This is a genomic window from Marinomonas sp. 5E14-1 (genome assembly GCF_039939215.1).
Classification (GTDB): Bacteria; Pseudomonadota; Gammaproteobacteria; order Pseudomonadales; family Marinomonadaceae; genus Marinomonas.
On the sequence record NZ_JBDXMW010000007.1, the window covers coordinates 1 to 57,671 of the forward strand.

54 protein-coding genes (1 of these 54 running past the window's edge) are annotated in these 57,671 nt (G+C 40.9%); 34 read left to right on the forward strand and 20 right to left on the reverse strand.

The annotated features are described in order from the left end of the window. Positions 1 to 218: 218 nt before the first annotated feature. The 8 genes from ABFY09_RS07785 (at position 219) to ABFY09_RS07820 (ending at position 11,074) form a co-directional block, all read left to right on the forward strand. Positions 219 to 1,133 (forward strand): D-amino acid aminotransferase, encoded by a 915-nt coding sequence (locus ABFY09_RS07785; protein ID WP_347983743.1) that lies wholly within the window; start codon positions 219 to 221, stop codon positions 1,131 to 1,133. A 28-nt stretch (positions 1,134 to 1,161) separates the two neighbouring features. Then, on the forward strand, positions 1,162 to 1,983 hold the full coding sequence (gene proC, locus ABFY09_RS07790; RefSeq protein ID WP_347983744.1) for a pyrroline-5-carboxylate reductase: 822 nt from the start codon (positions 1,162 to 1,164) through the stop codon (positions 1,981 to 1,983). 146 nt (positions 1,984 to 2,129) lie between these two features. After that, positions 2,130 to 3,116: a TAXI family TRAP transporter solute-binding subunit gene (locus ABFY09_RS07795; RefSeq protein ID WP_347983745.1), complete on the forward strand. Its 987-nt coding sequence runs from the start codon at positions 2,130 to 2,132 to the stop codon at positions 3,114 to 3,116. Positions 3,117 to 3,195: 79 nt separating this feature from the next. After that, positions 3,196 to 5,757 (forward strand): TRAP transporter permease, encoded by a 2,562-nt coding sequence (locus ABFY09_RS07800; RefSeq protein ID WP_347983746.1) that lies wholly within the window; start codon positions 3,196 to 3,198, stop codon positions 5,755 to 5,757. A gap of 75 nt (positions 5,758 to 5,832) precedes the next feature. Beyond that, complete coding sequence (locus ABFY09_RS07805) at positions 5,833 to 7,572, forward strand: SulP family inorganic anion transporter (RefSeq protein WP_347983747.1); 1,740 nt, start codon at positions 5,833 to 5,835, stop codon at positions 7,570 to 7,572. 84 nt (positions 7,573 to 7,656) lie between these two features. After that, complete coding sequence (locus tag ABFY09_RS07810) at positions 7,657 to 8,223, forward strand: TetR/AcrR family transcriptional regulator (protein WP_347983748.1); 567 nt, start codon at positions 7,657 to 7,659, stop codon at positions 8,221 to 8,223. A gap of 310 nt (positions 8,224 to 8,533) precedes the next feature. Continuing rightward, positions 8,534 to 8,716 (forward strand): hypothetical protein, encoded by a 183-nt coding sequence (locus tag ABFY09_RS07815; RefSeq protein ID WP_347983749.1) that lies wholly within the window; start codon positions 8,534 to 8,536, stop codon positions 8,714 to 8,716. A gap of 666 nt (positions 8,717 to 9,382) precedes the next feature. Continuing rightward, positions 9,383 to 11,074: a methyl-accepting chemotaxis protein gene (locus ABFY09_RS07820; RefSeq protein ID WP_347983750.1), complete on the forward strand. Its 1,692-nt coding sequence runs from the start codon at positions 9,383 to 9,385 to the stop codon at positions 11,072 to 11,074. Positions 11,075 to 11,127: 53 nt separating this feature from the next. On the opposite strand, the gene guaD is transcribed toward ABFY09_RS07820, so the two are convergent. From guaD to dbpA, 3 genes are all read right to left on the reverse strand, one after another. Beyond that, the gene (gene guaD, locus ABFY09_RS07825; RefSeq protein ID WP_347983751.1) at positions 11,128 to 12,429 is read right to left on the reverse strand and encodes a guanine deaminase; all 1,302 of its coding nucleotides are present in this window, start codon (positions 12,427 to 12,429) and stop codon (positions 11,128 to 11,130) included. A gap of 140 nt (positions 12,430 to 12,569) precedes the next feature. Further along, positions 12,570 to 12,947, reverse strand: a complete 378-nt coding sequence (locus ABFY09_RS07830) for a hypothetical protein (protein ID WP_347983752.1) — start codon at positions 12,945 to 12,947, stop codon at positions 12,570 to 12,572. Positions 12,948 to 12,961: 14 nt separating this feature from the next. Next, a complete protein-coding gene (dbpA, locus tag ABFY09_RS07835; RefSeq protein WP_347983753.1) occupies positions 12,962 to 14,344 on the reverse strand; it encodes an ATP-dependent RNA helicase DbpA in 1,383 nt (460 codons plus the stop codon). A 172-nt stretch (positions 14,345 to 14,516) separates the two neighbouring features. Between dbpA and ABFY09_RS07840 the strand changes: the two genes are divergently transcribed. After that, entirely contained in the window at positions 14,517 to 16,853 is a 2,337-nt protein-coding gene (locus tag ABFY09_RS07840) for an EAL domain-containing protein (RefSeq protein ID WP_347983754.1), read from the forward strand. A gap of 43 nt (positions 16,854 to 16,896) precedes the next feature. On the opposite strand, the gene ABFY09_RS07845 is transcribed toward ABFY09_RS07840, so the two are convergent. From ABFY09_RS07845 to ABFY09_RS07870, 6 genes are all read right to left on the reverse strand, one after another. Continuing rightward, positions 16,897 to 17,832 (reverse strand): LysR family transcriptional regulator, encoded by a 936-nt coding sequence (locus ABFY09_RS07845; protein ID WP_347983755.1) that lies wholly within the window; start codon positions 17,830 to 17,832, stop codon positions 16,897 to 16,899. Positions 17,833 to 17,869: 37 nt separating this feature from the next. Further along, positions 17,870 to 18,880, reverse strand: a complete 1,011-nt coding sequence (locus ABFY09_RS07850) for an oligopeptide/dipeptide ABC transporter ATP-binding protein (protein WP_347983756.1) — start codon at positions 18,878 to 18,880, stop codon at positions 17,870 to 17,872. Then, complete coding sequence (locus tag ABFY09_RS07855; RefSeq protein WP_347983757.1) at positions 18,877 to 19,878, reverse strand: ABC transporter ATP-binding protein; 1,002 nt, start codon at positions 19,876 to 19,878, stop codon at positions 18,877 to 18,879. Before ABFY09_RS07855 ends, ABFY09_RS07850 begins: the two co-directional genes overlap by 4 nt. Position 19,879: 1 nt before the next feature. Next, the gene (locus tag ABFY09_RS07860) at positions 19,880 to 20,821 is read right to left on the reverse strand and encodes an ABC transporter permease (protein ID WP_347983758.1); all 942 of its coding nucleotides are present in this window, start codon (positions 20,819 to 20,821) and stop codon (positions 19,880 to 19,882) included. Then, the gene (locus ABFY09_RS07865; protein ID WP_347983759.1) at positions 20,818 to 21,798 is read right to left on the reverse strand and encodes an ABC transporter permease; all 981 of its coding nucleotides are present in this window, start codon (positions 21,796 to 21,798) and stop codon (positions 20,818 to 20,820) included. The genes ABFY09_RS07860 and ABFY09_RS07865 overlap by 4 nt, the downstream gene beginning before the upstream one ends. Positions 21,799 to 21,870: 72 nt before the next feature. Continuing rightward, on the reverse strand, positions 21,871 to 23,403 hold the full coding sequence (locus ABFY09_RS07870) for an ABC transporter substrate-binding protein (protein ID WP_347983760.1): 1,533 nt from the start codon (positions 23,401 to 23,403) through the stop codon (positions 21,871 to 21,873). A gap of 232 nt (positions 23,404 to 23,635) precedes the next feature. Between ABFY09_RS07870 and ABFY09_RS07875 the strand changes: the two genes are divergently transcribed. The 4 genes from ABFY09_RS07875 (at position 23,636) to ABFY09_RS07890 (ending at position 26,653) form a co-directional block, all read left to right on the forward strand. Then, positions 23,636 to 24,223: an ACP phosphodiesterase gene (locus ABFY09_RS07875; RefSeq protein ID WP_347983761.1), complete on the forward strand. Its 588-nt coding sequence runs from the start codon at positions 23,636 to 23,638 to the stop codon at positions 24,221 to 24,223. Positions 24,224 to 24,586: 363 nt separating this feature from the next. Further along, entirely contained in the window at positions 24,587 to 25,564 is a 978-nt protein-coding gene (gene ylqF, locus ABFY09_RS07880; protein WP_347983762.1) for a ribosome biogenesis GTPase YlqF, read from the forward strand. Positions 25,565 to 25,590: 26 nt separating this feature from the next. Next, positions 25,591 to 25,971, forward strand: coding sequence for a YacL family protein (locus tag ABFY09_RS07885; RefSeq protein WP_347983763.1), 381 nt, complete (start codon positions 25,591 to 25,593; stop codon positions 25,969 to 25,971). A gap of 67 nt (positions 25,972 to 26,038) precedes the next feature. Then, on the forward strand, positions 26,039 to 26,653 hold the full coding sequence (locus ABFY09_RS07890; RefSeq protein WP_347983764.1) for a hypothetical protein: 615 nt from the start codon (positions 26,039 to 26,041) through the stop codon (positions 26,651 to 26,653). Positions 26,654 to 26,736: 83 nt separating this feature from the next. Here ABFY09_RS07890 and ABFY09_RS07895 read toward each other — a convergent pair whose 3' ends face one another. Both ABFY09_RS07895 and ABFY09_RS07900 read right to left on the reverse strand, forming a co-directional pair. Next, entirely contained in the window at positions 26,737 to 27,657 is a 921-nt protein-coding gene (locus ABFY09_RS07895) for a lysophospholipid acyltransferase family protein (protein WP_347983765.1), read from the reverse strand. Next, a complete protein-coding gene (locus tag ABFY09_RS07900) occupies positions 27,650 to 28,360 on the reverse strand; it encodes a 3-deoxy-D-manno-octulosonic acid kinase (protein WP_347983766.1) in 711 nt (236 codons plus the stop codon). Before ABFY09_RS07900 ends, ABFY09_RS07895 begins: the two co-directional genes overlap by 8 nt. Before the next feature lie 107 nt (positions 28,361 to 28,467). Between ABFY09_RS07900 and ABFY09_RS07905 the strand changes: the two genes are divergently transcribed. Beyond that, a complete protein-coding gene (locus ABFY09_RS07905; RefSeq protein ID WP_347983767.1) occupies positions 28,468 to 29,478 on the forward strand; it encodes a glycosyltransferase family 9 protein in 1,011 nt (336 codons plus the stop codon). Here the strand turns inward: ABFY09_RS07905 and ABFY09_RS07910 are convergent. After that, positions 29,475 to 30,428, reverse strand: coding sequence for a hypothetical protein (locus tag ABFY09_RS07910; RefSeq protein ID WP_347983768.1), 954 nt, complete (start codon positions 30,426 to 30,428; stop codon positions 29,475 to 29,477). The two genes, ABFY09_RS07905 and ABFY09_RS07910, sit on opposite strands and share 4 nt — an antisense overlap. 192 nt (positions 30,429 to 30,620) lie before the next feature. Here ABFY09_RS07910 and ABFY09_RS07915 point away from each other — a divergent pair, with 192 nt between their 5' ends. From ABFY09_RS07915 to ABFY09_RS07930, 4 genes are all read left to right on the forward strand, one after another. Beyond that, positions 30,621 to 31,166, forward strand: coding sequence for a DUF1285 domain-containing protein (locus ABFY09_RS07915; protein WP_347983769.1), 546 nt, complete (start codon positions 30,621 to 30,623; stop codon positions 31,164 to 31,166). A 74-nt stretch (positions 31,167 to 31,240) separates the two neighbouring features. Continuing rightward, on the forward strand, positions 31,241 to 32,587 hold the full coding sequence (locus ABFY09_RS07920) for a DEAD/DEAH box helicase (RefSeq protein WP_347983770.1): 1,347 nt from the start codon (positions 31,241 to 31,243) through the stop codon (positions 32,585 to 32,587). Positions 32,588 to 32,692: 105 nt separating this feature from the next. Further along, entirely contained in the window at positions 32,693 to 33,589 is an 897-nt protein-coding gene (gene gcvA, locus ABFY09_RS07925) for a transcriptional regulator GcvA (protein WP_347983920.1), read from the forward strand. Between the two features lie 63 nt (positions 33,590 to 33,652). Beyond that, positions 33,653 to 33,943: a pyrimidine/purine nucleoside phosphorylase gene (locus tag ABFY09_RS07930; protein ID WP_347983771.1), complete on the forward strand. Its 291-nt coding sequence runs from the start codon at positions 33,653 to 33,655 to the stop codon at positions 33,941 to 33,943. A 90-nt stretch (positions 33,944 to 34,033) separates the two neighbouring features. Here ABFY09_RS07930 and ABFY09_RS07935 read toward each other — a convergent pair whose 3' ends face one another. Both ABFY09_RS07935 and gloB read right to left on the reverse strand, forming a co-directional pair. Continuing rightward, positions 34,034 to 35,689, reverse strand: coding sequence for a LysM peptidoglycan-binding domain-containing protein (locus ABFY09_RS07935; protein WP_347983772.1), 1,656 nt, complete (start codon positions 35,687 to 35,689; stop codon positions 34,034 to 34,036). A gap of 81 nt (positions 35,690 to 35,770) precedes the next feature. Further along, positions 35,771 to 36,544 carry a hydroxyacylglutathione hydrolase gene (gloB, locus tag ABFY09_RS07940; protein ID WP_347983773.1) on the reverse strand — a complete coding sequence of 258 codons (774 nt, stop codon included), beginning with the start codon at positions 36,542 to 36,544 and terminating at the stop codon, positions 35,771 to 35,773. Positions 36,545 to 36,642: 98 nt separating this feature from the next. Between gloB and ABFY09_RS07945 the strand changes: the two genes are divergently transcribed. The 4 genes from ABFY09_RS07945 to ABFY09_RS07960 all read left to right on the forward strand — a co-directional run bounded on the left by ABFY09_RS07945 (position 36,643) and on the right by ABFY09_RS07960 (position 39,001). Then, a complete protein-coding gene (locus tag ABFY09_RS07945; protein ID WP_347983774.1) occupies positions 36,643 to 37,383 on the forward strand; it encodes an SAM-dependent methyltransferase in 741 nt (246 codons plus the stop codon). Further along, a complete protein-coding gene (gene rnhA / locus ABFY09_RS07950; protein ID WP_347983775.1) occupies positions 37,380 to 37,823 on the forward strand; it encodes a ribonuclease HI in 444 nt (147 codons plus the stop codon). Before ABFY09_RS07945 ends, rnhA begins: the two co-directional genes overlap by 4 nt. Beyond that, a complete protein-coding gene (gene dnaQ / locus ABFY09_RS07955) occupies positions 37,820 to 38,545 on the forward strand; it encodes a DNA polymerase III subunit epsilon (protein ID WP_347983776.1) in 726 nt (241 codons plus the stop codon). Before rnhA ends, dnaQ begins: the two co-directional genes overlap by 4 nt. Positions 38,546 to 38,644: 99 nt before the next feature. Further along, the gene (locus tag ABFY09_RS07960) at positions 38,645 to 39,001 is read left to right on the forward strand and encodes a Fis family transcriptional regulator (RefSeq protein WP_347983777.1); all 357 of its coding nucleotides are present in this window, start codon (positions 38,645 to 38,647) and stop codon (positions 38,999 to 39,001) included. Here the strand turns inward: ABFY09_RS07960 and ABFY09_RS07965 are convergent. The 3 genes from ABFY09_RS07965 to ABFY09_RS07975 form a co-directional block, all read right to left on the reverse strand. Beyond that, the gene (locus tag ABFY09_RS07965) at positions 38,998 to 40,038 is read right to left on the reverse strand and encodes a hypothetical protein (RefSeq protein WP_347983778.1); all 1,041 of its coding nucleotides are present in this window, start codon (positions 40,036 to 40,038) and stop codon (positions 38,998 to 39,000) included. The genes ABFY09_RS07960 and ABFY09_RS07965 overlap by 4 nt on opposite strands. A 504-nt stretch (positions 40,039 to 40,542) precedes the next feature. After that, on the reverse strand, positions 40,543 to 41,070 hold the full coding sequence (hemG, locus tag ABFY09_RS07970; protein ID WP_347983779.1) for a menaquinone-dependent protoporphyrinogen IX dehydrogenase: 528 nt from the start codon (positions 41,068 to 41,070) through the stop codon (positions 40,543 to 40,545). 154 nt (positions 41,071 to 41,224) lie between these two features. Then, a complete protein-coding gene (locus ABFY09_RS07975; RefSeq protein WP_347983780.1) occupies positions 41,225 to 42,019 on the reverse strand; it encodes a sigma 54-interacting transcriptional regulator in 795 nt (264 codons plus the stop codon). A gap of 288 nt (positions 42,020 to 42,307) precedes the next feature. On the opposite strand from ABFY09_RS07975, the gene ABFY09_RS07980 reads away from it, so the two are divergent. Next, positions 42,308 to 42,778, forward strand: a complete 471-nt coding sequence (locus ABFY09_RS07980; RefSeq protein ID WP_347983781.1) for a hypothetical protein — start codon at positions 42,308 to 42,310, stop codon at positions 42,776 to 42,778. 27 nt (positions 42,779 to 42,805) lie between these two features. On the opposite strand, the gene ABFY09_RS07985 is transcribed toward ABFY09_RS07980, so the two are convergent. Continuing rightward, positions 42,806 to 43,573: a hypothetical protein gene (locus tag ABFY09_RS07985; RefSeq protein WP_347983782.1), complete on the reverse strand. Its 768-nt coding sequence runs from the start codon at positions 43,571 to 43,573 to the stop codon at positions 42,806 to 42,808. A 200-nt stretch (positions 43,574 to 43,773) separates the two neighbouring features. Next, a complete protein-coding gene (gene hisA / locus ABFY09_RS07990) occupies positions 43,774 to 44,538 on the reverse strand; it encodes a phosphoribosylformimino-5-aminoimidazole carboxamide ribotide isomerase (protein ID WP_347983783.1) in 765 nt (254 codons plus the stop codon). Between the two features lie 163 nt (positions 44,539 to 44,701). On the opposite strand from hisA, the gene arfB reads away from it, so the two are divergent. The 11 genes from arfB (at position 44,702) to ABFY09_RS08045 (ending at position 57,329) form a co-directional block, all read left to right on the forward strand. After that, a complete protein-coding gene (gene arfB, locus ABFY09_RS07995; protein WP_347983784.1) occupies positions 44,702 to 45,115 on the forward strand; it encodes an alternative ribosome rescue aminoacyl-tRNA hydrolase ArfB in 414 nt (137 codons plus the stop codon). A gap of 410 nt (positions 45,116 to 45,525) precedes the next feature. Beyond that, on the forward strand, positions 45,526 to 46,506 hold the full coding sequence (locus tag ABFY09_RS08000; protein ID WP_347983785.1) for a hypothetical protein: 981 nt from the start codon (positions 45,526 to 45,528) through the stop codon (positions 46,504 to 46,506). Positions 46,507 to 46,613: 107 nt separating this feature from the next. After that, a complete protein-coding gene (locus ABFY09_RS08005; RefSeq protein ID WP_347983786.1) occupies positions 46,614 to 48,797 on the forward strand; it encodes a P-loop NTPase fold protein in 2,184 nt (727 codons plus the stop codon). Between the two features lie 87 nt (positions 48,798 to 48,884). Next, entirely contained in the window at positions 48,885 to 49,730 is an 846-nt protein-coding gene (locus tag ABFY09_RS08010) for a hypothetical protein (protein WP_347983787.1), read from the forward strand. A gap of 227 nt (positions 49,731 to 49,957) precedes the next feature. Beyond that, positions 49,958 to 50,272 carry an XRE family transcriptional regulator gene (locus tag ABFY09_RS08015; protein ID WP_347983788.1) on the forward strand — a complete coding sequence of 105 codons (315 nt, stop codon included), beginning with the start codon at positions 49,958 to 49,960 and terminating at the stop codon, positions 50,270 to 50,272. A 436-nt stretch (positions 50,273 to 50,708) separates the two neighbouring features. After that, on the forward strand, positions 50,709 to 52,283 hold the full coding sequence (locus ABFY09_RS08020; RefSeq protein ID WP_347983789.1) for a cytochrome ubiquinol oxidase subunit I: 1,575 nt from the start codon (positions 50,709 to 50,711) through the stop codon (positions 52,281 to 52,283). A 1-nt stretch (position 52,284) separates the two neighbouring features. After that, entirely contained in the window at positions 52,285 to 53,421 is a 1,137-nt protein-coding gene (gene cydB, locus ABFY09_RS08025) for a cytochrome d ubiquinol oxidase subunit II (RefSeq protein ID WP_347983790.1), read from the forward strand. Positions 53,422 to 53,475: 54 nt separating this feature from the next. Beyond that, on the forward strand, positions 53,476 to 53,586 hold the full coding sequence (cydX, locus tag ABFY09_RS08030) for a cytochrome bd-I oxidase subunit CydX (RefSeq protein WP_191594814.1): 111 nt from the start codon (positions 53,476 to 53,478) through the stop codon (positions 53,584 to 53,586). Between the two features lie 5 nt (positions 53,587 to 53,591). Further along, positions 53,592 to 55,319: a thiol reductant ABC exporter subunit CydD gene (gene cydD / locus ABFY09_RS08035; protein WP_347983791.1), complete on the forward strand. Its 1,728-nt coding sequence runs from the start codon at positions 53,592 to 53,594 to the stop codon at positions 55,317 to 55,319. Further along, positions 55,316 to 56,995 carry an ATP-binding cassette domain-containing protein gene (locus tag ABFY09_RS08040; RefSeq protein ID WP_347983792.1) on the forward strand — a complete coding sequence of 560 codons (1,680 nt, stop codon included), beginning with the start codon at positions 55,316 to 55,318 and terminating at the stop codon, positions 56,993 to 56,995. The genes cydD and ABFY09_RS08040 overlap by 4 nt, the downstream gene beginning before the upstream one ends. A gap of 82 nt (positions 56,996 to 57,077) precedes the next feature. Beyond that, positions 57,078 to 57,329, forward strand: a complete 252-nt coding sequence (locus ABFY09_RS08045) for a TIGR03643 family protein (RefSeq protein ID WP_347983793.1) — start codon at positions 57,078 to 57,080, stop codon at positions 57,327 to 57,329. A gap of 153 nt (positions 57,330 to 57,482) precedes the next feature. Here ABFY09_RS08045 and ABFY09_RS08050 read toward each other — a convergent pair whose 3' ends face one another. Then, positions 57,483 to 57,671: the 3' portion of a TorF family putative porin gene (locus ABFY09_RS08050; protein ID WP_347983794.1), read on the reverse strand. Its footprint extends 477 nt past the window's final position; 189 of the gene's 666 nt are visible here — the last part of the coding sequence; the start codon falls outside the window, past its right edge — the gene reads right to left on this strand; it ends in the stop codon at positions 57,483 to 57,485.

Consider the following 57,671-nt stretch of genomic DNA (forward strand, 5'->3'; position numbering starts at 1 on the left):
TGTTGATAACGACATAAATCTCTAGTTTTACAAATTAATGCAGAATACTGCGGCGAGGGAACAATACCAAAAATAACCGACTGTAGAAATAAAATAATGTTTAAAAGTTGTATTGTTGACAATCTACAGTTGACAATATTTTTATGAGGTTTTACTCTGAATTGGTTAATTTTGATCTGAAAAGGTTAAAACAATCATTGAATTCTTGGAGTAAGGTTATGTCATCCCATTCTTTTAGCGCTCATTCAGCTGATGAAGATGTAAGAAATGAATCAATTAAAGTGTATGTAAATGGAGAACTACTTCCCAAAAAAGAGGCCGTGGTTTCCGTTTATGACAGTGGTTTCATGTTGGGGGATGGTATCTGGGAGGGGCTTCGAGTTTACAACGGAAAAATAGCCTTCTTGAATGATCATCTAGACCGTTTATACGATTCGGCAAAAGTGTTGGATTTTGAGTTAGATCTTACTCGTGAAGAATTAACGCAAGCTTTATATAATACTCTTGCTGAAAACGAAATGACCCATGATGCTCATTTGCGATTAATGGTGACCAGGGGCCGTAAAAAACATCCATTCCAAGATCCTAAGTTAAGTGTTTACGGTCCGACGACAGTTATTATAGCTGAGCATAGCAAACCCAGTGCAACAGTGCTTGAAAACGGTATGACCTTGTTCACGGTGCATGTGGTTCGTGGTATGCCGAATAGCCAAGACCCAAAGTTAAACTCTCACAGTAAACTCAATTGTATTACGGCGCTGACTCATGCCCAGAAAGCAGGGGCAGATGAAGCTTTAATGCTTGACCCTCAAGGTTTTGTCGCGACTTGTAATTCAACAAACTTCTTTATTGTCCGTAAAGGCGAAGTGTGGACGTCTACCAGTAAATACTGCATGAACGGTATTACTCGTCAGAAAGTAATTGACCTTTGTGCGGCAAATAACATTCCAGTTGTTGAAAAAGATTTTTCATTATTTGAAGTATATGGCGCAGATGAAGCTTTCGTGACAGGTACTTTTGGTGGCCAAACACCCGTTGTGAAAATTGATGGCCGCACAGTTGGTGATGGCAAGCCAGGTCCAATGGTGAACCGTATTCGTGAATTGTATAAGGCATTAGTGGCGGAATCGTAGTCCTTTTATAGGGAAACTAGGGGGTAATGTGGCTGAACAAAGTGAACTAGAAAAAAAGATTCTTGTTGTTGGTGGTGGCCGAATGGGTTCTGCCATTTTAAATGGTTGGTTGCAGCAAGGTATGACTCCGAGTTCTATTTATTTAATCGATCGAGGTCTTGAAACACTAGAAGGCTTTAAAGATAAAGGGGTTCATACCTTTCAGAATGTTGAAGAAGTGCCAGCAGGTATCACTTTTGATGTGTTTTTATTGGCACTTAAACCACAAGTCATTATTCAGCAAGTGACGGAATTTAATCGTTTGATTTCTGATTCAACTTGCTTGGTTTCAGTAGCGGCTGGAATCATGGTGGCAACATTAAAGCAGATGCTTCCTAATGCAAAAAATGTTGTTCGTGTGATGCCAAATACCCCGGCAATGATTGGCAAAGGTGTAATGGTTGGTTATTCCGATAAACAGGCTGAGTTTGTGAAGTTGATAGAAGGTTTGTTTTCTACTTTGGGGCGTTTTTTTTGGATTGCAGATGAACAACAGATGCATGCGGTGACTGCTATTAGTGGTAGTGGCCCAGCATATTTGTTTTATTTTGCCCAGTGCTTTGTTGAGTCGGCCAAAACACTTGGTTTAGATGAAAACCTAGCGCAGGAATTGGCTTTGGAAACGGTGATTGGTGCTGCCAATTTGATCGAGCAAAGTGATGATGATGTTGAAATATTGCGTAAAAATGTTACGAGCCCGAATGGTACTACGCAAGCAGGGTTAGAAGCATTGATGGCCGATTCGATACTGAAACAGCTAATGGAAGCGTGCTGTCAACAAGCCGCAAAAAGGAGTGTGGAACTGTCATAAAAGTTCGTTGAACTTTATATGCTTTGTATTAATAAAAGAATCACAGCTTGATATTCAGGTTGTGATCCCTAAAAGAAATTGCATAAAGCAATTCTATGAGCTTTTGCTCAACTAAAAAATCACAAAAGAAACGAGGTAATTACCTAATGAATAAATTAAAAAGTAAGTTAGTAAGTACGGCAGCAGGTGTTATTCTTGCCAGTGGTCTTAGCTCTACATCTACTATAGCAGCAGAAGTTGAGCATTTTTCAATTGGTACAGCAGGTCAAACGGGTGTGTATTACGTCGTTGGACAATCTATTTGTCGTATGGTTAATGGTAACTCTAAAGACCATAATTTACGTTGTTCTGCACCGTCAACAGGTGGTTCGATTGCTAACATAAATTCGATTCGTTCTGGTGGTTTAAACTTTGGTACAGTTCAGTCTGACTGGCAGTATCATGCTTATAACGGCACATCAAATTTTAAAGATGCAGGTCCATATAAAGGCTTAAGAGCGGTTTTCTCTCTTCACTCTGATATTTTCACTTTGGTGACTCGTGCGGATGCAAACATCAAGTCTTTTGATGACTTAAAAAACAAGCGTGTCAATGTTGGGAACCCAGGTTCTGGTCAACGTGCAACCATGTTAACACTCATGGAAGAAGGCGGTATGACGTTGTCTGATTTTAGATTAGCGGGTGAACTTAAATCTGCTGAACAGTCACAAGCTCTTTGTGATAACAAAGTAGATGCTTTTGTTATGGTAGCTGGCCACCCAGTGGCAAACGTGAAAGAAGCGACGAGTACATGTGATACTCATATTATTGATGTTACTGGTGATGCGGTTGATCGTTTATTGTCAAAATATTCTTACTACAGTCCTGCCATTATCCCTGGTGGAATGTATGAAGGCACACCAAATGACGTTAATACTTATGGTCTAAAAGCGACTTTGGTCTCCTCTACAGAAACGTCTGATGAGGTGGTTTACAATACAGTGAAAGCTGTATTTGAAAACTTTGATCGTTTTAAACGCTTACATCCTGCTTTTGCTAATTTAGATCCTCAAGAAATGATCCATGCAGGTTTGACAGCTCCTCTTCATGATGGCGCTGTTAAGTACTATAAAGAACGAGGTTGGATAGAATAAGCTAATATTTTATCTCTATTTGTTAGTGCCGAGCATTATTGCTCGGCAGCTTTAAAGAGTACTCATCTGGAGCTGGGTTATGAGTGTTGTAAAAAAGAGCAATAGCTCGACTGATTTAGATGAATTGGTCTCATCAACCGATATGGGCGGCCGAAAGCCTGAAGGGTTACAGCTAAAAATTCTTCTGAGTGTGGCGTTTCTATGGGCTTGTTTCCAGCTATGGATAGCTTCTCCTTTTCCTTATTTAATCGATACGGATTTACTACGCTGGAATAGTAATCAGGCAAGATCCATCCACTTAATGTTTGCGGTATTTCTTGTTTTTTTAAGTTTTCCTTTTGGTAGTCGTTCTTCTACGAAAAAAATACCTGTTATCGATTGGTGTATTGCAGTCGTTGCAAGTCTGTGTGCTTCTTATTATCTCCTTGAATACCAAAGTATTGCGACTCGTGTTGGCGCGCCAATTTTGCAGGATGTTATTGTTGCATGTATTGGAATCCCCCTATTGTTTGAAGCAGCACGACGAAGTCTTGGTATTACGTTGCCATTAATTGCGATTGTATTTTTACTTTATAACTTCTTTGGTAACTATATGCCGGAGATGATTGCTCATAAGGGTTTCAATCTTTATGAAGTCGTTAATCATCAATGGATTACTACGGAAGGTGTGTTTGGTATTGCCCTTGGCGTTTCAACCGATTTTGTGTTTTTGTTTGTTCTATTTGGTGCATTACTCGATAAAGCCGGAGCAGGAAATTACTTCATTCAACTGGCTTTTTCTTGTTTAGGCCATTTTAGAGGTGGCCCAGCAAAAGCTGCTGTAGTGGCGTCTGGACTTACAGGCTTGATCTCTGGTTCTTCTATTGCCAATGTTGTGACAACGGGTACGTTTACGATTCCAATGATGAAGAAAGTTGGTTTCTCCGCTGAGAAAGCAGGTGCAGTTGAAGTGGCTTCTTCTGTTAATGGCCAGATTATGCCACCTGTGATGGGGGCTGCGGCTTTCTTGATGGTTGAGTATGTAGGCATTAGTTATTTAGATGTCATTAAACATGCTTTTTTACCTGCGCTTATTTCATATATTGGCTTGGTCTACATTGTTCATATTGAAGCTTTGAAAGCGAACATGCAGGGAATTCCTCGTCCTGCTTCACGAGCAAATTTTGTACGTACTTTGGCATCGTTTTTATTTGGCTTTTTAAGCTTCTGCTTCTTAAGTGCCGTTGTGTATTATGCTTTAGGGTGGATGAAAGTGGTATTAGGAGATGCGTCTAGTTACGTGATTTCGGTACTTATTTTGCTCAGCTATGTGATGTTGTTATTCTTCGCAAGCAAGTTACCAAAGCTGAATGATACAGGGGACCAAGATTTAGAATCTTTACCGTTACCTAGTCAAATCTTTCAATCCGGAATGTACTATCTTTTGCCTGTCATTGTTTTGGTTTGGTGTTTAATGGTTGAGCGCCTTAGCCCCGGTTTGAGTGCATTTTGGGCGGCTTTATTGACCATTTTTATTATTGTGACAAAGCCGTACCTTGAAAGTGTATTTCGAGATGAAAAACAGGCTTCGTTATTGAGTGGCGTAAAAGATTTATTTGATGGCATGGTGTCTGGTGCTCGCAATATGGCAAGCATTTCTATCGCAACAGCAACCGCTGGTGTGATTGTTGGTGTGGTTTCTCAAACCAGTGTAGGAGCTGTATTAGCTGATGTAGTAGAAGTGTTGTCTTTTGGCAATATCACTTTGATGCTTATTTTGGTTGCCATTTTATGCATGGTTTTGGGGATGGGCTTACCAACAACTGCGAATTATATTGTTGTATCTTCCTTGATGGCGACAGTCATTGTAGAAGTTGGGGCGTCGAATGGGTTGATTGTTCCACTCATCGCAGTGCATTTGTTTGTCTTTTATTTTGGCTTAATGGCTGATGTGACTCCACCGGTCGGTTTGGCGTCTTTTGCCGCAGCCGCTGTGTCGGGAGGAAGGCCCATTCAAACAGGCATTATTGCGTTTAAATATGCATTGCGTACCGCGATTCTTCCTTTCTTATTTATTTTTAACTCTGATTTGTTGCTAATTGATGTAACGATTGCTCAAGGAATCTTCATATTCATTATTGCGACGCTTGCTATGTTGATTTTTACTGCTGCTACTCAAGGTTACTTTCTTGTAAAAAGTAATAAGTGGGAAACGGCATTGCTCTTGTTGATTGCATTCAGTATTTTCCGTCCTAACTTTTGGATTGATAAAATAGTGGAGCCGTATCGTTATATGGCTATGTCGGAGTTCTTGCAGCAAGGTGACTCTGTGACTGAAGGTATGCCATTGAGAGTTCATGTTTCTGAGCAGAACTATTCAGGTGAAACAGAAAGCTCAATCCACATGATCATCACCCGTGAGTCTAACGATATAGAAACGGTCATGAAGAATGCAGGCCTTAACCTTTATGTAAGTGGTGACACAATCGAGATAGATAGTGTAGATATTGGCAGTGATGCTTATGAAGCTGGATTTGAACCTTTTCAAATGATAGAAGGCTTAGAAGTAGCGAATAAGCAGCCATCAAAAGCCTTTGTTTATATTCCTAGTCTCTTACTTTTACTGTTGGTCGTGGTTATTCAACGGCGTCGAAAACAATAAGTTTTAGTCCGTCCGGGGACTTTTTTAGGGCAACATTTTATGTTGCCCATTTTTTATTCTTGAAAAGTGCGACTTATGAAAACAACAGGTTTTCCATTCTTGAGATGGAGAAAAATCGTCAATAAAAATAGTCTTAAAGCTGATAGCATCGCCGGGCTGACAGGGGCTTTTTTAGTGATTCCCCAAGGAATTGCGTATGCTCTTATTGCTGGTTTACCTGCAGAGTTTGGCCTCTATGCTGCTATTTTCTCAGCTGTGATTGCGTCTTTCTTTGGATCTTCTATGCATATGGTTTCGGGGCCAACAGCCGCGCTTTCTATTGTATCCGCCATTATTATCGAAAAAACGCTTGGTGCGTCTCAATTATCCTATTTGTCTTTGATGTTTATTCTGACGTTTTTAGTTGGAGCTTTTCAGCTGGCGTTTTCCTTTTTACGTTTTGGCTTTCTAGTGAATTTTATTTCTCATGCGGTTGTACAAGGCTTTACCGCAGGTGCTGCTTTATTGATTGCCGTGAGTCAATTAGGCAATTTTTTAGGCTTACCAAAGGTTAGAGGTTCTAGTTTTATAGAATACCTTCAATTGGTTGCTAAATATTGGGAGTCGATAAATACACCATCACTTATCATTGGTCTTGCGACGATTTTTAGTGCGGTCATACTGAAGTATTGGCTAAAAAACATTCCCTATTTACTTGGGAGTATGCTGATTGGAGCTTGCGTATGTTTATTTTTATTTGATCCCGCGCAGGACCAAATTGATATGATTAAAGCCCTACCAAAAGGGCTTCCTTCTTTAGTTATACCGGACTTTGATTTGGATACTGTGTTTCTATTGAGCTCAGGAGCGTTGTCTATTGCCATTTTAGGCTTAATTGAAGCGGTTGCTATTGCTCGTTCTATTGCCATGCGGTCAAAACAAGCCATTAATGGTAATCAAGAGTTCTATGGGCAAGGTTTATCGAATTGTGTCGGGGCTTTTTTTCAGTGTTATCCAAGCTCTGGATCTTTTACCCGATCAGGTGGGAATTATGATGCCGGTGCAAAAACGCCGTTCGCTATATTATTTTCAGCTTTAATTGTGTTAGGGGTTCTACTATTTCTACCTGATATTACGCAATATATTCCTGTGCCTGTAATGGCAGGCAGCATTTTGATTATCGCTTGGAATTTATTTGATGTATCAGGTTTTATTAAGCAAATGAAGGCACCGAAACCGGATGCTATTCCTTTTCTGTTGACCTTTTTGAGTACATTATTTTTACCGTTAGAAAGTGCTATTTATGTTGGTATTGTTGCTTCTCTTACTTTTTATCTTGCGAAGACTGCAAACCCTAAACTCACTGTGGTAGCACCTTATCAAGTAGAGGAGGGTATTCAACAAATGAAAAATGTAAACCGTTATGGCTTGCCTGAGTGTCCTGCAATTAAGATGGTTCGATTGGATGGTTCGATATTCTTTGGTGCAGCAGAGTCTTTTCAAGAGTCTATACGTTGTTTGGTTGAATCCAATGTAAAACGCCTTATCCTTATTTGTAAGGGAATGAACTTTGTTGATGTTACTGGTCAGCATACGCTTGCTGAAGAAATTGAAAGAATTCAACAAAGTGGCGGCACTATTTTTTTTAGTTCGCTAAAAGGTAATACTCTTGACGATTTTACAGATGATAAGTTGCAGTCCTTATTGAAAAGTGGCGTGCTGAAAGATTCGACAAAAAACGCTATTTCAGCAATGGTTGCACAAGTGCCTGCCGATGTTTGTCAAACATGTGCGAACCGAGTTTTCCAAGAATGTCCTTCCAAGCCAAAATTGTAGCCGGCTGTAAAAATAAAACTTCCTCTTTCTCAATAGGTTAGAATAGGCGCTATAAGCAGAATAATCGGCAGTAGAGATAAAGCGATGGCGAGAGGAAGACCCAGTAAAAAGGCACACATTATTGATGCTGCTTGTGGTTTATTTTCTAAACAAGGTTATCAAAGCACCAGTATTGACCAAGTGGTGTTAGCAGCAGAAGTGTCAAAACCGACAGTTTACAGTAATTTTCCAACTAAACTTGTTTTGTGGGAAACTGTGCTTGAGTCTCTTATTGAGCATGCCAAGAAAGACATGAATGCTTGCTTGTGCTGTTTAGAAGAAGGCAATGATTCGATCTTCACCAAAGGTTGGGTAAGTCTTTGGCAAACCTGGGTTGGGAAACCTGAACGTTTGGCTGTATATCGAGTTTTATTGGGTGAACAGCATAAAATGGAAGCGTCAACGCGTGTGTTGTTTGATCAATTTGAAACGGTGTTAGAGGCCATTTTGAAACGCTGGGTTAAAGACTGTCATGTGTCGCAAGATTCATTTTTTTTGTTGAAAGCCATCAGTAAAGAGGCGCTATTAATGCCAGTGTTGTTAAACCAAACTCGCATGAGTTCAGAACAGCTCTCTCTGCTTGTGGAAAAGGTGATTGCTACCAAAGAGTAATATTTAATGATAGCTTGATTGTGATCCTAATAGAGAGTGAAAATTGTTTCATTACTTTTGAGGAGCCATCATACATCACATCGAAGAAGAGAAAATTTCGATAGAGCATGACGCAGCCAAATTGTTTATGCGTTGTTATGAGTGTAATACGAACAAGCCCATTTGGCACAATGATCCTATGCGTCCAGACGTTTCTTGCCTATTTGAAGGTGAGCGTTTGGGTATTGAAATTGCTCATCTCTATGGCTCAGAAGAGGAAGCTATGGAAGTGCTAGGGTGAGATCTCAGTGAGAAAACCAAGCAAATATTAATGCTGCTTAAAGAAGAACTTGTCGATGAACGACTGCTCAAATCCCTAAACCATATTTTAGAAAACAAATCGCGCAAACGTTATAAAACAGAGCGAGTTTGGTTCGTCATTCGCAATACCCACCCAGCTTGGAAACAAGAAGACATCAAAGCTTTAGAGCACCTTATCACAATGTTTCTTTAAGGTAAGTGCCTGCATCAAATGACTATTCGTTAACCTATTTAAAAATTTGACATGAGAGCTTTTATCTTTCTGGTAAGTATCTGAGATTTATAATTGTGGTGCGGTCAGAAATCTGACTGTCTAATGATAACCGAGTAAATAAACGCCTTGGTATAATTTAATATGCTGTGCCAATATTGTATGCAGTGAATACGAAACATGGTTCATAGTGGCTAAGGTCTTCTGTCATTACTTGCTTTGGGATAAAAAGGCTTAGTAACACTTTCTAATTGATCGAAAGGCATTAATTCATTTATGAGAGGAGGGAAATTTACGACACTTATTGTTGTATCCACTGATAGTAAATGAGACTTATTCATATAGTTCTTAGTTGCTGTGTGGCTCTTTTGGAGTGATTGAGTCGACAACTTATCCAATGATAAATGTATTTAATCGCTCTAAATACAATGAAAGTCGCTGAAACATGATCAGTACTTTAATCTATTTTAGTTATCTGATGATGAGTGAGAAAATGTATGGGCGTTATTACAAAACACAACACGATGGGGCTATTAATATACGTCAAAAGAGTATTAGAATACATTAAAGGACTATCAATATGCTTTGTTTTATAAGATCATTTACAGATTGAAGAATGTTTGAATTCTAATGTTGGGATTAAATTTTATGCTGAATAATTTAAAAATAGCACACAAAATATCTATATTGACGTTGGCTCAAATTATAGTGGTTACTATGCTGGGCACAATGACATTGTCACAAATGAAAAATATAGGTAAAGAGGTTGTTGATATTGCAGAAATTGACGTTCCATTAACAAATATGCTCACTACCATTGCTGAACATCAACTTCAACAAGTGATTTCATTTGAGAGAAGTGCATTTGAAGCTTCTTTAATATTGGCAGGGAAAGGAAAGCAGGAAGCTGTTTTACGTGAGGTTGAAGCATCTAAAAAACTAGCAGGTAAAATTGAAAAAGAGATAAAAGAAGCAAATTTATTGGTGGAAAATGCAGTTGAAAATGCACAAACTCAATTTACTGAAGATAAGTTTTCTGACTTTAGTAAGGTTTTGAAAACAATCGAAGAACATTACATTACTTTATATAATGAAACAGAGACTATTACTGGAAAAATAGTAAATGGTGAAGTGTTGGATTTTATTGATGAAATTCATTTGCTTGAAAAACATCAGGAAGAGTTTGACCATGAATTATTGAGTGCTTTACATCAGATTCAAGCTTTTACAGCAACTTCGGCTAAGCATGCAGAAGAATACGAACTTAACGCGATCTATATGATTTCAGTAGGTTTAGTGATATCTATTATTGTTTCCATATTGTTGAGTATGATTATTGGGCGGATTATCACGAAACCAATTATTGAGCTGAAGAATCAACTGGAAGAGGTATCCAATGGTGATGGTGACCTTACAGTTCGACTTAATAAAATAGGTAAGGATGAGGTAGCATCAGTTTCTCGTTCGTTTGATAGATTTGTTGAAAAACTGTCTGTGACTATGTTGCAAATAGGGACATCTAGTGTTGCATTACAAGAGTTGTCTAAGATTTCTGTTGATCTAATGAATCAAAATGATAAGAACATACAAGAGCAAGGTCATGAAACAGAAATGGTTACGCATGCCGTTACTGAAATGAGCCTTGCGACGGATGAAATATCTCAAAGTACAGCTAAAGCCTCGAATCTTGCGGAAAAGGTAAAACACAGCGTTGAAGAAGGTAAAGATAGTGCTGCGACAACGCAAAAGATCATTAATCAAATGGCTCATGAAGTATCTAAGACTTCAAATGATTTAGAAGCGCTTGCTGAAGAAACAGAAAATATAGGTACGGTTTTAGAAGCGATTCAAGGTATTGCTGAACAAACCAATTTACTGGCTTTGAATGCGGCTATTGAAGCTGCTCGTGCAGGGGAAACAGGTCGAGGTTTTGCGGTTGTTGCGGATGAAGTTCGTACTCTAGCTCAGCGTACTCAAGAGGCGACAGTAAGTATCCAAGCTCTAATTGAAAAATTACAATTAGGTGCAAAAGATGCCGTTGCTAGCATGTTGGCAGGTAATCAAAAAACGGAAGAATGTTTAAAATACAGTAATGAAACCGTTAGCATCTTTAATGAAGCCTTTGAAGCTGTGAATAGTATTTCCGACTTAAATATACAAATTGCTGCTGCAGTTGAAGAGCAATCTCAAGTGGCGAAAGATATCCATAAGAGTGTTGATAATATCCAAGAAATATCTATAAATACCACAAAAGGCACACAGAAGTGCTCTGAAGCCAATGGTAGTATGGCGATCAGTATTAACGAGTTAAATCAAAGTATACAGCAATTTAAAGTATAAGCGGTCGTATAACATGTGAAGGCAATGCCTTCACATGTTATTGTGTTTTGACTTCAGCGCTTATGTACGCATTGTCCTGCTGAGTAGGTGGCTTGTATAGCTCTGTCATCGCCAATGGTCATTAGAACAAACAAAGACTCTTCAATGCCTTTCGAAAGTGCCAATCGTGACTCCAATAATGGTGTGCCTTTGGTGTCTAAAATAAGAAAGTCCGCTTCTGTTCCCACTGCAAGGTTACCAATTTTATCTTCTAAGCGAAGAGCTTTTGCCCCGCCTAGTGTGGCAAGGTAAAGAGATTTAATTGGGCTGAGATTTTCGTTTTGTAATTGAATCACCTTGTAAGCTTCATTCATAGTTTGTAACAAGGAGAAGCTGGTTCCGCCGCCCACGTCTGTACCTAACCCTACGTTAACGTTATGTTCTTCTGCTTTATTTAGCTTAAACAATCCGCTGCCGATAAATAAGTTGGATGTCGGGCAGAAAGAAATGGCTGAGCCTGTTTCGTGCAGTTTATGGTATTCGCTGTCACAAAGGTGAATGCCGTGAGCAAAGACTGAGCGTTCACTTAATAGTTTGTGTTGGTCATAAACGTCTAGGTAGTTTTTGCTGTCAGGAAACAGCTCTTGTACCCAAGCGCATTCGTCTTTGTTTTCAGAAAGGTGCGTGTGAAGGTAAACGTCGTCGTATTCGCTTAGCAATTTACCAGCGAATTGCAGCTGTTTGTCTGAGCTGGTAGGCGCGAAACGTGGTGTAATCGCGTAGTGCAAACGGCCTTTGTTGTGCCAAGCATCGATTAGCTCTTTACTTTCTTGGTAGCTGCTTTCTGGCGTGTCTGTTAAGTAATCTGGTGCGTTTCGATCCATCATCACCTTGCCACAAATCATACGAAGGTTATGCACTTCACTTGCTTCAAAAAAGGCGTCTACAGAGGCTTTATGAACCGTGCCGAAAACCAGTGCTGTGGTTGTTCCGTTGCGAAGTAACTCTTTTAGAAAACGGTCTGCCACATCGCGAGCATGGGCTTTGTTGCTGAATTTACTTTCTTCAGGGAAGGTATAAGTATTCAGCCAAGTTAGCAGCTGTTCGCCATAAGAACCGATCATATCGGTTTGAGGGTAATGAATGTGAGTGTCAATAAAGCCCGGTGTGATGATGGCATCAGGGTGATGTTCAACCACAAGGCTATTTGGTAAACCTGCTAATAAGGTGTTGGCGTCGCCAAGGGCGTGGATTTTATCATCTTCTACGACTAATAAACCGTCTTCGAAATACTCATAAGCCGCTTGTATGCCAACGTCTTTTGGATCTGCTATACAATGAACAATGGCGGCGCGCCAGGCTTTTAATTGGCTCATGATGCCTCTCTTTGATGTTTTATAAAATATAAGTTTGACCGAGTGGTTATACTTTAGCAGTTCTTGTCAATGCTTTCATTATGACTGAAAGCAAAGAGCATAAGATTCTTGTTGTCTATTGTTTGATAGGTAGGCGATAACTACTTTGATGCAGACAATCGAGTATGAATAGATCTAATAAAAAAGACAATGGCAACGCCTAAGGTATCGGCATAGAAATCGAGCCATTCACCGTAACGGTTAACACTTGGTTGTATCAACTCAATCGCACCTCCCCAAAAGATGATAAACAACGCCATATAAGTAAAACGCTTTATTGACCCGAAAGCACACATGAGCGCCCAGCCACCAAAGCCAATAATGTGATGAAGCTTGTCTGAGCCTGGTGCTGGAGGGAGGTTTTCCGCTGGTAAAAGTGTTGCCAAACTGATGATAAGCCCACCAATAATAAAACCGGCAATTTGAACTGCCGGAGAGCTTAAAAATTGATAGAAACAAGAGATTAATGCTTTCCCCATAACCATAAAGTCGTTTAGCGTAAAATACGCGCGCGAATATTTCGACCTTTGATCTTCTTGTTTTCTAATTCTTTGACGACTTTTTTAGCTACATCATTATCGACAGAAACATAAGCGCGGAAGTCGAAAATATCAATCTTACCTACTTGGTTTTTATCTAAACCTATGCCTGCTGTGAGCGCGCCAAGAATATCTCCAGGGCGTAGTTTGTTTTTACGGCCCGCATCAAATGAGATGGTGGTTTTCTGTGGGATTAAACGATAGTGAGCGTCTGCTTGTTCGAGTTCGATAAAATTTGCAGTGGTTGAAAAGCGCTCTTCAATGTCACGAACTTTGTAATCGTCTTTTGATGTCACCAGATTAACAGCAATACCGGCTGCACCGGCACGACCGGTTCGCCCAATACGGTGAGTATGAACGTCTGTATCGCGTGTTGTGTCGTAGTTCACAACAAGGTCAACTTCTTTCACGTCGATACCTCGAGCGGCAACATCTGTTGCTACTAGAACACAGCTGCTTTGGTTGCTGAAACGAACTAATACTTGGTCACGGTCTCTTTGTTCAAGGTCGCCATGAATGGCTTGCGCTGCGACTTTATGATCAATCAACCAGTCTGCTACTGCTTGACATTCTGCTTTTGTATTAGAGAAAACAATCGCTTGGCGTGGTTCAAAATGTTGCAGTGTGGCTAATAAGGTTTCGCACTTGTCCTTGTTTTCACTGCGAACAAAAAATTGTTCTATATTGGGCTTTAGGTCTTCATTTACTTCAATTTTGATGTTGATGGGCTTGTTTTGGAATTCCGCACTGATGGCTTCAATGTCGTCCCCGTAGGTAGCAGAGAACAACAAGGTTTGGCGATTACTTGGTGTTAACTCAACCACTTCTCGAATGCTGTCGACAAATCCCATGTCTAACATGCGATCTGCTTCATCAAGTACCAAAGTGTTTAGCGCATTCAATCGTAAAGTGCCTTTGCGAAGGTGCTCCATCAAACGCCCCGGCGTGCCGACAACTATGTGTGCACCGTGTTCCAAGGAGCCAATCTGTGGGCCAAAAGGCATACCACCACACAAACTCAATACTTTGATATTGTCTTGAAAACGAGCCACCTTACGAATTTCTTTTGAAACTTGGTCTGCCAATTCACGAGTCGGGCACATTACCAAAGCTTGTACACCGAAAAAACGGGGATTGATTTTTAGTAAAAGGCCAATAGCGAAGGCTAAGGTTTTTCCGCTGCCTGTTTGAGCTTGGGCAAGAATGTCTTTGCCATCAATAATCGGCGGTAAGCTTTGTTCCTGCACAGGCGTGAAAGAAGTGAACCCCATATCTGATAGCAAAGCAGTCAGTTTGGTTGGGAGAAGTTTGGTTAAAGTATGCTTAAATTGGGTCACAAAATGCCTGTCCAGAATATGAGTTGATGGGCGAAGGATAACAGAAATACAAAGTAAATACTTTTCTTCACCATTTATAGCGTGTTGGAGGAGAATTTTTTAGGTAAAGTAGTCGTTAAGGGAATGAAACAGTCACCTAAGTATTTTATTTATTAATAATAATGAGTCAATAATGATTACTTTAAAAAATTGCGCAAAAAGCAAAAAAGCCCATTATATGATTTTTCTTATTGTACTTTTGTGTGGCGTACTCGGCAGCATTGGCATCTATTTCGAGTCTGCAAATCACATAGAAAAAGATGAAAAATTTTCTAGCATGACCTTTGCTCGTCAGTTAAATGATGAGCTGCAAAAGTATTCATCTTATGCTTCCGCTATTGCTTCTTTAGTGCTATCTACCCGAGAGCAGATTACTCCAGAGCACTTTGCTCATTTTGCTCAAGGTCTATCAGCCCCTTCCGGTGTAGGTTTTCATTTTGCTCAATATGTCCCGAATAACAAACGAACCGAGTACGAGAACTCGCAAAAAAATATACTAGGAAATGACTTCACGATTCACCCTGAAGGCGATCGTAAGGAGTATTTACCAATTACATTAAGTTATCCGGATAAGCTTCCTTACGGCGCAGATATTTTGTCTCCTCTGTATAAATATTTGAGTGCGGTAAAAGCATCGCGAAGCTCTCTTACTTATACCTTGTCTGAACCCATGATTGTGTCCTTCCCTGGTTGGGCTGAAAGCACATTCTCTGATACTTTCGTAATAAGGCTGCCAGTATATTTACCTGTTGGGTTACGTGCAGGGAAAATAACTGCCCCATCAGGCTTTCATGGCATAGTTGGTGTGCACTTCAGAGTAGGTACGCTTCTCAAGAGCTCTGGTGCATTAAGCAGCCAAGATTTGCTTTACCGCATTGCCGATGTGACATTTAAAGGTGATCCAGTTTGGTTCTCAAGCTCGGCAAACGTCGCAGAGACTACTTGGGGTGATGGCGAGTACAATACGAATTATCTTTCTTTTGCTGGTCGCCAATGGCGAATCGATACAATTTATTCAGCTGATGCGAGGCCTAATATTTCATGGGGATATGTTATTAGTCCCTTTATTTTCTTTATGGTGCTTGCGTGTATTCTGGCTTTTTATACTAAAAAACTCTCTCTTATTTATCATTCAGCCTTGTCAGCGGCAGCTCAGCGTCTTGAGATTGATGAGCTGACAGGACTGTTGAGTCGTTACCGAGTACAACAAGTTCTTAATGAGTTAATGGTTGACTGTCAGAAAGAAGATAAATGGTTAGCAACATTGGTATTAGATCTAGATCATTTTAAAACGATCAACGACGCCTTTGGTCATGAGGTGGGCGATAAGTTGTTGGCAAAAGTGGCACAACGCTTGACGGCTTCTTTACCAAACGAAGCGATTATTGGCTATCTAGGAGGAGACGCTTTTCTTGCTATTGTCACCGAAAATGATGCTCAAGATACGGTGAAACTCAAAGAACTGGTTAAAGAAGTTATATTGCAAATTAGTCAAAGCTATTTTGTTGACAATCGTACTTTAAATATAGGCTGTTCGATAGGTGTGGCTTTGGCTCCAGACTTTGGTGCCGATGCTGTTACCCTGATAAAAAATGCTGATATGGCGGTTTATCAAGCGAAGAACTCTGGTCGAGCAACCTACCATTTTTATGATGGAGAAATGGGTAAAAAGCTGGTTCGCAATGTACGAATTGAATCTCGTTTGAGACATGCCTTGGCAAACGAAGAAATTGAATTACACTTTCAACCTAAAGTAGACATTGTGACTGAGCGTTGTGTCGGAATGGAAGCACTATTGCGTTGGAATGATGAAGAATTAGGTACTGTATCTCCGGCTGAATTTATACCTCTAGCTGAACAAACCGGCATTATCCTTCCTTTAGGTGAATGGGTTATTGAACAAGCACTCAGACATATTGTTGAGTGGCAAAAGCAAGGTATTTGTGTCCCGCCTATTGCTATTAACTGTTCTGCAGCTCAGTTGAAAAGAGTCGATTTTCTCCCTAAATTATTGGATTTATTAAATAGATATAAAGTGGATCCAGGCCTGTTAGAAATTGAAGTAACAGAATCTATTTTGATCGAAGATGCTGAAGGCTGCGCAGAATTGCTACGACAAATTAGCCGCTTAGGAATTAAGTTAGCTATTGATGATTTTGGTACTGGCTATTCAAGTTTGAGTTACTTAAAAGACCTACCTTTCGACTATATTAAGATCGATCAAGTCTTTATTAGGGACATAACCGAAGAGCATAATCATGCAGCATTAACGCATGCGATCATTGTTTTAAGCCATAACTTGAATTTAAAAGTGATTGCAGAAGGTATTACAAATACCGACCAGCTAATCATGCTGAAAAAGTTTGGTTGTGATATTGGTCAAGGTTACTTCTTTAGTAAAGCATTAGGCGCCAACTTAATGGGTACAGACCCTATGATACTTGCTTTGAATCAGCAAGACTCCCTTTAGCCTAAGAGCAGCTTTTCAGAGTAGGTAACGGAATAATAAAGATTTATAATGAGTTACTATTCCGTATTTTGTCTTTTAATGCTTCCCAAAACTGAGTGAGATTTGGGTTATGGTTTAGCTTGGAGCGATACAACCGGATCTCCAGTGGTATATGCCAATTCTCTTCCCCTGCAATGGCAATCTTTCCATAATTTAAAGTATCCGACATCAGACGTTGTGGAATCCAGCCAATACCATAACCTTCTTTTACCATGGCTTTTATGCTGACTGAATGATAATTCTCAGACAAAGTTTGCAGCTGTGGTATGTCTCTTTGTCTTTGTATATGGTGGTGAATAACAGGCTGTAAAAATGAGTTTTCATAGTAGCCAATATAGGGAAGAGGCTTACGTTTTGTACCTGGTAGGGTAAATTTTGGCTCCCCTGAATCATCTGTTGCGCTACATGGGATAAGCGTTTCTTGCGCTATAACAATGTGTTCATATTGTTCGTCATCAAGAGCGCGAATAAAATTAATAGCAGGGTGCCAATAACACAGCATGATATCGCATTGTTGATCCATTAATGAGTTAATAAAGTCGATACCTAGCCATGAACTTGATTTCATATTGATGTCCAAATCCATTTCTATAGACTGACAGAATGGCTCAATTACTTCTTTATAAAAACTCAAGAAGAGAGTTTGAGTGGTGACAAAGCGTACTTGAGATTCTTCTTGCTTTTTAATCTCCTGACAACGCTCTTTTGTGTCTCTGATTTGCCGAGTAATGAGCTCAGCACTTTGCAAAAAGACTTCGCCTGCTGGTGTTAGTGACAAAGGCAGAGTATTGCGGTTAATTAGAATAACGCGCATTTCTTCTTCGAGTAATTTGATACGTCGACTAAATGTTGGCTGCGTTACGTTCTGTTCGTCGGCCGCACGAGAAAAATGACGTGTTTTTGCGAGAGCAATAAAATCTTCAAGCCACCTTATTTCCATGTGACCTCCTTATAGAAAACAAGAGAAAACGAATGAATCATATTCTCTCCTCTTCAACAGCATGGCAGGCGACACTGCTAGAATCACTCTGAAGGAGCATGTTGGGAGATTCGCTATAGCAACGCTGGTTTGCATAAGGGCAGCGAGCTTGAAATACACATCCAATAGGCTTTTCAATCGGAGTTGGAACTTCGCCAATCAATTTAATAGGTTGTGTCGCGTTACTGTCTAAGCGTGGAGTTGCGGATAAAAGTGCTCGAGTGTAAGGGTGTTTAGGTCGACTAAATAAGTCATCTGTTGGTGCTAATTCACATATGCGCCCCAAATACATAACAGCAACGCGGGTCGCGAAATGCTCCACAACAGCAAGATCATGGGTGATAAAAAGGTAACTGAGGTTGCGTTCTTCCTGCTTGTCCATCATTAGATTTAATACTTGCGCTTGAACAGATACATCTAATGCAGACAAAGGCTCATCAGCAACAATGAAATCGGGCTCTACCGATAGGGCGCGAGCAAGACTAATACGTTGACGTTGCCCTCCTGAAAATTCATGGGGGTATCGATCTGAGCTTGATGCTGAGATACCAACTGACTCTAAAAGAGCATCAATTTTTTCATCGATTTCAGTTCTTGTGAGCTGAGGGCTATGAAACGCAATAGGCTCGTTTAGTGTCTGATAAATTGTCATTCTTGGATTTAGTGATGCATAAGGGTTTTGAAACACCATTTGCATCTGTCGGCGGAAAAGCATGCGTTGTTTATTATTCAAGTGATCGATACGTTGATCAAGATAATGAATTTCACCCGAAGTTGGTGTTGTCAGCCCCATAATAGTTCTGGCGAGAGTAGATTTACCGCAACCAGTTTCACCCACGACACACAAAGTCTCACCTTTATAGATAGTGAGATTGACGCCATTCAAAGCATGTATATTATCTTTGTAGTGTCTAAATTTACCATTTTGAAAACGCCATTGCTTGAACCAGCTGTCTTTGGTAGCGAATGCTTTCTCAAGATTGTTGATTTGGATTAAAGGCTGGTTCATTCGTTAATTTCCAAATCTTGATTAGAAAATTCCTTCACCATATCTTCTACAAGAAAGCAGGACACACTAGAAACGCCGCTGTGAATAAAGTTTGGTTGCTCTTGTTGGCACTTCTCTGTGGCGTAAGGGCATCTAGGATGAAAAGCACAACCTGTTGGGCGTTCTGTTAATGAAGGCATGCTACCTTGAATTTGATTCAAGCGTTGCCCTGGTAGCGTCATTTGTGGCAAAGCATTCAATAAACCTTGCGTATAAGGGTGTTGGGGGTCGTTAATGATTTCTAATGTCGGTCCTTCTTCAACAATTCGCCCTGCATACATAACCAGTGTTCGTTCAGCCACTTTAGAAACTACGCCGAGATCATGGCTGATTAATATCAAAGCGACACCATTGTCATGACAAATACTCAATAATAGCTGGAGTATCTCTGCTTGAATGGTGACATCTAATGCTGTGGTTGGCTCATCTGCAATGATGATATCTGGGTTGAGTAACAGAACAGACGCGATAATAACTCTTTGTCTCATACCGCCAGACAATTCATGTGGGTACTGATCAAAGCGTTTTTCCGGTGATGAAATTTGAACATGTTGGAGCTTTTTGATGGCAATGTTTCGGGCGTCTTTGTAGGTGATCTTCGTATGACTACGAATGGTTTCTACCAGTTGATCGCCAATAGTGATGACAGGATTCAGTGTCATCATTGGGTCTTGAAATATCATTGCGATGCGCTTGCCACGGACTTCTTGTAGCTGGCGTAAATTCATTTTGGTGATTTCTTTTTTTTCCAATTTCACAGAGCCTGACTTGATAAAACCAGGCTTGCTGATGAGATTTACTATGGAGAAACCTAATATGGATTTACCTGCTCCAGATTCACCTACAATAGCAATACGCTCCCCTCGATTTAGAGTGAAGCTGACGTCAATCAAAGCCGCGAGTTCTTGCTTTTTTATTTGGAAACTGACATGTAAATGGCTAACACTAAGTAGATTCATACTAATCTTTATAAACCTTTGGGTTTAGGTGATCACGAAGCCAATCTCCAAGCATGTTCATTGCTAGAATTAAGATAATCAATGTGGTGCTTGGAATAACACAGATCCACCATGAACCAGAGAACATGTAGGTGAAACCATCAGAAATTAGTGAACCAAGTGAAGGCTCTGTAACGGGCATGCCTAAACCAAGAAAAGATAACGCCGCTTCAGCGACAATCGCGTTAGCAATTTGTACGGTAAAAATAACTAAAATAGGTGACAAGGTGTTAGGTAAAATATGACGGAACATAATACGTTTCGAACTGATGCCCATGACTCTGGCAGCATCCACGTATTCTTGATGCTTTTCTGCTAATACCGAAGCCCGGACCGTACGGGCAAAAAGAGGCCATTCACTTAAGCCTATGACCAAAATAAGAATGACCATGGCAAGTTGCTGGTACATGGCGATACCAAAGATGGATTGGAAGATGGCTAAGAATACGATAGCGACCATCATATTTGAAAAAGATAGTTGAATGTCGGCACAGCGCATTAAGAAATTATCGATACGTCCACCTAAATATCCTGCTATTAAGCCAATACATATACCTAATGTAGCTTGTATGGCTACGGCACATAAACCGATAGTTAATGAAAGGCGTGTTCCGTACAAAATAACAGATAGCAAGTCTCTACCTTGAGCGTCCGTACCTAGTAGAAAACGGTAATCTTGACTAATCCAGCTTGGAGCAATCTCAGAATTTATCAGGTCTATAAATGCTGGGTCATTAATGTCAAAGGGTGCTAGTAAAGGTGCGAGAAAAGAGACCAGGCAATAAAAAATAAAAATGAGTAGAGCGAGTACGGCTAATTTGTCTCCCACAAAACCAGACCATATATGATGCCAGCGACTGCCTGAAAGTGGAGGGTGTAGAAGGTCTTTTTTAACGTTCTTCATGATCCATGACTCGCTAGTCTCACAGTAGGATTGACTAACCCGTAGATTAAATCCACTAGTGTATTGGTTATGACGAACATGGCACCGACAACCATTAAGTAAGCGGAAATAAGTGGTGTATCAACTCGGCTCACTGCATCCATAAAAAGAAATCCCATGCCGGGCCATTGGAAAATAGTTTCTGTTAAAATGGTATAGGCAACCAGTGTTCCTGCCTGTATTCCACCTACAGTGATTACCGGTAACATGGTGTTTTTAAGCGCATGAATAAAATAGATTCGCGGAGCAGAAAGGCCTTTTGACCAAGCAAATCGAATGTATTCGGACTGTAACACTTCCATCATTTCAGCTCGGATCAAACGAATGAATATGGGCATTAATGCGATGGCGAGTGATAAGCTAGGAAGCAACAAATGATGTAAACCGTCTTTTGTAAAGAGCCCACTATCCCAAATGGAAAATACTTCTATGGTTTGTCCTCGCCCAAAACTGGGCGCTAGACTCCATTCAATCGAGAAGAAATACACCATAGATATAGCCACAATGAAAATAGGTACTGAGAGTCCGATAGAACTGATGATCATAAGTAGCCTGGATATAGGATGCCTAGGTTTGATTGCTGCTAAGACTCCACAGGGTGTTGCTACTAATATAACCAATATAATGGCACAAAAAGCCAGTTCCAATGTGGCTGGGACTTTTTGAAAAATTACTTCTAGTGTCGGTTGTTTATAATAATATGATGTGCCTAAGTCGCCTTGTACTGCGCCTTTTGCAAAGCGAAAATATTGACTTAAAAAGTTATCATTGAGACCTAGCTCTTCACGTAATTGATTTCGTTCATCTTGCGAAACAGTCAGACCAACCATTTGTTGAACAGGGTCGCCTAGTCGGTCTTGTACGGCAAAACTGATTACACTAATGCAGATCATCACAAAACAGGCCTGCATTAATCGGCGGAGTAAAAAAATCAGCATTAGACGATGTAATTCCCACTTAATATTTGAGTTATGTTCTTTAATGTTGAACTTTCAAAGCGTTCACTGTTTTTATTCGTCTTCAACGACTAAATCTCCCAAATAAGGGTGGTTCATATCATTGATGATGTCTTGAATTTTAACTTTGTTTTTTGCAGCCCAAGTAAGAGGTTGCCAATGTAGGGGAACAATCGGCGTGTCGTCATACAGTGCCTGTTCTATTTCTTGCAATAATTGTTTGCGTTTTTCTGGAACCATTTCTCGGTTTGCTTGTTGGATCTTTTGATCAATATTGGGATTACAATAGCCGCTGGCATTATAGATGCCTAGCCCTGTTTTAACATCCGTGCAGGCAATAATAAATTCAAATGGATTGTTAGCGTCCATGGTGTCAGATTGCCAACCAAGCATCATAATGTCCGCGCTGCGATTATCAAATTCTTTAAAATATTGAGCTTTGGGCAAGGTTTTTAAATCCACGATGATGTTGATTCTAGCGAGCATGGCAGAAATGGCTTGAGCCACTTTTTCATCGTTTAAATAGCGGTTATTGGGCGCCATCATGCTGATACGAAAGCCCTGTTCGTAACCCGCTTCTTTCATCAATTGAAGGGCTTTTGGTAAGTCGTAGTTTGGTTCTACATCTTTTAGATGACCTATGAAGCTGTCGGGAGTCAGCTGTCCAGCGGGTGTGCCATGTCCTTTTAATATTTTTTCTACGATGAGCTTTTGGTTAATCGCCAGATTAATGGCTTGTCTTACTCGGATGTCTTTGAATTCTGTACGTCGATCTTGGTTCATGTGTAGCAAGATAATTCGCGTACTTGGCGTTGTAACAACTTGAATTCCGGGAGTTCTTTCTGTACGAGCAATGTCAGTGGGAGAAATTGGGAAGATAAAATCTACATCGCCAGAAAAAAGTGCTGAAAGCCTAGTCGAATCGGCACGAATTGGCGTTAAGATTACTTGATCAACATTGCCCTTCGATTTTGTGTCCCAATAATTTTGATTACGTATTAGCTCCATTCGATTTCCCAATTTTCGATCAACTAGAGTAAAAGGACCAGTACCGGAGACGTGTTTAGAGGCGAAAGAATTTCCGTGTTTAATAATTTCATCTCGCCCTTGGTAGAAGCTTTTATCCATTGGGAAAACATATGTCATGATATTAAGTAACAAGGGGTTAGATGTGGTTGTGTGTACATCGATTGTATGATCATCAATAATGCTGGTTGACTCAATTGAATCGTACATAGCTCGAAAGTCAGATGACTTTTTTAAGCGGTTAATCGTATAAGCCACATCCTCTGCAGTGAAGGTATTGCCTGAATGAAAGTGAATGTTTTTGCGTAAGAAAAAACGAATGGTACGAGAGTCGAGACGTTGCCATTTTGTTGCCAATCTGGCTTCTAATTCACCTTGCCTATTCCATCTTAATAAAGGATCAAACACCCAATGGGAAAACTGCAGAGTACCTTCTGAAAGATGTTCATGTGGGTCTAATGAAATAGGGTCTGCATCAAAGCCCATACGTAATGTGGTTGCAAAAGCACTATTCCATATGATGGAAGCCAAACAACAGACTATAATAGCTTTTATATTCATGTGTATCGGTCTTGTATTCTTGGCTCTTTATAATGGAACGGTCTTTAATAAAAAAGGGTGAGCGCTGCTGTTTTTTGCGCAAAATCTCTTTTGATATTCATACTGACCATTTAGACGAAAAAGCATTTTTACAAAAAATTAAGTAAAAAGACAGCAAGATAGGTTGATTTAGACATATTACGTCGTGATTTATGTTCTATTGAACCTATTCAAATCATATAGATAAGCAGTTATGAATTATTTTGCGCATCTACATATTGCGGCTGAAACAGACACTTCTTGGTTAGGAAATTTGCTAGGCGATTTTCCTATTGATCCTTCATCATTAGATGAAGACTTACTTATGGGATGGCGTTTGCATCAGCAAGTAGATGTGATGGTTGATAAGCATGAAGCGAGTTTGGCGTTTCGTTCTATACCTAGAAAAGGGCGACGTCGATTTGCAGGTATTGTTCAAGATATAGCAATGGATTATTGGTTAATTCAATATTGGAATCGGTTTAGCGATGTACCTTTGGGACGCTTTTGCGATCAAGCGGTAGATGAGTTGTCCAAAGACAAAGATCGTGGCCCTGAGCGCTTGTTTAATATGATTAGTTCATTAGAACAGCATAATTGGTTGTCTAGCTTGGGAACGCATGAGGGGGTAGAAAAAGCCATTTTGTCTATTATGAGAAGGTGGCAGTACGGACATTACTTGCAAGATTTTCTTGATGAATTACCAGACATTATTCAACAAGCCGAAGAACCTTTTTTAAGCTTGTATCCAGATTTACTCGATTTTGTCGCAGAAGAGACGAAAAGTGAGAAGGGCAAGTGATATTGTTAAAAAAAGCCAGGGCCACACGCAGCCCTGACTAACAGGTCACACTTAAGAACAACTTAATCATAAGAAATAGATGCAGATTTCTAATTCCTATTAATTAAGTCATAAAGAGTGTAAATCTTTTGTTGGGATTCACCTTGACTTAAGTCAGGAGGAAATCTATCAGTGAGATATACGCAGTATTTACTCTATCTCGTCAGAACTTGTGGTAGAATCCGCCACCGCAAAAACTTGATTGAACTGATTTAAGGAAGGTACGAACAAGTTCACTGGCTTCAGCGTGTGGATAAACCTTTATTATTCGCACCTTCCTTAAACTCGGCCATTAAAGGTGATCATAACAATAGGGGGAATTAGGTGGGCGTTCAGTGGTATCCAGGGCACATGAACAAAGCGCGTCGAGAAATCGAAGAAGTCATGACGCAAGTGGATATAGTCATCGAAGTATTAGATGCTCGTATTCCTGATTCTAGCCAAAACCCTATGCTAAATACCTTACGAGGTGATGTTCCTGTCCTTCGTTTATTAAACAAAAAAGATTTAGCAGATAAAACGCGTTTGGACTTATGGCTTGATCATTGGCGAGGTAACGACCGAATATTGGCGCATCCATTTTCTACTTTGGATAAGTCAGATGTCGCTAAAATTAGCCAATGGGTTGGGCAAATGGTGCCCCATCGTGGAACGGCTGAAAAGCCGATTAGAGCCATGATTGCAGGGATTCCTAATGTAGGTAAGTCCAGCCTAATGAATGCTTTGTTAGGCCGTCGGGTGGCGAAAGTCGGAGACGAACCTGCTGTTACTAAAGCGCAGCAAAAACTGAAAGTAACCAATGGTTTTCAACTGTTAGATACCCCCGGTATTTTGTGGCCTAAAATAGAAAATCCAGATGCCAGTTACCGTTTAGCCGTTACCGGCGCTGTACGCGATACCGCTATTGACTATGAAGATGTGGCTTTAGTCGGCCTTAAATTCTTTATGACAGATTATAACGAAGCACTTGCTACTCGCTATAAATTAAAAGAGGTCGCTTCAGATCCATATGATGTATTGAAGGTGATTGGTTCCAAGCGTGGTGCGTTACGTTCTGGCGGTAAAGTTGACATGCATAAAGCGGCAGAAGTTTTTTTAAATGACGTAAGGACAGGTGCGATTGGCTCTTACGTTATGGAAACCCCAGAAATGATTGCACGAGAAGAGCTTTTGGTCGAAGAGGCAAAAGCGAAGAAAGAAGCAGCAAAGCAGGCAAAATTAGCGGCTGCCGTGCCTCAGCGACAACGTGCAAATAATCGAGCTTATCGTGATGCCCAATCCGGTAAGTCAGGCGAGAATTGAGATGACAATCAGTGAGGTTCAGGGTCATGGATTATGAGATTGCCTTTGATCAGGACGAAAGCATTTACCGCATTTATACCAGTTATGAGTTTGCCGCGATTGGTGAATGGGTATCCGAGTATGTGCGTGAATTAGAAAGCATACAGCGTGTGTTAATGGCGGCACGATTGGCTGAGTCTGAAAAAGAAACAACGGAATTTAAACACGGCCCTTTTAGCGTGATTTTGAGTGAAGAAGGCGTTTCTGTGATTCGACAAGTGGATATGGATTCAGCGGAAGAAGAAATAAAAGCTATGTTTGACTCTCAGGAAAGCTTCTATCAAACATCTACCGATGGTATTCAAGCTGAATGTGGTTTGGATGATTTGATTAATATGATCGAAAATTGGTATGAAGTGCTGCAATAGTTGTTCCTTGCGCTGGCTGGGTTTACACTAGCCGATATTAATTTAAATGTTTTTTTAGGGAGCCGATATGCTCATCGAATTGGAAAAAGCCCGTACTCGAAATAATGTTGTTCGCATTTTTCGTGAAGACTTAGACGGACCAGATAGTTGGACTGACGGCTTTGTTGTAGACGCCAACGAAGAAATGGTTTTGCTCCAATTAGTGGATGATAGTGTTCGCCTTAACGGCTACCAAGTCCTATTTTTAGAAGACATTAGTGACTTTGCACATCCGGCGCCTTTTAATGATTTTCAGAAGAAAGTATTAACGCTGCGTGGCGAAGAGGTCGTCGACCCAGAAGTTGACTTAGATGACCTTGCTGTTTTGTTAATTGATATCAGTGAAGAGTTTGGGTTGGTGACGTTACACCGTGAAGAAGTTGAACCAGACAGCTGTGAAATAGGCCGTGTAATACGTGCTGATGCAGTGACGTATGAGCTAGAAGAAATCGGCTCCGATGCCCGTTGGTTTGATGATACTTTTGAATACGATCTATACGACATTACGCGCATCGAATTTGGTGGAGCTTATGAAGAAGCATTGATGCTTGCCAATGACGATATGGGCGATGATGCTTATGAGTTGTCTGAAGAATACCCAGATAATTGTGTTGGCGAGATTGAAGAAGGTGAATCTAAGTAGTTAGTTTCAACGTTGCTTTATCTCTCTAAAAACGCCTTTATAGGCGTTTTTTTATGTACTTTTTAAATTTTTATTGACGATTTCTAATAAGGAGAAGGTGTGCCTTTTTCTTTTTGGGTTTTGAAACGTCGGTGTGCCCAAAAATACTGTGGCTTCTTAGGGTTGATACTTTCTTCCATTAGACGGTTAATCGTGGTTGCATTTTCTATATCATCTGGCGTTGGAAAGTTTGGCACTTCTGTAAATGTTAGGTGGTAGCCATTTTCTGTGCGGCCGTAATCGTAAAGAACAACTGGAGCATTGGTCATTTTTGCAATACGTCCAATGTGCGCTATGGTTGCGCATTCACGACCATAGAAAGGAGCAAAAACAGAATCTCTTCGACCGTAGTCTTGATCTACTGCGTACCAGACGGCTTTATTTTTCTTCAGTGATTTAAGCACTTCACGCATATTTCTACGTTCAATCGTTTTTGAGAAGATTGCCTTGCGTTGGCGCTCCATAACCCAGTTTACAACGGGGTTTTTCTGCAGTTTATAAATAGGGTGAACGTCAAGAATACGTGGCACTTGGCTACCGCAAATATCAAGAGAGGAAAAGTGACCACTAATTAGGATGCAGCCTCTACCTTTAGCCAGTACTTGATCAATTACTTCTTGTCCTTCAAACACAACTCGTGATGCGAAGCGATTTTTATCTTGAAACCAAGAGGCGAAGGTTTCTAACGTGCCTTGTCCGATGCTTTTAAAGTGTTCTTTAGTGAGCTTTTTTCTTTCTGCTTTGGTCATTTCTGGAAAGCAAATTTTAAAGTTCACATTACAAATATGCCGACGTCTAGGTGATAATGAATAGAGAAGTCCTCCAAAAATTTTACCTACTCCTTGTAAGACAGGCCAAGGAAGAAAGCTAATTAAAAAAGCGACCCCCATTCCTAACCAACTTAACCAGTGTTTTGGGCTGATAAACTCTTTAATGCTTTTATCTAATGTGCTTTGCTTAGCCATGGTATCCCTCTAAAAAAGCCTGCCATTGCTTTTCTGATACATAAAAATTTGAAAATTTGCCCGACTCTTTATCCAGTGAGCGTTTTAGTCGATCAATATTAGATTGCATCCAGCTTGGATCTGGCGTTCTTTGTTCGCATTTATCGAAGTCAATCACCCATACTTTTCCTTGCTTATCTATCATGATGTTATGACAGTTCAAGTCAGAGTGGTAAATACCGCTAGTATGAAAGTGCTTGATGACCTTGCCAACCTCTTGCCATGCAATTTGATCTTTTTTGTCACTTTTGATGAGATCAAAAAGGTCTTCTGCATGATCGATGGTCTCAGTTAGTAATTCGGCTTTGTAAAAGCCTTTTTTAAGAGTATAGAGCCCACCAATGGGTTTAGGGACTGGTAAGTTCAGATTGCGCATATGTTCCAATAAACTGAGTTCAAGCCAAGGGCGAGTGTTTTGTTGGCCTGTAAACAGAAAGCCTCGTTTATTGAATTTTGCGATTAATCCACCTCGACGGTAGCGGCGTATGACGAAGCGTCCGAATTCACTGTTAATAAACCATACCTCACCACGACCAGTACCAGTGCCTGTTAATGCTTTTTGGGATTGCCAGAATTCAGGATCAAACCATGACGTAGTGAGTGGCTGGTTTTGATCACTTTTTAAGAGAAAAGTGTTCGATGATACTTTGATGGGCTGTGGCATCTTGCTCGCTTCGTTATTGTGTTCTGTCTTATGTCTATAAAGTTGGACACATTCAATGATGTCTATTCTATAATACTTGTTCTGTTTAAGCAGCCCTAGAGGAAGAGATGGAACAAGAGAAAATTCAGCATTTAGCCGTGGTAAGGTTATCTGCATTAGGTGATGTGTGTCACGCTATGGCTGTAGTTCAATCAATTATGATACGCTATCCAGACATGAAAGTGACTTGGGTGACTTCGCCGTTAGAAGCAAATTTAGTTCGTTTGTTGAACGGTGTGAATGTAGTTGAGTACGATAAAAAAAATGGATTTTCTGGGTTGTTAGCATTGCGGTCTTTATTAAAAGATCAGACGTTCGATGTTTTGTTGCATTTGCAGTGGTCGCTGCGAGCAAGCCTTGTTTCTCGTATGGTGAAAGCCAAACGTCGCATTGGCTTTGCTTTATCTCACTCTAGGGAAAAGCAACATTGGTTTGTTAATGAATATGCGCCGGAACCAAAGGGCGAGCATGTTTTAGATTCTTTTTTGTCTATCGCAAGTGTGTTGGGGATTTCAGAGCCAAGCTTGCCTTGTGAATTGAATTTACCTGAGACAACTTTCGATTTGCCGAGTCGCTATGTGGTTTTGAATCCTTCGGCCTCTAAAGCTGATCGAAATTGGACCGTGGAAGGTTATCGGTCTGTCATGGCGTACCTTTCAAGTGAAGGTATGGCAGTGGTTATTACTGGTGGGCCATCATCGGAAGAGAAGTCTTTTGCTCAACACATCATTGCAGAACAAACAGATTCTGTTATTAACCTTGTCGGTAAAACAAAACTAGACGTTATGTTGAGTGTTTTGAAAGGCGCGGAACTGGTCATCAGTCCAGATACTGGGCCTGCTCATATGGCAACTTTGGTTGGAACGCGAGTATTAGGTTTGTATGCGCATTCCAATCCAAAACGAACTGGGCCATATCGAGACTTGGATAAAGTGGTAAGTGTGTATGAGCAATTGGCTGAGAAGGAATATCAAAAGCCGGTGGCAGAACTGCCTTGGTCAACGCGAGTACATGATGCTGAAGCCATGCAACATATCCACGTTGACCAAGTTTTAGCGGAAGTGAAGCGCTTTATTTAAAGCGCTTGTTCAGCAAGTTTTAAGTCCAGTGTAGCTTTCAATAGTTTGTACAATTGAATGGACGCGTCTATCTCTTCTTTTCTGTTGGTTAAACTCTCAATGTTTAAGCCAAGAGGAACGCCAAGAGGGAGCGCAATCTCAATAATTTGCTCCAAGGCATTACGGCAAATTTTGATAGATTCAGCCAATGGAGTCGCAGAATCCAAAATACGATGCTTAGTGGCATCAGGGACAGAAATGCCTAACCATTCCATGAATTCTAGTGTCTTGGAGCTGCCACATGGCGTGAAAGTCAGGATAATACGTTTCGGCTCTTCACCCTGGTCTCTACACTCTCTGGCATAGCGACTGATTAAGTCTGCCGTTGCTTGGTGATTATAAACCGCTTGAGAGATGAAAAACTCACAGCCAGCATCAGACTTTTTCATGATGCGTAAATGTTCATCTCCTTTTTTAGCATGACGTTCTGCAATAGTGACGCCGCCCAAATTGAAGGCATGAGGTGAGGCTTTTAAAGTATCGTACGCTTTTGGTAAAGGTAATTTGATATCGCCGTCCGAAGAAGGGGAGCCCACCAAAACCAAATCACGAATGCCAAAATCTTCCCAAGCTTCTGTTAACCAGCCTGAAAATTCTTCTGAGCTACGAGAGGAAACAGACTTATAAGTGATAACTGGCTTGCCAGATTGAGTATGAAGGCGTTTTGACCAAGCTCTTGGATCATGTGTTTCCATAAAAGGAAAAGGGCGAGGCTTATCAATTCGGCTGGTTTCATCTTGAATGTCGTAGACAATTAAACCATCGGCTTCAACACCTGCTAAGCGACCCAATAATTTGTTACTAATTTGTTCCAATTGCTCTTCTTCAACAGAGGAGCGAGGTGGTGTTGTGCCGATGAAGTACACACCTCGGTTAGGGTCTTGGAACTTTCTTGCCAATTCGGATTTCATGATGTCACACTCTAAGTCGTCGAGGCAGATAACCTTGTTCTGCGCTTCGGTATATTTATTTGATGTGGTTATTCTAACAGTGAAACGAATTCATGGCTTTCTCTGTAAGTTGAATAATATTGTAGATGAAGTGAGAATGGCTAATTCGCTCAATACCTTATCGTTTGCCATAAAATTAACAGGAAGCTCTCTATGTCTGATATCGCTTTAAAAGGCTTAAAAGAAATCACGACTTCTTTGTTACCGCCAGTGCACTTATGGAAACCTGACTTCTGTGGCGATATGGATCTAGTCATAAAAGCAAATGGAGATTGGATACATGAAGGTGGAAAAATTCATCGTCCCGCCATGGTGGATATGTTCAGCCGCATTTTATGGTTTGAAGAAGGGGAGTATTTTTTAGTAACGCCTGTTGAGAAAGTGCGGATCCAAGTTGAAGATGCGCCTTTTTTGGTGACGGAATGGAATTGGATAGAGACAAAGCAAGGGCCAGCTATTGAATTTACAACACAAACCAAAGATGTTTCAGTTCTTGGTCTAGACTGTGATATATGGGTGTCTCCTTTTGAGAATGAAGAGCGTCCTTATATTTCGATGCGTTACGGCATGAAGGCATTACTGAGCCGAAATGTATTTTATGCCTTAGTGGAAAGCTTGGTGCAGGTTGAAACCGAAAAAGGAACAGGAATAGGCATAATCAGTGCCGGTAAATCGTATCTTTTAATGCAAGATAAATGAGGAACTGGGTTATAATGCGCGAACTATACGTCGTTGTACGTTTTCTTGTTTTGTCGTTTTAAAGGGGTGTTTTTTTGTTATTCGAAGAATTTGGTTTTGATAATCGCATTTTGAAGTCCATCGGCCATTTGGGCTTTGATGAAGCAACCGAAATTCAGTCTCGCGCTATTCCAGAAGCTATGGCAGGTCGAGACTTATTGGCGTCGTCAAAAACCGGTTCAGGGAAAACATTGGCTTATCTTTTACCTGCATTACATCGTGTGTATAAGAAAAAAGCACTCTCCAAACGCGACCCTAGAGTAGTTGTTTTAGTACCAACCCGTGAATTAGCAAAGCAAGTTTATGGTCAGTTACGTCTTTTACTTGCCGCCAGTCGCTTTACATCTACTTTAATTCAGGGTGGAGAAAACTTTAACGACCAGCATAAACAATTGCAAAAAGACCCACATTTTATTGTAGCAACACCTGGGCGTTTGGTTGATCACTTGAAACAACGACATGTGTATTTAGAAGGTCTTGAGCTGCTTATCTTAGATGAAGCTGATCGTATGTTGGATTTGGGTTTTGCGGATGCAATGCGAGCCATAAACGAAGCTGCTAGTCACCGTCAACGTCAGACATTGTTCTTTTCTGCAACGCTTGATAATACGGAAGTCAGTACAATTGCAGGGGAATTGTTGAAAGAGCCTTCTCGTGTGGCAATTGGTCAAGGCTTTGATGAGCACAAAGACATTTCCCAACATATTTTGCTTTGTGATCACCTTGATCATAAAGAAGCCCTGTTGAAGCATGTTTTAGTGAATCAAACGATCAAACAAGCCATCGTATTCACAGCGACAAAAAATGACACAGTTCGCCTTGCTGAAATGATCGCTAGTTGGGGGTTAACCACTCAAGCTTTGAACGGCAACTTGTCGCAAAGTGCTCGAAACAAAGCCATGGAAAGTTTTGCTAAAGGGCAGTTTGAGGTTCTTGTGAGTACAGATGTGGCGTCTCGCGGTTTGGATATTGCGAGTGTTTCCCATGTGTTTAACTTTGACTTACCTAAACAAGCTGAAGAATTTGTTCACCGAACGGGTCGAACAGGTCGTGCAGGCTTTAAAGGTGATGCGTACTCTTTTGTTGGACCAAAAGATTGGGTGAACTTCAAAGCTATTGAAGCATTCTTACAAAAGACGTTTGAAACAGAAGTGATTGAGGGTTTAGAGCCTAAATTTAAAGGTTTGGCACCAGTGAAGCCCGCTCGCCCAAAGGCTAAGAAAACGCTTAATAAAAAGGCGAGTAACTCTCCTAAGAAAGTGGCTAAGAAACTGCAAGGTAAAGCGCGCTTTCATGATAATCAGCAAGATGGTTTTGAGGCTTTTAAATTGCCTTCTAAGCGAACAGAAAAGCCAGCGAATCTTGGTGATGAAGGCGAGTAATATTTTACGGCTTTTGAATTTGACTGTTAATGAAGCTTTATTTATTGACAGGTGAGTTATTTTCACTATATTGATTAATATTTCTTATCTATTGGAGATGAGCTTATTAATCGTTTTCCCCCATTAAACTCGCTTAGATGTTTTGAGTCAGCAGCACGCCATGGCAGCTTTAATAAAGCGGCTAGAGAGCTGTCTGTGACGCCTTCGGCGATTAGCCATCAAATTAAAGGCTTAGAAAGCTTTCTGGGTATTGAGCTATTTCGTCGAACTAAACGTAAAGTGATATTAACGGAAGCTGGGGAGTCCTATTTAAAGCCTATCCGAAGCATTTTTGAACAGCTAGAAAACGCCACATCGGAGCTGAGAAGTCAGCAAAAAACGGGATCATTGAGATTGGCGGTTGCGCCGGCCTTTCTGACTCGTTGGTTGATGCCGAGAATGGAAAGCTTTCAAGAACGTTACCCTGATATTCAAATTGAAATAAGCTCGTCTTCTGGTTTAGTTGATTTCTCCGCCAATGACATTGATATGGCTGTGTATTTCGGAAATGGTGATTGGGACGGAGTTGAAATCCATTATTTACGTGCCGCTCGACTGGCACCTGTATGCAATCCTAGATTAATCAAAGCAGATCAACCTATTAACACTCCTGAAGATATGCGCTTTTATCCTCTTTTACACGTTACAAAGCGTAAAGATGAGTGGCATGATTGGCTTCAACAGCATAATTTAGATGTAACGCTTTTCCGGCGAGGTTTGATGTTTTCGAGTGGCTCTTTAACGGCTGGCGCGGCTGCTCAAGGCTTAGGTGTCGCTTTATCTGATCCTGAATTGGTCATGCCAGAAATACAGGCCGGTACTTTAAAAGTATTGTTTGATCAGCATTTGATTACGAATAAATCTTTCTATCTTGTTTATGAGAAACGTCGATCGGTGACATCTGCAATGATGGCCTTTAAAGAGTGGATCATTGAGCAGATGGCAGGTAATGAAAATGGTTGAGTGCGTTTCTTATCCTATTTTGGGAAAAGAAGGCTTTTTTAAAATATCAGTGAGAAATGTTTTATGAGCACAGAGTTAATAGTAAACAGCTACTTTAATGATCAAGTAAAATCCATTGCATTAGACAATGCCGAAGGAATATCAACTGTTGGTGTTATGGCGATAGGTGACTATGAATTTGGTACGAACCAAAGAGAATACATGACGGTTGTATCAGGTTCATTGACTGTACTTTTACCAGCAGAGACAGAATGGAAAACCTTTGCGAAAGGTGAGACTTTTATTGTTGAAGCTAATCAGAGCTTTCAAGTAAAAGTGGCTGAAACAACCGCTTATCTTTGCCGTTACGAATAGTAGCAAGCCAATAAGCTTGATCATAAAAAAGGGCCTGTTTAAATCAAAACAGGCCCTTTTTTAGCAGTAGTAGAACGAGTCGGTGTCTGCTTAACCACCAACAACATTGATTAATAAGGTTACTTTGTCACCTGGCTGAACATACTTTTGGCTGGCCACTTTCGGGTTCCAGCTTCTAATGTCATTTACCGATACTTTGAATTTATTGGCAACCAGTGCCAGCGATTCGCCAGAACGAATGGTATAAACTACTTTTTTCATCACACTGCGAGTGCTGTTGGTGTTTGTTGATTTTTTAGGTTGCAACCAAACAACTAGCTTCTGACCTGGCATAAGTGAATCAGCAAGCCCTATACTGTTCCAGCGAGCAAGAGTTTTGCTGTCTGTTTCATATTTGTTGGCGATGAGCCATAAACTGTCGCCAGATTTTACTGTGTAGTTTATTTTGATTCGGTTTCTAGTCGGCGCACGAGATTGCTTCGCTAGCAAGCGTTGGTGAGAGCTGAGGGTGTAGCTTTCAATATTGTTGCCAGCAACTGGAATCATCAACTCTTGTCCAACGCGAATAAGAGAAGAAGATATCTTATTCACATTTTGTAGAACGCCAGCGGTTGTATTGTGCTGTTTTGCGATTAGCAGCAAGCTATCGCCAGCTTTTACTGTGTAACGCACCCAAGTGACTCGATCTTGAGGCGGAATTTCAGCTAATTTAGTTCTAAACTGTTTCGCTTTACCCACTGGCATTAATAGTCTGTGAGGACCATCTGGAGATGTCGCCCATTGGTTAAAACCTGGGTTCAACAAATACACTTCATCAATGCTAATACCAGCCATTTCTGAGGCTTGAGCTAAATCCAGCTGCCCGCCAATATTCACCACATCAAAGTAAGGCTTGTTAGGAATAAAGTAAGTAGAGTAGTTGTACTTTTCTGGATTTTTAATAATCTTCGCCAAAGCAATTAACTTGGGCACATAGGCGCGCGTCTCTTTTGGTAAATCAAGCGACCAAAAATCTGTTGGCTTGCCTGCTTTTTTATTTTTTCGAATGGCTCTTGAAACGGTACCTTCGCCAGAGTTGTAGGAAGCAAGGGCATGATACCAATTGCCATCAAACATCTTGTGTAGACGAGTTAAATAAGCAATCGCGGCTTGAGTAGAACCAATGATGTCTCGGCGTCCGTCGTACCACCAAGTCTGATCCAAACCATACATCTGACCAGTTGAAGGAATAAACTGCCAAGGACCAGATGCTCGACCGTGACTATAGCCAAAAGGGTCAAAGCCACTTTCAACAATAGGTAAAAGCGCTATTTCTGTTGGAATACCTGCTTTTTCCAATTCATCTACGATGTAATAAAGATAGCGTTCGCCACGCTTTGACACACGATCTAAGTAAGATGGGTGAGAGCTAAACCAACGTAATTGAGAAGATAAACGAGGGCGATCGATGTCTAAATCTAACTGATAACCTGCTCTGATTCTGTCCCAAATATCATCAGGAACTTTTGGCTTGTTAAGAGCAACGACAGGCTCTTGATCTGTTGCTTCTTCTGTATTGGCTTCTGGGGTGGTAGATTCTTCAAGCGAGGAATCAATAACGGGAACGCTATCAATAAAACCTAAGCGTTCAGGATCAGCATCGACTATATCAGCTTCCACTGCATCAACTGTTTCTAATGAGCTAGATGAAACATCAGTGTCTATTTTGGAGGCCGTTTGACAGGCGCTTAGGGTAAGACTTGTCAAGCAAATCCAAAAAATTCTATAAATCATGAAACTCACTAAATTGAATAAAGTTTTGTCATTTTAAGGGTGTAGCGAAAGAGGTCAACTAAAAGTGTCTTTGGCGCGTCTGACTTGACTGAAGGATTCGATGGAATTTATCGCGACTTCTTCTTTAAGTTGTTGTGCCGCTTGGGTTTTCAAAGAAGGGTTGTGAGAACGTAAAAAAGGATTAGTTTTTTTCTCTAAACCTAAATTTGAAGGCAAAGTCGGCTTATTTTGTTCTCTTAGAAGAGTGCACGCAAGATGACTTTCCATTAAATCTGTATTATCAGGCTCCAAAGATAATGCAAAACGGTAATTGGCTAATGTGTATTCGTGAGTGCAATACACGAGCGTGTTGTCAGAAAGAGTGGAAAGCTTTTCCATGGCTGCGAGCATCTGCTTTGGTGTACCTTCCATAATTCGCCCACAGCCACCTTTAAACAGTGTGTCACCGCTAAATAGAATGGGTATTGCTTGATCAGAAAAGTAGCAAAGGTGATCTAAAGTGTGTCCTGGTGTTTCTAAAACAGAAAAGACTCTTGTAAAAACAACGATTTCATCACCTTCTTTGACAGGATGTGTCACCAGATGTTTTAGATGCTTTGGACCGTATACAAGGCAGTTTGTTTGTTCCTTCAGCTTAGCAACACCACCAGTGTGATCATTATGATGGTGAGTAATTAGAATGCCCACGAGTTTTTTTTCATGCTGAGCGCAGTACTCAATGACAACCTTAGCGGAACCTGGGTCTACTGCCCAAATGTCTGAACTATCTTTATCTTCGATTATCCAGATATAATTGTCTTGAAAGGCAGGAAGCGGAAGTAAGTTCATGTGTTGTCTACTTTATATAAGAATGATTAGATGATATATGACGAGCCGATGACCAAAATAAATACATCGCCATGCCGTTTTTATAGAGAATTGATTTTATGTCGGATAATCAATCAAGACAATTTTTTCAGACTTGGTATCAGAGTAACCTCGGTAATAGTGTGCTTCAGCTTGAGTTGAAAGAAATAGAAGCCACGCTAGATTCCACAGTTGGCTATTACTTAGTAACACAATCGCCGCTGAGAAAAATAGCGTTTCATAATCATCGCCTCCGAGAAAACATTCTGATCGCGCCTGTGTTAGAGCTTGGTGCTTCGAGTTGTACCATAGTTGCAAAATCAAATGAGTTGCCCTTTGAAACAGATGGTATTGATGTGCATATTTTTCATCACACATTGGATACATCCGCTACACCACATGATGATTTACGGGAAGCGGCTAGAACTTTATTACCAAGTGGGAAGTTAATTGTCGTCGGTTTTAACCCTTGGAGTTTATGGGGATTTTGTCGGTTGTTTTCTAAGCGAGCAAAAGCGCCTTGGTGCGCTCGTTTTATTGCTCATCAACGCCTAGAAGATTGGCTGAAAGTAGCGGGCTTAACCTTAGAAACAAAGCGTTTTATTTACTACGAACCACCTATTCAAAATGGCAATTGGCGATTGCGTTTTAAATGGCTAGAAAAAATGCTGCGACCGCTCAAGTTACCTTTTAGTGGCGTGTATATAATGACAGCCACCAAACAGGTAAAACGTTATACGCCGATAAAACCACATTGGACAAAAGCGCGTGTTCGCGTACCACCATTAACTAAGCCCACAGCAAAAGAGATGAAAGAGTGAAAGATGTAATTATATATACAGACGGTGCCTGTAAGGGCAATCCAGGAATTGGTGGCTGGGGCGCTTGGCTAACATTTGGTGAACATGAAAAACGATTGTGTGGTGGTGAACACGACACAACCAATAATCGAATGGAGCTTATGGGCGCCATAGAAGGGCTTGGTGCATTAAAAGAAGAATGTAATGTGACGCTTTATACAGACTCTTCTTATGTGCAAAAAGGGATTACTGAATGGATGGCAGGCTGGAAGCGAAAAGGTTGGGTAACGGCTTCTAAGCAGCCGGTAAAAAACAAGGACTTATGGCAAGCATTAGATGCAGCCTGTCAAAAGCACCAAGTCACTTGGAAATGGGTGAAAGGTCATGCAGGTATAGAAGGCAATGAAATTGCCGACGACTTAGCCAATCAAGGTATTGAAGAGTTGAGGGCATCAGCATGAGACAAGTCGTATTAGATACAGAAACAACCGGTATTGACCCTAAACAAGGGCATCGAATCATCGAAATTGGTTGTGTGGAAATGATCGGGCGTAAGCTGACGAATCGTCATTTTCATGTCTACATAAACCCTGATCGAGAAGTCGAAGAAGAAGCTTTCCAAGTACACGGCATCAGTAATGAATTCTTGGCAGATAAACCTCGCTTTCATGAAGTCGCCCAAGAGTTTTTTGACTTCATTAAAGGCGCTGAATTAATTATCCATAACGCGCCCTTTGATATTGGCTTTATGGATCATGAATTCGCCCGCATTGGTGGCTACCCAAAAACCGCGGAAGTCTGCAGCGTCTTCGATAGCTTGGTGTATGCGCGTAAAAAGCATCCAGGTCAGAAGAATAACCTTGATGTGTTATGTCGCCGTTATGGAATAGATAACTCGCATCGTGAGTTACACGGAGCCTTGTTAGACTCCGAGATTTTGGCCGATGTGTATTTGCTCATGACGGGTGGTCAAACCAGTTTAGGTTTGAGCAACGGCTCTGACGGCGAATCTAAAGAAGACGGCTCTGAAGATGTGATTCGTAGGTTATCAGCAGATCGTCCTCGTCTAAAAGTTATTAGACCAAATGAACAAGAGTTAAAAATGCATGAAGAGCGTTTGGATTTGATTGATAAAAAATCAGGTCAATCTCTGTGGCGAAAGCCTGAACAGCCTCTTAATTAAAAGGCTTCTTTTGTCGGTCTTAGAGAACTCAAGGACACTTTGACATCATAAATTGGTTCATTGTCTTGTTTGGTTAATGAACCATCCTCTGTGAGAAGCATGAAAAAATCGGATAAGAAAATAGAGAAAGCTCTTCGTGAAGCGTTAACTCAAGTGTGTGAAAGTGCTTTGGGAGAGGTGTCTGGCTTTGTTTGGTTGACACATTTGGTGAATTTCAATCACTTCCCAGATTCGCTTAAGATCATTTGTGTGTTTGAAAAAGACGAAGACTTAATCTCGGCCCGAGAAAGTAAGCAAGATGAGTATTTTGGTCGTTTAATCGTGGACGAATTAAACCGAGCTGGCTTATCGATTAAAAACCTAGGTCAATCTATTCTGTTTGATACAGAAGAAGCGTGTGAGCGCTCGCACAATGGTAAGTGGAATGAGCGCTTACATCGTTTGACTGTCCATTAAAAGCCTTTTGGTAAAAAGCCTTCTATCATCTCAATGTTTCTAAACGACTCAGCAAGTCTGAGTTTTTGCTGCTCAAGTTTGATATTAGGGGCGCGTGATTCGTCCACTGAACAGTTATGCTCTGTGATGAGCTGCTTGCCTTTTTCGTCCAGTTTGTTGGATTGAATAAAGCGCGTGTTAATGGAAAACTCACCAATTTGTCGTAGGTCGTGTTCTCGGCTAAAGCGATTAAATCCGTTAAATTTAAAATGTTTCTCCACATAGCGATCACTTAATTGAATCAGAGTGTCCATTAAAGCGTACAGCAGCTCATTAGCGGACGAGGAATTCAAAACTAAAGTGGTTTCTATGCCGTGAAGCTCAGAGAATTCGATGTTCTTATCTTGCTCTTTGTCACCAATATTAAACATCACATCAATCAAGACTTTGCCATTTCTGCGATGAACAAGGTCAACACATTGGATTTTAGTTTGATCAAATCTAAGTGTGTCTAACAGTTGCTGTACAGACTCAATTGTGAAGCTTTGTTTGGTTTCAGATAATTGAAATAAGCTCCGGCATTCCGCCATCAAAGGCAGATCATGATGGCTATTAAAAGGCGTGCTCACTTTTTGTCCATCTATAGATGACAGAGTGATCAATTCTCGTATTTCATGTTCTCGAGCTTTTTTTAATGCAAGAAAAACGGTTTGGATAATCTCGGACGTAGGTAAATTTGGCTCAACGCGCCATTTTCGACCGTAGACAATTTTTTTGGATCGGACTGGATTGTTGCGTTGGTAGTTTTCTCGGCCAATAATCCCCACTTGAATAAAGAGCCCTTGGTCATCTTCAGCACAAAAAATAGGGTAGTGATTGGAGAATTGGATGTGCTTCAAAATGGATTCAACACTTTCTAAATCATGGTTGTAACCATAAAAATGCTGAGGAACACAGCTTTCGCCATTGGGTAAATTAACGGTTGGCGCAGAGATTAAACAGTATTCACCAAGGGCAATATAACTGCCTGTATCCTGTTGGGTTTTATGTGTGTTCATTTGAATCTCTAAGTTAAAAATTACGTGGTCTAAAAATTGATTTATAACATCACTTTATGAAAGTTTTTAACCAATTTAGTTAACTTACGAAATAATTGACATATTGGATGATACTAAAAAGCAAAAAATAAAATAATTTCTACAAAATACTCTTATTTTATTGTTTTCAGGCCGGTTCACCCAATGAGAGAGGTTAGTCAGAATCGGTTTGATTGAGGATCTTTTGCATCCTTTCTTTTAGTTGGGGGGTCTTCTCTTCTAAGTATTTACGAAGGCGTTGAATAAATATCTTATTTTCATGGAAAGGCACACCAGTTTAGTGAGCGTCTGCCACATCTATCATTGACGTTTTGTCATGTTGGCTGAAGACCTCACCATTTTCTCTGACGTATTTCACCACTTTTGGGATTCAATTCTAGCTCTACTAAGAAACGCATAAAAACCACTCCGAGCTAGGCAACATGCTGAATGGATTCTATATCGACTTCGGGCACAGTAGGCAAATTATAGCGTGTCGATAGAATGCGCGAAGGTTTGTACGCTTTCCCAATCTGTGAATTCTTTAACCGTCGTTGGATCTGTCGGTCCTTTTGTCATCCACATGATGAAACGGATCATATTACGGTCAATGAAGCCGTACTTAGGATAATTTAACTTACCCGCAAAAACGCCTTGTAGGCTTGGTTTCCACTCTAATTGAGCTAAGAGCTTGATGATGTAAGGGTTCGTGTCTGGTTGACACTTTTCAGGTTTACGAGCAACAAGGTTCACCGTATAAAAGGCGCTTGGTTTACTCTCTAATAAGGTCTTGTGTTGAGTGATGAAATCAACCACCTGTTTTTGGTGTTTGCCGTAACGTATGCTGGCGCCGATCACAATTTTATCCTGTGTGTTTAGCGTCTCTTGGTTGGCTTCTTCAATGGGCAGCAGGCTAACAGAATGATCTAACTGCTCGATTGTTTCCTGTAACTTTTGGCTGATTTTCTTGGTATGACCGTCTGTAGTAGAGAAAAGAATTAAAATATTAGACATAGTGATTCAGAAAGCCGCCTCTGTGGATTGGAAAGAGCAAGATGCTATTAGTGGAACTTGTTATAAACACTCAAGGACGGTGTGTCAAAATTCAAATCTATTTTTGAAGGCGGATGACATTTTTATCTAACTTTTAAGAAAGCCTAGTTCTAATTTATTCTGCCGAACTGTGTTTTCCCGCTCGAATATCTGATTGGGCACTGCGGTAAAATTTTTCCTGTGTTTTGGATTTTTGTTCTATATCGTTGTCATTGTCTTCATTTTTAAGTAATAAAAACTCTGCAAGACCGTCTTGATTGTTTCGGTAAGCTAAAAAGTACTGAGCTAAGCCAAAGACATCGCCTTCTTTGTCTCTAAGTTTAGAGGCATAAATAGGGAATTGAGCTAAACGAAAGTACAAATCGTCACGGAAAATTTCGGAGTGGATTGCTTCACTTGGGATTCGGTTAGTTGCTGCAATAATACGGACATTGGCTATTTTTACGTGCTGAGAGCCAACGGTTTTGTACTCACTGCTTTCAAGCACGCGTAGTAGCTTAACTTGGTGTTCATAAGGCATTTCGGTGACTTCATCTAGGAACAGAGTGCCGCCTTCTGCTTGTTCGAAAACCCCTTGGTGATCTTTATGGCCGATAGTTCGATACAAAGAGTGCATGCTGGCCGAGGAGCCCACTAAAAGCCTAAATTGATCAAGGTAACTGGTTTGTACATTGGTGCTTTCTTTTGTGAGATTTAGCTCACAAAAGATCTCTTGAAGTGAAGAATCAATCAAAGAGAAATGATAGGGCGCACGATAGTGAAAACCAGCGTCCTTCTTAATTAGATGGTCGAGCGTTGGATTAGGGCTCTCGGTACTGAAAAAGATGAATTCGGTTTGGCACAGAATAGGTCTATTAATAAGCTCTTTTAATACACTATCGTGACATGAACCTGCTTCAATAAGAGCCACATTGCACTTCTTTTTAGCCAGTTTTCTGTTTGTTGGCTAACACTCAATTCATATTGGCAAAGACTTTGCAACGACAATAAGTCCGAAGCTAATGATGGATCTTTAATATGCATAAGTAGCTTTGGAGAAGGCATTATCATTTTCCCTAATTAGATCAAAACTTATATTAGGGCTATAAAATCATAGGGTTGTAGAGTGTCATAGGTTTACCAAGGAGGCTTTCAGTAAACCAGGGCTTAATCATCCTTATTTGTACAAAGTTCACTGTTTTTTGAAAGGAGGTGGATCATGACGACTTATAAAGGGGCACAAACGGAATTAGCTCAATTACCTGATACTCATCTTTTATGGGATATGCTTTCCATGTGTCTAGATGGATATTCAGCGAATGCTAAGTCCCATGAACGAGTGAGCAACACTTTAGATCGACATGTATTTAAAACGGTTTCTGTTTTATATCAACAGTTGGCTGAAAGGTTATTGAAAGGAGTTGATGAGTTACCAGAAGACACGGGCACTATGAATCCAGAACCGGGTTACATTGCGATTGCGTATATATCAGCACTTAATGCGTCAGATAGGTTTCTTTCTACTCGTGTTATGCATGTAAATTGCCAAGTGATAAAACGCGTAGGAAGGTTGGTTAGAAAGTTGAATAATCGAGTGTTTGCGAATGGCATTATTGATTATTTGTCGCGTATTCAAGTGGTATTAGATAATACCGAAAGCAGGCGAAAAGCAGCTAAACTCATTAAATAAATAGAGCTTAGCTACGTTTCTGAAACACTATTTTTTGTCTTCTATTCGATAGTCTAACTTGCCAATAATCTTGCCTAAGTTATCTTGTGTTGGCACATTAAAGCTAGTGCTGTTTTTCTCTCTATTCGGGTTAACTGTGGCAATCACTTGTTGATTAACAATAAGCTGATAAGTCTCAGAGAAAGTGATGACTAAATCTTCTGACTTTGGATTCTCAAAGAAGATATGGTCTTTTAATCGAATGACTCTGGTTTCTCCTCTTACCCATTGGCCAACAAGTGGCTGAGCTTTGAATTCATGTCCTGCATGGTTAATCGTCGCTTCAGACAAAAATACGCGAATTAAGTCACCATTGATTGCCATTGTCTGACGATCCGCCACACGGGCATTTAGTTGCGCAATCTCTGTATTGGTTTTGCTTGTGTAACTGCGAAGCTCTTGGATTGTGGTGTCAATATTTTGTTGGCTGGTGCTTGTATTGATTAACAACTTTGGAAGGGCGTCTGCTTTACCTACTCGGCTTTTAAGTTCCTCATAGTTTGCTTCCGCCAGTTCTTTCTGACCGTTATATTTTGTTAGTAATTCGTCATATGAAGTGCTATTGATTGTTTCTACAACTTCGTCTGTTTGGCCTTGAAGGTTTGGAATCAGTAGATCGCTTGATTCTGCATTGGCTCCTGATTGAGTGTTGCCTTTTTCTGGAGAAGTGTTTGACGATAAATTGTCTAATATTGGCATCGAGCAGGCACTAAGTAACAGCGTCGCAAGTAAAAGGCCAGTACGAAATAGAGACATGGTATTGTCCTGAGGTGAAATACAAAAAAACAAGTATGAAGTATGGCGTGATTGATGTCGAGATGAAGCCTTCTTTACTTACTACTGTATTTGTTTAAAGAATAAGTAAAGATGAGCAAAAACCATAAAATGAAGATGTTTATTCAAAAAAGAAGCAAGGGTTCACAGAAAATGCTTCTTTTTTGATCAGCCTGAACTGGCTACTTTTGTGTTTGATTCCACAAAATGCATTCATCTAAAGTGACGCCTTGCCCACCAAAAATATCCAACGCGCTGCCAATGGTTAAATCCACAAGACCGTTTGATAATTCATGCACACGTTTTAAATCTGCCAACGAACGAGCGCCACCAGCATAGGTAATATCTACAGGGCAAGCACTGCTGCCTAACAGACGCACTAAATCTTCATCGATTCCAGACTGTAAGCCTTCTACATCAGCAGCGTGGATTAAAAACTCATCACAGTGATCAGCTAATTCAATTAAGTTTTCTTTATTGATTTTCGTAGAAGTAATGGTTTGCCAGCGATCAGTTGCAATGCTCCAGCCGTCTTCCGTACGTCGACAACTCAAATCCAATACAAGGCGATCTGTTCCTGTTTCACGCTTAATTTTGTCTAAGCGATCCCAAGAGAATTCACCATATTTAAACAAATAAGACGTCACAATAACGTGAGAAGCGCCAGCTTCTAAGTAGCTTGCCGCATTGTTGTCTTTTACGCCGCCACCAAACTGCAAACCATTTGGGTAAGCGCGCAGGGCACTGATGGCTTCGTCATGGTTGCCTTTGCCAAGCGCAATAACATGACCGCCAGTTAAGCCATGTTCACGATACAAATTTGCATAATACTCGGCATTGTATTCACTGATGAAGTTCTCGGTAGCGCCTTTATCATTCAAGCTTCCACCTACAATTTGTTTAACCTTGCCTTCATGTAAATCGACACAAGGACGAAACTGAGTCACAAAACGCTCCTATTAAAAACGTTGGATATATAATGTTGAATGTATAATCGAATAATTGAGCAGTATAGCCGATAAATCGGTCGGAAACGATGCGCCAAAGCAAACGAATCATTTGCCTGTTATAATCGCGGCTCTTTTATTTATACAACGTCAAAGCCTGTTTATGTTGCAAATTACCGTTGCTGTTTCTATTCCTGATCATGAGATTGAATTGATGGCCATCCGCGCGCAAGGCGCTGGTGGTCAGAACGTGAATAAAGTCTCGTCAGCGATTCATTTGCGCTTCAATGTAGCGAACTCTTCTTTGCCTGCTTTCTATAAAGAAAGACTGCTTGAGATAAAAGACTCACGTCTCACCAAAGAGGGCGATATTGTGATTAAAGCCCAACAACACAGAACCCAAGAACTGAATCGAGAAGACGCTTTGGCGCGCTTAAAAGCGTTGATCCAAGACGCCACACGCATGCAAAAAGTACGTCGTGCCACCAAACCAACTCGCTCTTCCCAGAAAAAACGCGTCGATCAAAAGAAACAACAAGGTCAAAAGAAAAGCCTTAGACGCAGTAACTGGGATTAATACTTAGGATTCGCCGCTGGGATTAATAGCATGGAGAAACAAACAGTAACACCTGAAACACTACTTGAGCATTCCCACCTTCACGTAGGCCACGATGAGGGAGGCACGACCGTAATCTGACATTGAAGGTGATGTTCACCTAAGCTCAACCTAGTTGCTTGTGCTACAGCACATGGAATGGGACTACATCTTTGGAAGCTCTCAGATCTATCGATGCAGCAGAAACAAGAGGAAAACTGCGTGTGCAGTTTTTTATAGGTATTAAAATTGACAGGATTACTCTAGAGCGAGAGTATTAAAAGCTTACAAAGGGAAGTGTTAATCTCAGCGGTCTGAAAAAAACGCTTCGTACAAAGCCGCTTAAGCGGCAGAATAAACTGTTAGAGCAACTCGTAGCAATGGAGTGTAAATTGGAAAAAAAAGTAAATTATTTTGTTCGCTGGTTAATTGCTATTGTAGCTTTAGCAATATCAATTATGGCTTTTTTAAGTTTTTTCCTCGCTGAACCTAAATATCAAATAACTACAGGTATAATTACTCTTATAGCAATTGTTGTAGTTCTTATATTGTCAGAGTCTTTCAATAATTTAAGTATTGGCAAAATACTAACTCTAAGTAATGAGGTAAAAAAGAAAGATACCGAAAAAGAAACGGTAAAGACAGAAAACAAAGAATTACGCCAAGAGCTATTTAAAATAGTCTCAAATATCCAGCAATCACAAGTTAATAACACTTATAACGCGCCATCTGAGGAGTGGCTTAAAGCTCTTGGTGTTGTAAAATCTGAAGACTCTCCCGAAGAAGATCAAGATGAGCAAGAAGATCAAGATGAGCAAGAAGATCAAGATGAGATAAAACGTGCCGTTCAACACCTTGCTGAAAGAGAGAAATCTCGTGAAAAATCAAGAGAACGCAGTCAAAATAGAAGAAAAGCGGAGCAAGTTGCTTTAAATAAATATTTCACGCAATCATCAATACCACAAAGCGAACTAATACAAAGAGTCGAATTCTCAGGCTCATTCGACGAAATAGATCCAATAATGAATAGAAGGGTTATATTTGATGGCTATCTTAAGTCTGCAAGCAATGAGAGGTTCATTGAGGTAATTCCAAGTACCAGCGCTAGTCTTATGTATTACGACCGTTTATATGTAATGTTAAACAAAATCCATTTCTATCGTGAAGCCAAAAAGATAAATGCCGATTTATTACTGCTCATTATCGACATTGAAGAAATAGATGAAGAGTCTAAACGCCCAGATAGAAGTGAAAGAGTATTTGATTTCTTTCAACCAGCTATTTCAAATAAACTATTAAAAGTTGAACACCTAAAAGTTTCTCAAAAAGAAATTGAGGAATTTGAAGAGAATGGGCAGCAAAGGTTGCTCTAACAAGTCGCTCAAGAGGGAAAATTTACAGTTGGCTGTTTTCACTCCGTTCAACATTTTAGCCAACTTATAAATTTCCCCTTAGCGGGGCGTTAGGCCTCAGGAAAGATATGGAAGATAGAAATTACTCCTCAGATTCACCTATACACGAGCAAGAACAGGATAAATTTTCTCGCTGGAGCTTTTCCGAGAGAGTAGCCCAAGTAATATCAAAGCGAAGTGATCCAAGTAGTATCGTTATAGGGCTCTACGGTATATGGGGCGATGGTAAAACATCCGTGCTCAACTTTATTGAAAAGGCACTAAATTCTGATAAAAACGTAATATGCATTAAGTTCAACCCTTGGCGTTTTGGTACAGAAGATGAGTTACTCACAGGGTTCTTTTTTGATATAGCCGAAGCTCTAGACGCAGAGTTAATAAAAACCGGGGATAAGTTTAAAGATTTCGTTAAAAAGGCAGCACCTGGTGCAGGCGCAATAATGGGGGCAAAAGGGGCGGGAGATGCTGTTGGTGCTTTCATCTCAGGACCAGATATAAATGAGCTTAAGAAAAGAATAGAAAAAGAGCTGGAATCAGCTCAGAGGCGAGTCCTTATATTGGTCGATGATGTTGATAGGTTGGAAAAAACAGAAATTCATGCACTATTTAGACTGGTTAAGCTAACTGCTGATTTTAAATACACATCATACATCTTGGCATTTGATAAAGATGTTGTCGCTTCATCCTTGCAAGACAGATACTCTAGTGCTGCTGAGAATGCAGGCGAAGCGTTTCTAGAAAAAATTATTCAAGTTCCCTTACATTTGCCAGCCGTTGAAAAGCAGCTCCTTCGAGAATTTTGTTTTCAAGGCGTAGAGGAGGCAATAAATATTGCGGGAATAACACTCTCACAACAACAAGTTCAAGAGTTTATTCGTGACTTTAGCTCTGCTTTCGATGATTGCTTAACAACTCCTAGAAAAGCCAAGCTATATGGGAATACATTAATGTTCTCTTTGCCAATCCTGCAAGGAGAAGTAAATCCTGTAGATTTAATGCTTGTAGAAGGAATAAGGGTTTTTTGCCCTTCGTTGTATGAGGTTCTAAGGGCAAATAAATCGCTATTTACAGGCACTTTCCGAGATAGCCATTACTCGAATAATGATAATGAAAAAGATCATATAAAAAGTCTTGTTAATGATGCCCTTGATGCAGGAAAGAACATCAATAAAGCAGGTTTTATTGAGCTGTTAAAAAACATGTTCCCAAAACTTCAATCTGTCTATGGAAACATGAGTTATGGTTCTGACTGGTATGAGAAATGGAACAATGCTCAGAGAATTTGCTCTGAAAATTACTATTCAAGATATTTTACTTACGCCATTCCGAGAGGTGACATATCCGATCAAGTAATCCAAGGCCTATCTGACGACTGTGAGAAGTGGGATATGGAATTTGATAGCGAAAGCAACCCACTTAATGAAATTCTAAGCCCCGCCTCATCCGAAACATTAATTAAAAAATTGAGACATAAAGCAGGTGGAATTAACGCAGCAGCCTCGATTGCACTGGCCGTCGCAATAACTCAAAAGAGTGATGAGATCTCAAATCCAGAGGTTTTGTATAGTTGGACGACTCCTTTTTCTCAAGCAGCCATGCTGGTTAGCGATCTGATTCAAAATTTGCCGAAGCTGGAACGGACTGACTTGGCAAAAAAATGTATCGATATAGCATCCATGTTGGAGTTTAAGCTGGAAGTATTTAGATGGCTAAAGCGAGAGGATGAAGGCAAACCTGAAAAAGATGCGTTCTCTGAAAAAAGCATCGATGAAATCGGAAAACACTTGGGGAAAGTCATAGCCGATGGGCTTAAAGAAAAGGAAGATTTAACGCTATTAGCACCTACATCTATACCAATAATACTTTATACATTGAATAAATTTGTTGATAAAGGCTTCGTTAATGATTATGTGGCTGAATTAATTTTAAAGGACCCTGAGTCTCTAATTAGAATTATCGATGCATATGTACCAACGGCATGGGGCATGGATTCAGGCGTTTCTCACAAGTCATATTTTGAAAGGGAACAATATAACAGCTTAACTAGTGAGCTAGACCCTTCAACAGTTTTATGCGCAATCGAAAAGTATTTTCCAAAAGCAATGAACGTCTCTGATGATTTCCCCAGATTGTACGATGATGATGCAGAAAAAGGCCTCCTATTCTTGGAGCAATTTGTATGGCTGCATCAATACGTTCTACGCGAATCAGAATCTAAAGACGTAGAGAATGAGAGTGACGAAAAGGCCTAACAAGGCGCTGCTACGGAAAATTTACTCGCTAGCGCTCCTAAATTTCCGCAGAGCACGGCGTTATGTGGTCGATTGGGAGTTTATCCTTTGCTAAAAATATCAAAACGTATTGAAATAATTAAATCACTTTTGGATGAAAACACCAACCAGAGTCTAACTTACGCTGCTCTTGAATGTAGACTGACACTTGAATATATATGTTATGAGAGGTTTAAACTTTCATGTTCCTATTTGTCTGAAAAGGATTTGAATGGCTGGCGTCCTAGGGATGTTGTAAAACAAATGTCTGAAGAGGTTGACGAGGATATAAATAAAGGTTTTACCATTTCGGTCTGTAAGCATGCCTCTGGAGATAAAGTTCCTAAAACCAGGACTGAATATGAGTCACTTGAATATAATTATTTAGGTGAGCAATCGGCCCTAAAATTAAATAGATTACATAGTCTGTGGCAAGCTATTTCTAATGTAGCTCTACACATTCCCATTCCTAATATTAAATCAGAAGAACTAAATATATACGGAAATAATGAACAGATTTCCAAGAAAGTCACTGATATTTTAAAGTTTTTATCAACTTTAAATGGAAATATTTTAATGGGAGGGAGTCGAGGGGAAACTTTTAATTTTGAATGTTTTTTCTGTGAAACACCGATAAAGAAACCATTTAAATATCTGGCATCCGCGTCTATAGTCAATTGTATTAATCCAAATTGCGGAGAAAGCTATCTTATCGAACCAGATTCAGAAAATGAATTCGAGATAACAAGAAGAGTCATTAAGTTCCCTTGCCATAATTGTAAACTTGATCTTGAGATTCCATCGAATACGTTTAATAACTTGAGATTTAGACAAGTACTAAATGCCACTTGTGGTAATTGTAACGCATCCACAGATTTAATAATGAGCCCAATGATAAAAGAAAATATTCAATAAAAACCACATAACAAGTGACTATGGTGTTAATTCCTGATGTTAAACCATTTTATGACTCCACATGACACCATCGAATTTATGATCACTACAAGCTTTCTGCTACGCTCCAAATTTTCCGCTTAAGCGGACGTTTCTCTATTCCCGATTCCTTTCAATTACTTCAATAGCTTATGTAACCCTCAAATAGGTCATATAATTCAACTGGGATCAAACGTTGGAGGTACAACATGGCACTTAAATTTTACGATAGCTCTTTTCATGCAACCCACGACAATGAAACGGCAAGCAAGATAGCAATGAAAATAGACCTCTCCATCATGCTATCAAATTTGATAAAGGAACAAGGCTGGACTCAAAAAGTAGCCGCTGAAAGGTTAGGTATTCAGCAATCGAGAGTATCTGATTTGAAAAATGCAAAAATTGAAAAATTTACCATTGATGCAATGTTCGACATGCTAGATGTTTTAGGTTTTCGTACTCAAATGACGATGCCTTCATTGCATGAAGCTTCTATAGCTATTTCAAAGGTGCAAGAGGCTTAAAAACAGAGAAAGCCATGTAATTACAATGCCCGCCTAATCCCGCCGCCCACCAATCAATAGTATGTCCTATTAATTAACTTCATGACCATTTAATCGCATCCCATGCGACCTTAACTCAAGAAGCAACAATTCAAAAAAAGCCTACGACGCTGCAATTGGAATTGATCTAGCTCAAGACTAAACATTACTTCCTTAAATTTCCGCACAACAATGCCCACTAAGCGCATTGTGTTTGTTTCGTTCTTATTTCTTCCAATCTCTTTATCTTGATCTAACGCAATGTTTTGAAGTGACGGAGCATAGATAATCTCGCCTTATAGTAGCCTCAGATGGGTGAGGCTACGGTGGACGTTAGATAATAAGAACACTCAATTAAATGACCTTAAGTGTCTACAAGCGTCTTTTTTCTCAATCAAAATGAATGGGTTGAAGTTATATGATTAACGAAGCTGTAGTCGAGTTATCGCGCTTTCAGTTTGCTTTCACGGCTCTGTACCACTATTTGTTTGTCCCTTTGACGTTGGGGATGGCTTTCTTGTTGGCAATCATGGAGTCAGTCTATGTGATTACTGGCAAGCAAGTTTACAAAGACATGGTGAAGTTCTGGGGCAAATTATTCGGTATTAACTTTGCGTTGGGTGTGACAACAGGTTTGACGATGGAGTTCCAATTCGGGACAAATTGGTCTTACTATTCTCATTATGTTGGCGATATTTTTGGTGCGCCCTTGGCCATCGAAGGCTTAATGGCGTTTTTCCTAGAGTCTACTTTAGTGGGGTTGTTTTTCTTTGGCTGGGATCGCTTAAGCAAGGTAAAACACTTAATGGTGACGTGGGGCGTCGCATTAGGCTCTAACTTATCCGCATTATGGATCTTGATCGCTAATGGCTGGATGCAAAACCCAATTGGATCAGAATTCAACTACGAAACCATGCGCATGGAATTAGTGGATTTTAGCGCTTTGATCTTCAACCCAGTCGCTCAGGTGAAATTTGTTCACACGGTTTCTGCAGGTTACACAACAGGTGCCATGTTTGTATTGGTTATTTCTAGCTACTACTTATTAAAAGGCCGCGATCTTGCGTTTGCTCGTCGTTCTTTTGCCATCGCGTCTGCGTTCGGTCTAGCGTCTGTCTTGAGTGTTATTTTACTCGGTGACGAATCTGGCTACGAAATTGGTGAAGTACAAAAAGTAAAATTGGCGGCTATTGAAGCGGAATGGGAAACTCAGGAAGCACCAGCGGACTTCACCTTGATCGCTTTTCCAAATCAAGCGCTTCAAGAGAACGAATACGCGATCAAAATCCCTGGTTTGATGGGGCTTATTGCGACGCGCTCTCTTGATACCGAAGTTGAAGGTATTAAAGAACTGAAAGAGCACAATCGTCAGCGCATCATTAATGGTATTTACGCCAACCAATTGCTTGAACAACTGCGAGATGGCTCAACAGACCCAATCGTAAAATCGAACTTTGATAAAGTAAAAGACGACCTTGGTTACGGCTTACTCGTAACCGCGTTCAATGACGACATGAACAAGGTGACGTCCGAAGAAATCGACCAAGCGGTGGAATATTCTATTCCTCAAGTAGCGCCTTTGTTCTTTGCGTTCCGCATCATGGTGGGTTGTGGCTTCTTGATGTTGTTTGTCTTTGCTGCGGCTTTCTACCAAAACGCCCGTCGTCGTATTGGCAACAATCCAATGTTCTTGAAATTCATCGTGTTGTGTTTGCCACTTCCTTGGATTGCCAATGAAGCGGGCTGGTTTGTGGCCGAATACGGTCGTCAGCCTTGGGCGATTGGTGAAATTTTACCGGTTCATGTGGCGGTTTCTAGCTTAACCGCGACGGAAATTTGGATCAGTCTTGCAGGCTTCGGATTGCTTTATACAGCCTTCCTGATTGCGGAAATGTACTTGATGATTCGCTTTGCGAAACAAGGACCTTCTAGTTTGCACACTGGACGTTATGCACTTGAACAAGAAACGGCTCAGCTGAAGCAGGAGGTGTAAGATGGATTACGAATTATTAAAAGTGATTTGGTGGGGATTGATCGGCGTTCTCCTGATTGGTTTCGCGGTCACGGATGGTTTTGATATGGGCGTGGGCAGCTTGCTTAAGATCATCGGCGGAACCGATTCTGAACGCCGCATCATGATCAACTCGATTGCGCCTCACTGGGACGGTAACCAAGTATGGTTCATCACAGCGGGTGGCGCTTTGTTCGCCGCTTGGCCTGTGGTGTACGCAACGGCATTCTCTGGTTTTTACTTTGCCATGTTGTTGGTGCTGGCCGCGTTATTCTTCCGTCCAATCGGTTTTGATTATCGCTCCAAATTGGAAAATTCAAAATGGCGTACAAGCTGGGATTGGTGCATTGTCTTTGGTTCCGCGGTGCCGCCGATCATTTTTGGTGTGGCATTTGGTAACTTGTTACAAGGTGTGCCATTTGAGTTTGATCAATTTATGCGTGCGACTTATACAGGCTCTTTCTTTGCCTTGTTGAATCCATTTGGCATCCTGTGTGGCTTGGTGAGCTTGCTAATGCTGATGACGCAAGGCGGCGCTTGGCTGCAAATGAAAACCGACGATGCTTTGCTTTTAAAAGCCCGTCGTATTACGGCCATTACAGGTATTTTAGCCGCTGTTTTGTTCATTCTTGCGGGTGTTTGGTTGGCGTTTGGCATCGATGGTTATGTGCTAACCAGCGCAATCGATGGCAATGCGGTTATCACGCCATTGATGAAAACAGCAGAAGTGCAAGCGGGTGCGTGGTTAGCAAACTATGAAAAAGTCCCTGCGCTTATTCTGGCACCAATTGTCGGTATCGCGGGAATGCTGTGCGCAGCGCTCATGTCTGCAATGAAAAAAGGCTTCTTGTCTTTCTTGAGTTCATCTTTGGGTATTGCGGGCATTATCGTCACAGCAGGCGGTTCTATGTTCCCATTTTTGATGCCTTCTTCAAGTTTCCCAAGCATGAGTTTGACCATGTGGGACGCGACTTCCAGTGAAAATACCATGACGATCATGTTTGTAGTGGCGTGTATCTTCGTGCCAATCGTTTTGGCTTATACATTGTGGAACTATTTTGTGATGTATGGTCGTTTGACGAAGAAACACATCGAAGACAACAACCATTCGCTTTATTAATCATCATTTTTAGAACGGCAGGGCGCTGGTCGCTCTGCCTAAGAGGAAGACATTATGTGGTATTTCGCTTGGGTTCTCGGCGTATTGTTAGCTTGCTCTTTCGGTATTATCAATGCCGTTTGGCTAGACTTCAGTGGCTATGAAGGTGAAGAGGAGCAAAAGTAAACTCAATGACAAAACACAAGGAAGCAAAAAAAGCGCGACGAGCGGGTCGAATCAAAACACCTGAAGCCACATGGTTAGGTGAGTTAGCCGGCCAGCAATCAGCAAAATATCGTCTTGCTCAAGGCTTTGGAATCTTGTTTGCCGTGTCTTTGGTACTTCAAGCGTGGGCGTTCGCGAAGGTGTTTTCGGACATGGCGCTGCACCAAACGTTTTCCTTGTCATTGTTGATGATGGGGTTATTGGCTTTGTTATTACGGGCTTTGTCTAACTTTGGACGAGAACGTATCTGCACCAGCGCAAGCCGTGACATTCGCTACGGTTTGCGTCGTACATTGGTGTCGTATCTGACGCAATTGGGCCCAGCTCGATTGCGAATTGAAGAAGATGCGGCGCTGTCTACGCGCGTTTATGAACAAGTAGACGCACTAGACGATTTCTTCAGTCGCTATAAACCTCAAGTGTTTATGGTGACTCTCATTCCTTGTGTCATCTTGATGTCCGTGGTGTCTGTTTCTTGGATTGCCTTTTTTATCTTCATGATGACCGCGCCGCTGGTGATTATTTTCATGATTTTCGTCGGCCATAAAGCCGCGCAAGCCAATCGACGCCAGTTTAGCGTTTTGGCTATGTTGTCTAATCAATTCATGGATTTGAGCCAAGGTCTGTCTGAATTAAAGCGCCTCAATCGCACGGACGATGCCAGAAAGCGATTGTCTAGCAGCGCCAGCGTCTATCAAAAAACCACCATGAATGTGTTGTATCTGGCGTTTTTGTCTACCGCCACATTGGAACTGTTCGCGTCTTTATCCATCGCCATGGTCGCCTTGTATTTAGGCTTAGGCTTATTGGAAGCCTTGCCTTGGCAAGTTGGCTCGTCGCCTGTCACCTTAACGCAAGCGCTGTTTTTGTTATTGCTCGCACCAGAGTTTTATTTGCCATTACGCCAACTGGGTAACGATTATCACGCTAAGCAAAAAGCCGAGGCGGCGGCCACAGATTTATTGGAAATACTCAACAGTAAGGCGTCAGAAAACGCATCAAAAGACGTCTTTCAAGACGATGAGAATAAAGCCATTTCAAACAGTTTGATCGAGTTTCAACAGTTGAGTTGGAATGAGGCAGGGCGACAACGTTTGTCGCCGATCAGTGGCGATATCCACCAAGGTGAGCACGTGTGGTTAAGTGGCGAATCGGGTGTAGGCAAATCCAGCTTATTGCATTTATTACTCGGCTTTGAAGAAAATTATCAAGGCGCTTTTTTTATTCATGGCGATAAGTTTGATGATTTGAATCTGTCTGCGTGGCGCAAAAATCTTGCGTGGTTGCCGCAAGCGCCAGAATGGGTGAATGGCAGTATTCGCCGTAATTTGTTATTGGGCATTGACGCGCCAAGCGAAGACGAACTGCAAAGCGCCCTAGTCAAAAGCCAATGCGACGATTTCATACAGGCTTTGCCAGAAGGGCTCGAAAGTAAACTAACGGAACTCGGTGCTGGCTTGTCTGGCGGGCAAATGCAGCGTCTTTCCATTGCGCGAGCGTTACTGTCCAACGCTGATGTGTGGCTACTGGATGAACCTTGTTCTGGGTTAGACGAAGACACCGCGCAAGCGGTACTGACAACGTTAGAAAAGGTCTCAAAAGGCAAAACCTTACTGATCGTCAGTCATGATACTCACCCCATTCAATGGGCAGACAAACATTGGTCACTTTCAAAAGGAGGGTTGCAGCAATGAGTTCGTCCTCTTTAAAGACAACCACCAAACTGACGTTAAAAAGTCTATTACTTGCCAACCTTTGGGGTTTTGTCATTCCAGTGCTTTTGGGGGTGATTGCCAGTTTAGCGGGCGTGGGTTTGTTAGGGCTTTCTGGCTGGTTTATTTCTGCGGCAGGTTTGGCAACGGCGCTTGGCATCAACCTAAGTTTTAACTATTTAACGCCCGGCGCCATTGTTCGTGGTTTGGCGATTTTTCGCACCGCTGGGCGTTATGGCGAACAAGTGGCGGCGCACAACCATTTATTAGGTTTGCTGCGCACATTGCGTCTTTGGGTGTGGGATCAGCGCGTCGCCAAAGACTCGGCCAATTTGCACAAACAAAGCCGAGGCGATTTATTACAGCGATTGGTGAGCGACCTTGATCAAATCATTCGTTGGCCTTTGGTGGTGTTTTTGCCTTGGCTTTATGCTTTGTTAAGTTACGCGGCGGTTGCGGTATTGGCTTATGTTATTTCCCCTTTTTTATTGTGGCCTTTAGCCATCGCAGCAATCTGTCATATTGTATTGATTCCTTATGTTTGTGGCCGCTTTGCCAGCCACTCGGTGCATGTGGCGCAAAGCCTTGGCGTGCATCGTCGTAGTCGTTTTATCAGTGTTTTTTCGGCGTTGATAACACTGACCATTCGTGGGCATTGGAAAGATTACGCCGAACGTTTGAATCAATTGGATGAACGCCAACGACGCATGGAAATCATTACTCAGAATGCCGTCAGTGTAGGGCGCTTGTTAAGTTATCTCGTTACTATTGTTTTGCTTTTTAGCAGCGTCTATTTAGTCAGTTACTATTCAGCACTGACGAAAAGTTGGACGTTGGTGAATGGTGTTCATGGCACTTGGCTTGTCGGCTTGATTTTGTCTTTGCTTGCGGTCAATGAATTGGTTTTGCCCTTGGTGCAATCTTTCGTCGCACAAGGTCAGTCACAAGTTGGGCTACGTCGATTGAATCAATTGCATCAAAGTGAACAGGCTTGCTCTCAAACATTGCTAACAGATAAGAGCAAGATTGATTCGATGATGTTCAAACAATTTCGTGGCTTTCACGAGCCAAGCGGAATGGGCAATCACGCCATCGATTTAGAGATAAAAGCAGGTGAGGTTGTTTGGATTCGTGGCGTAAGCGGCTCAGGGAAATCCACTTTACTCGCTGCCATCGCAGGAGATTGTTTATCGACAGGCACCGCGCTGATCAATGGCGAAGAGCAATCCATCTACAACAATTCAGATTACCAAGCGGCATTAAGCTACTTGCCGCAATCGCCTTATATCTTTCAGCAAAGTGTTGGTGCGAATTTGCGTCTTGGTAACCCAAACGCCACAGACGACGAGATGCTTGCAGTTCTTAAGGCTGTTGCCTTAGAGGATTGGCTAAAAGATCTACCAAACGGACTCGATACGTTACTCAGTGCACAAGGCCGAAACCTTTCTGGTGGACAACGTAAACGCCTCGCCTTAGCGCGTTTATTATTAAGAAAGTCGCCAGTATTATTGCTCGATGAACCCTTCGACGGCCTCGACAAAACCACGATTGACGTGATTTTCCAATCGCTTCAAAACGACTATAAACCAGAAATACTAATGCTTGTTAGTCATGTCGAGAGCAGTCTTGTGGATGATTCAAGAATTATCGAACTTTAAAATTCTTTCCTGAGAAGTTTTTTGAACTAAAACTCAAGCCACTGCGTAAAACAGAACAATTCATTATTCATGAGAATTCATAATGGCATTGTCTGAAGAAAATAAATCACGAATTATTGAGATGGCGTGGGAGGATAGAACACCATTTGAGGCGATAGAGTTACAATTTGGCTTTAATGAATCTGGTGTGATTCGCCTCATGCGTAGCTGTTTAACGCCTCGTAGCTTTAAGCTATGGCGCTCAAGAGTTTATGGACGTTCGACCAAGCATTTGAAGCTAAGAAATCCAGAAGTTTCAAGAGCCTATTGTCCTACGCAATATAAGCATAAATAGCGCTGCCTTAGAGGTTTGTGCTCATTTATTTAGGTGAAGGGGCTAAAGCAGCTCTTGATTGGTTACAGCAAACTTTGTGAGTGTTTAACCCTTGATACAAGACGGTTGCTAGGTTTGAATAGTTCTTGTGTTTATAAAGGGTAAAGCCATGCTCTAAAAGTTTTTACGAACACCAATGACAAATTCGGTGTTTGAATCATCTTGGTCGTTTGTGCCACCAAATGGTGTGCTGTCACTGATAAAATCAATCGCGGCGTAAATGTCTACGCCATACAATTCAGGAAAATCTCGTCCCAATTCTGTACGTACGGTTAGAGCTGTATCATTAGAGTCGTCTGGCAT

Coding starts and splice junctions, on each gene's coding strand:
- ABFY09_RS07785 (WP_347983743.1), top strand. CDS start 219: ATGTCATCCCATTCTTTTAGCGCTCATTCAGCTGATGAAGATGTAAGA.
- ABFY09_RS07795 (WP_347983745.1), top strand. CDS start 2,130: ATGAATAAATTAAAAAGTAAGTTAGTAAGTACGGCAGCAGGTGTTATT.
- ABFY09_RS07800 (WP_347983746.1), top strand. CDS start 3,196: ATGAGTGTTGTAAAAAAGAGCAATAGCTCGACTGATTTAGATGAATTG.
- ABFY09_RS07805 (WP_347983747.1), top strand. CDS start 5,833: ATGAAAACAACAGGTTTTCCATTCTTGAGATGGAGAAAAATCGTCAAT.
- ABFY09_RS07810 (WP_347983748.1), top strand. CDS start 7,657: ATGGCGAGAGGAAGACCCAGTAAAAAGGCACACATTATTGATGCTGCT.
- ABFY09_RS07815 (WP_347983749.1), top strand. CDS start 8,534: ATGCTGCTTAAAGAAGAACTTGTCGATGAACGACTGCTCAAATCCCTA.
- ABFY09_RS07820 (WP_347983750.1), top strand. CDS start 9,383: ATGCTGAATAATTTAAAAATAGCACACAAAATATCTATATTGACGTTG.
- guaD (WP_347983751.1), bottom strand. CDS start 12,429: ATGAGCCAATTAAAAGCCTGGCGCGCCGCCATTGTTCATTGTATAGCA.
- ABFY09_RS07830 (WP_347983752.1), bottom strand. CDS start 12,947: ATGGGGAAAGCATTAATCTCTTGTTTCTATCAATTTTTAAGCTCTCCG.
- ABFY09_RS07840 (WP_347983754.1), top strand. CDS start 14,517: ATGATTACTTTAAAAAATTGCGCAAAAAGCAAAAAAGCCCATTATATG.
- ABFY09_RS07845 (WP_347983755.1), bottom strand. CDS start 17,832: ATGGAAATAAGGTGGCTTGAAGATTTTATTGCTCTCGCAAAAACACGT.
- ABFY09_RS07850 (WP_347983756.1), bottom strand. CDS start 18,880: ATGAACCAGCCTTTAATCCAAATCAACAATCTTGAGAAAGCATTCGCT.
- ABFY09_RS07855 (WP_347983757.1), bottom strand. CDS start 19,878: ATGAATCTACTTAGTGTTAGCCATTTACATGTCAGTTTCCAAATAAAA.
- ABFY09_RS07860 (WP_347983758.1), bottom strand. CDS start 20,821: ATGAAGAACGTTAAAAAAGACCTTCTACACCCTCCACTTTCAGGCAGT.
- ABFY09_RS07865 (WP_347983759.1), bottom strand. CDS start 21,798: ATGCTGATTTTTTTACTCCGCCGATTAATGCAGGCCTGTTTTGTGATG.
- ABFY09_RS07870 (WP_347983760.1), bottom strand. CDS start 23,403: ATGAATATAAAAGCTATTATAGTCTGTTGTTTGGCTTCCATCATATGG.
- ABFY09_RS07875 (WP_347983761.1), top strand. CDS start 23,636: ATGAATTATTTTGCGCATCTACATATTGCGGCTGAAACAGACACTTCT.
- ABFY09_RS07885 (WP_347983763.1), top strand. CDS start 25,591: ATGGATTATGAGATTGCCTTTGATCAGGACGAAAGCATTTACCGCATT.
- ABFY09_RS07890 (WP_347983764.1), top strand. CDS start 26,039: ATGCTCATCGAATTGGAAAAAGCCCGTACTCGAAATAATGTTGTTCGC.
- ABFY09_RS07895 (WP_347983765.1), bottom strand. CDS start 27,657: ATGGCTAAGCAAAGCACATTAGATAAAAGCATTAAAGAGTTTATCAGC.
- ABFY09_RS07900 (WP_347983766.1), bottom strand. CDS start 28,360: ATGCCACAGCCCATCAAAGTATCATCGAACACTTTTCTCTTAAAAAGT.
- ABFY09_RS07905 (WP_347983767.1), top strand. CDS start 28,468: ATGGAACAAGAGAAAATTCAGCATTTAGCCGTGGTAAGGTTATCTGCA.
- ABFY09_RS07910 (WP_347983768.1), bottom strand. CDS start 30,428: ATGAAATCCGAATTGGCAAGAAAGTTCCAAGACCCTAACCGAGGTGTG.
- ABFY09_RS07915 (WP_347983769.1), top strand. CDS start 30,621: ATGTCTGATATCGCTTTAAAAGGCTTAAAAGAAATCACGACTTCTTTG.
- ABFY09_RS07930 (WP_347983771.1), top strand. CDS start 33,653: ATGAGCACAGAGTTAATAGTAAACAGCTACTTTAATGATCAAGTAAAA.
- gloB (WP_347983773.1), bottom strand. CDS start 36,544: ATGAACTTACTTCCGCTTCCTGCCTTTCAAGACAATTATATCTGGATA.
- ABFY09_RS07945 (WP_347983774.1), top strand. CDS start 36,643: ATGTCGGATAATCAATCAAGACAATTTTTTCAGACTTGGTATCAGAGT.
- dnaQ (WP_347983776.1), top strand. CDS start 37,820: ATGAGACAAGTCGTATTAGATACAGAAACAACCGGTATTGACCCTAAA.
- ABFY09_RS07960 (WP_347983777.1), top strand. CDS start 38,645: ATGAAAAAATCGGATAAGAAAATAGAGAAAGCTCTTCGTGAAGCGTTA.
- ABFY09_RS07965 (WP_347983778.1), bottom strand. CDS start 40,038: ATGAACACACATAAAACCCAACAGGATACAGGCAGTTATATTGCCCTT.
- hemG (WP_347983779.1), bottom strand. CDS start 41,070: ATGTCTAATATTTTAATTCTTTTCTCTACTACAGACGGTCATACCAAG.
- ABFY09_RS07980 (WP_347983781.1), top strand. CDS start 42,308: ATGACGACTTATAAAGGGGCACAAACGGAATTAGCTCAATTACCTGAT.
- ABFY09_RS07985 (WP_347983782.1), bottom strand. CDS start 43,573: ATGTCTCTATTTCGTACTGGCCTTTTACTTGCGACGCTGTTACTTAGT.
- arfB (WP_347983784.1), top strand. CDS start 44,702: ATGTTGCAAATTACCGTTGCTGTTTCTATTCCTGATCATGAGATTGAA.
- ABFY09_RS08005 (WP_347983786.1), top strand. CDS start 46,614: ATGGAAGATAGAAATTACTCCTCAGATTCACCTATACACGAGCAAGAA.
- ABFY09_RS08015 (WP_347983788.1), top strand. CDS start 49,958: ATGGCACTTAAATTTTACGATAGCTCTTTTCATGCAACCCACGACAAT.
- ABFY09_RS08020 (WP_347983789.1), top strand. CDS start 50,709: ATGATTAACGAAGCTGTAGTCGAGTTATCGCGCTTTCAGTTTGCTTTC.
- cydB (WP_347983790.1), top strand. CDS start 52,285: ATGGATTACGAATTATTAAAAGTGATTTGGTGGGGATTGATCGGCGTT.
- cydX (WP_191594814.1), top strand. CDS start 53,476: ATGTGGTATTTCGCTTGGGTTCTCGGCGTATTGTTAGCTTGCTCTTTC.
- cydD (WP_347983791.1), top strand. CDS start 53,592: ATGACAAAACACAAGGAAGCAAAAAAAGCGCGACGAGCGGGTCGAATC.
- ABFY09_RS08040 (WP_347983792.1), top strand. CDS start 55,316: ATGAGTTCGTCCTCTTTAAAGACAACCACCAAACTGACGTTAAAAAGT.
- ABFY09_RS08045 (WP_347983793.1), top strand. CDS start 57,078: ATGGCATTGTCTGAAGAAAATAAATCACGAATTATTGAGATGGCGTGG.